Here is a 57671-nt window from a genome sequence, read left to right on the forward strand (position 1 = left end):
AATAAAAGACCAATCAATGGCTTTATCTATGATTCTTAGAAGATGATCCTGGGGAACCAAGTCATCAGTACATACAAATTCAATCTGCTTTCTAGCCTTCTCATTTTGTTCTGTAATCATTATTCTAACCCCTTGTTTTGATACATTTATTATACCAAAAAAGAGGTGAGAAAGCTTGGAAAATCAAGGATTTCTCAGCTTTTAGTTAGCCTAAAAATGAAAGAACTGGAGTCCGCTGACTCCAGTTCCTCCTTATTAAAAAGAAAAGGTCGCGACGAAAGCCGCGACACTTTGTCTACACTCTGAAGCCAGCTCTTCGGAGCTGGCTTTTACGTTATATGTTAGATGCTACGATGCGGAATTCGTAGGGTTTTAGGTATCGATTTTCACGTTCCTCTTCCTCGTAGTTGGCCAGGACTATGCGGTCACCGTAGAATTCCACGGAACGGTTAAATGGAGTGAGATTGCAATACACATAGAGTCTTTCGTCGATAGATTCGCGGGTGAATACGTAGACATCTGATGGTGATGCTACTCTTCTATAGGTTCCCTCAGCCAAAGCCTGAGAGCCCTTTCTAAATTCTATCATTCTCTTATAAAAGCTTAGGATATCATTCTTATCATTTCTCTCGGCAATTGCATTAATGAAAGCAACCCCTTTCAGCGAAAGATTGATGCCACATAACAGCTTGGCTGTCTTTTCACTGTATCTGCCATTGCTCTTTACAATGCTTTTGTAGTCATAGTTTTCCATGTAATTTGCAGGAACTTCCAGTGCTTCCTGCCATTTATCCAGAGTTCTAATGAACTTATATGGCTGGCAGAATTTATTGATGCCCCAAGCAACCTTATTTTCTTCAGATTTGTGTTCAAAGGAAAGAATAGCATCCATTTCCTTTCTGTTTTCATCACTAAGTAGCTTTGCATCCTCAGGAGTAACAAATACAGTATCGCCTACGATAAATGATTTATATTTGCTCCATACCTCCTGATTTAATCTGTTCAGGAGGTCATGACAGCCCTGGCTATTTAGATAATGCTCCTTTCCCGTATAAGATAAATGAAGCTTTCCGTCCTCTAAAGTGTCCTTGTGGATAATATTGATTGCATCACATCTGAATCCAGCAATACCCTTATCCAGCCAAAAGCGCATTACATCAGCGATTTCATTAAAAACATCAGGATTGCTCCAGTTTAAATCAGGCTGCTTTTCTCCATACAAATGAAGATAATAATCTCCATTTTTTGTTTTGGTCCAGGCTTTGCCACCATTTAAAGAGTTCCAGTTATTAGGCAGTTTATGCCCTCTGCCCTCTCTAAAGTAATAGTACTGCCTGTACTTTGGGTCACCCTCAAGAGCCTTTTTAAACCAAACATGCTCGTCAGAGGTATTATTAATAACCAAGTCCATGATGATTTTAATTCCGAGTCTTTTGGCACGGCTGATAAGCTTTTCCATGTCCTCCATGGTGCCGAAATCAGGATTGATACTTTTGTAGTCAGAAATGTCATATCCATTCGAAAAGTTGGGGCTTGCAAATACCGGGCCTAGCCAGATAGCATCAACACCAAACTCTTTGAAAGTATGAAGTTTAGAAATAATCCCAGGGATATCACCTATACCATCCCCATTGCTGTCGCAATAAGAACGTGGATAGATTTGATAAATTATCGCATTCTTCCACCATTTTTTTGTACTAGAATTTGCCATAACTACCCCCATAAAAATATCACTATCTAATTACGATGATAACGGATTGGACATCGTTTTTCAATATATTTTTCACATAATCATCACATAAGCTTACAATAGCAAGATAATATACACATCGTTTCTTGTAATATCAAAAAACGGCAGACGTTTCCGTCTGCCGCTATCTTTTCTTGCAAGTTTATTTTGCAAGTAACATCATGATTTTATTTGATCTAGCTACGAATTCTGTCATTGCTTCTGGTGCAAGTGGTGCATTTGCAAGCTTAGCAAGGTCATAAAGCTGTGCTGCAAATATAGGAGCATTCTCAGAATCCTTGTTATTAAGGATGTAGTTAACAAGGTCGTTGTTAGCATTAAGAACCAATGTCTCTGATGCAGAACCAAACATTCCCATGTCCATGCCGCCCATAGCGTACATCTTCATCATATCCTGCATACGACGGCTTTCTTCTGATACTGTAAGCATAGATGAAAGGTCTTTGTTCTTAAACTTCTCTACCTTAACCTCTAGTCCTTCGTTGTTAAGAGCTTTTCTAAATACCTCTGTAAGAGTTTCTGTCTCTGTCTTAAGCTCATCTTCTGATGTCTCTTCAACCATTGAATCAGTAACATCAGCATCGATACGACAGAACTTGTAGTTTTCATTACGCTGCTCAAGCTGTGTAATGAATGAAGTATCAATTGCATGGTCAAGAATTACTGCATTCATGCCCTGCTCTTTGAACATGTTTACGTACTGTCCCTGCTGGTTCATATCAGTTACATAGTAAACTGTCTTTCTGTTATCCTCTGGCTCCTTAGTCTCATCAGCAGACTTGTTCTCATCAACAACCTCTGCCTCAACCTTTTCGCCATTTTCATCTGTAGCCTTTTCATCAGATTCTTCCTTAACAAGAAGCTCTGGAAGTGTGATGTATTTATCGTTAATGTCCTTGAATAAGATGTAATCGTTCATCTTATCGCAGAACTTGTTATCCTTTAAGCAACCAAACTTGATGAATGGAGCGATGTCATCCCAGTATTTCTCATATGATTCCTTATCTGTCTTGCACATTCCAGTAAGCTTATCAGCTACCTTCTTTGTGATGTACTCAGAAATCTTTGTAACGAAGCCATCATTCTGAAGTGCAGAACGTGATACGTTAAGTGGAAGGTCTGGACAATCAATTACACCCTTAAGAAGCATTAAGAACTCAGGGATAACCTCTTTAATGTTATCAGCGATGAATACCTGGTTGTTGTAAAGCTTGATTGTACCTTCGATTGAATCATACTCTGTATTAATCTTAGGGAAGTATAAAATACCCTTAAGGTTGAATGGGTAATCCATGTTAAGGTGAATCCAGAAAAGTGGCTCCTTGTAATCATGGAATACGTCACGATAAAATGCCTTATATTCATCCTCTGTACATTCAGCTGGGTTCTTTGTCCAAAGTGGATGTGTCTCATTAAGAGCAACTGGACGCTTAACAATCTTAAGCTTATCCTTTGCAGGAGAAACCTCTACCTTCTCCTTGGTGCCGTCTTCCTTTTCCTTCTCTTCGAATTTAGCATCCTCATGAATCTCTTCGATAACCTTATCTGTATCACGCTTATCAGCAGCATCGATTGTCTCATATTCTTCTGGAGCATCCTTCTTTGAAAGGAAGATTTCTGTTGGCATAAATGAGCAGTACTTTTCGATAACTTCACGAGCTCTGTATTCGTTAGCGAACTCTAAGCAATCCTCATTTAAGAACAATGTAATCTTAGTACCAACCTGGTCCCAATCACCATCGCCCATTTCAAATTCTGTGCCGCCATCGCACTCCCAGTGAACAGCTGTAGCGCCATCCTTATATGAAAGTGTATCGATGTGAACCTCGTCAGCTACCATGAATGCTGAATAGAAACCAAGACCGAAGTGTCCGATAATCTGATCGCTGTCAGCCTTATCCTTGTACTTCTCAAGGAAATCTGTTGCACCAGAGAATGCAATCTGGTTAATGTATTCGTCTACTTCATCAGATGTCATACCAAGACCATTATCGATGAATGTAAGTGTCTTGTCCTCAGGACTTACGATAACCTGAATCTTTGCCTTATAATCAAGTGGAAGGGAATACTCTCCCATCATGTCTAACTTCTTAAGCTTTGTGATGGCATCACAGCCATTTGAAATAAGCTCTCTATAAAAAATGTCGTGATCAGAATATAACCACTTCTTAATCACTGGAAAAATATTTTCACTTGTAATTGATAAACTACCTTTTTTGTTACTCATTGTCCTCACTCCTTCTATATCTTAAGTGCTGTTACATTAACAAGCATAATATTTCAACGCTCAGCTGAAGAATGCTTCGCTTAAGAAATATTATAGCTTGTTAATTACAGCACTTGTCTTACTAAAAGATATGATAATACTGGAAAAACTCAAAGTCAATAAAAAATTAGCACTCATTGTGAATGAGTGCTAATAAAATTTTATTCATTATTTTTTCAGTAAATCTCTTCTTATATACATGAGAATTCCGGCAAGGACAGCCACAATAAATACCACTATCACTACTAAAGCAGGTGATGACATTGCATCATTTTCTGTACCATCAATTGCTTTTGGTGTTTCCTCTTCTGTGATAGTTTCCTCTGAAGACTCATCATTAGAAATATCTTCAGCTTCTACTTGTTCTTCTGTAGCTTCTGAAGGCTCTTCGTCCTTCTCATTTACGCTCTCTTCAACAGCTCTTTTAGAACCATTTTTTACAGCTTTAGCCTTCTTATTGCTATTAGTCACTGCTGGTGTCTTAACACTTTCGTTTAAAGCAAGTGGAGTTTTAGTATCAGCCACTGTAGTGCTATTTGAAGCTGTAACTGTGGCTGTGGTGCTGTAATCATGACTTTCAGTTTTTGAAGGAGCAGTCGCGTGAGTATATTCCGTATGAGCATTTACATCATAAGCTGGACCTGTCTTCCACTTAAGCAAGCCTGCCTCACCACCTGTGTAATAGATACTCATAATTCCACCAAGCTCTTCATCTGCCGCCTCAAGCTCAGATACTACATTCTTAACATTACTATTTAAAAGTGCAGCAAATTCCTTTGAAGCAATTTCTGAGGAAGTCTTACCAAAAGTAACATCCTTGCTTGAGCCTGTTCCATCAGCCCCAGTATATACAGAATCAATGGTTACACCATTTTCTACAAGCTTTGCATCACTATTAAAATAGCAATTTCTATCGTAGGCAATATTTGCAATTCTTCCATCCATAACACCAATATCTACTGTTGGGCGATTTGATGTAACATTTCCCATTGCAAAACAGTTGTACTGGAAGGCACCAGCCATACCTGTAAAGCCACCGATGTGAACCTTATTATTTGTATTAGCCGTACCATACACATTTCCAAGAGTATAACAGTTTAATACGTTTATACGATTTGTCACTGCGAACATTCCGCCTGCGTAAACATCACCATCCTCTGTAATGGCACTGATCGCTACATCTGTATAACAGTTTGTAACCTGTCCTCTAAGCATGCTGGCTGCAAGTCCTGCGCCTCGAGATGCAATATCATCAGCCTTAACAGAAAGCTTTCCTGTTACTGAACAGTTGTCGACGAACACACCATTTTGTCCCGTGCCTACAAGACCTGCAGTATAAGTATCAAAAGGCACTTCATTATTAATATAAATGTCGCGAAGCTTAACACCAGAAATTTCTGCCTTCAGGGTATCATCCCCATAGGTAAGATTTGACTCATAATCACCACCGATAAAGCCAAACATTGCGGCAGTGTACATGTGAGCTGGCTCAAGCTTGCTTCCAATAGTAAGTCCAGAGATTACATGATTACCTCCATCAAAATGACCTCTAAACGGATAAGCACTATATAAAACTGGGTCACCCTTTATTTTTGCCTTGATTGCAAAGCCGATTGGTTTCCAGTTCTCGCTTGAAAGTGTGATATCTCCTGTCTGCTTAAAATAAACATTCTCCCAGGTTTCATCTGCATTTATGGCTTCTGCTAAATATCTAAGCTGCTTTTCATTAGAAATAAGATATGGACTTTCCTTAGTTCCCTTTCCGCCATCGAAGATGCTTGTATCAGCCTTTCCATAAGCTGTATCATCACCATAAACTGCTTTATCCTTTGCTATAGCAAGGGCTTTTTCATAGCTTTCGTCTTCCTTGCTACCCTTAAGAATTTCCTCTGCTACGATTTCATTATCCTTAACGGTAATCTTAACTGTTGTCTTGCCTTCTCTATCTCGTCCGTACCAAACACCATCCATCATTATAATCTCGGCAACTGGTACCTTCTCTTCTTCTGGCTGAACGTAGGTAACAACTGCATATTCATCTAACAGCTTTACCTCACCATCAACATAACCCCACTTCTTAAGTGAGTCTGAGCCCAAACCATATTTAGAAAGATTGATTCCAAAGCTATCAAAATTAGCATTTAGTTTTTCTGGAAGTTGATGGTAGCTATCAGCATCGAAGCCAAAAAGATTTGCAACAACTCCACCCTCGTAGGCTTCGCCTTCTTCGTTTACACCGCCAACGGTTTTTGTACCGTAAGCCTGAACCTCAGCTTCCTTTCTGCCAGCGATTGTCATTGTTCTATTCTTATTGTAATAGCTCTGATATGCCTTACCAATTCCAGTAACCCATCCAGTAACTGCACCAGTGTAGATACTGTAATGTTCTGAAACTGTATCACCATCGCAATAGCAATTAACCACATCACCTGCATCAACACCAACAATGGAACCTACTGCAGACATACCTTCAATTTCATTTTCTATATCTCTGGCCATGCTACCAAAATAGCTGCCCCTTGAATAACAGTTTGCCACAAGGCCTCTGTTTGTCATACCTGTGATACCACCGCAAGATGCAATAGATTCCCCATACTCTACTGTTGATTTAAGAGCTACCTCGGAATAGCAGTTAATGATTGCCCCTTTATACTGTCTGGCTGCAATACCTCCTACGTAAGCATTCTTTTCATGTGTGGTAGATTCAATAACACCTGTTACACTACAGCTGTCTATCACAGCACCCTTGAAGGAGCTTCCATCGCTAAGTCCCTGCATGTATCCTGCTATACCACCTACAAAGGAAGCATCCTCTCTGTATACATAAATAGCTACATTTGTAAGATGAAGATTCTTAACACATGCATCCACTCCAAGATTACCAAAAAGGCCAATAGCGTTTGAGAAATCCTCAAGATTTTTGCTAAGCTTTCGAGGATTTTCCTTAGTACCTTCTGTAAGACCATTAATTACATGTCCCTTGCCATCGAAGGTACCGTTAAAAGCGAACTGGCTACCACCAATTGGCTCAAAATTAGCTACATCTGAAACATCGATATCAGCTGTCAGCTCTACATATTTATTATCATATAAAAGCTCTGCATTAAGTGATTTTGCAAATGCCAAAAGCTGATTAGCATTAGCAATCTTATACGGATTTTCTTTAGAACCATCACCGCCATCAAAGATAGATGAATCAACAGCTGTTTCGTGCCACTCATCACCCTTTGGTAGGATATCAGTTCCTGTACCTACCCATTTATTAAAAGTAATGGTCTCATAAGACTTATGTAAATCAGAAAGATTTGCACAAAGAAGTGATGCATCAAAATCCTTTTCAGCAGCTTCTTTGGCATTACCCATAGCCTTCATATCAGATGTTGAATAATATTTTGATGCCTTTCCAAACTCATCTGCTTTTCCGCAGATACTGCCACTGCTTCCATCAGAAGAAACAGTAACTGCTGAGACAACGTTTACAGTGTGTCCCATGGCATTTCCGACTATTCCACCTATATTTGCCACTGTATCATTTGAAGCTGTAATACTTCCCTTAGCAGATGAATTAAGCACCTTGGCGTTCATCTTTGTAAGACCAGCTACGCCGCCTATATCAGCAGCCTGTCCTTCTTTAAGGTTGCTTAGGATTTTCACATCAGATGAGCAGTTGGCAAGCTCTGCTTTAAGCATCATGTTTCCCACAACGCCACCAGCAGTAACAGGTGTCTCACCATCAGTTGTAATCATTCCTGAAACATGGCAGTTATTTACGCTTGCAGCCTTTTTTACATCACCAGCCAACAAGCCAATATTTAAACTATAATCACCAGACGCTTTCAAATTCGCATTTACGATATTTACATTTTTGACTACTGCATTTGCTTTAATAGCTGTAAACAATCCTTCGTTTGCTACTGAAGAAGCATCAACCTTCATATTAGAAATGCTATAGCCATTACCGTCAAAGGTACCTGCAAATATACTAAAGCCATCTTCAGTACCAATGGTGTTAAAATTCTCCTCACCACTAAGATCAATATCAGCTGTTAATACAACATATTCTCCTGAATAAGAAGTACCATTATCTACATTTTCGGCAAATTTCTTTAGTTGAGATACATTGCCAATCTTATATGGATTGCTCCATGTTCCATCACCTTTAATCTCTTCTGATTCCTGTGGTTCCGGTTCACTAGGATTTTCTGGTTTCTCTGGCTCCTCAGGATTCTCTGGATTTTCCGGTTCATCTACAACCGGATTATCTTCTGAGTTTTCCTTAACTTCAGCTTTAGAAAAAGCGTCCTTAGTAGCTGCTTTGATTCCATTGCTACTTAAGGTAGCACCGCTTACACCATCTATCTCATCAATTTCAGCTAAAGATGGTTTCTTTTCATTGATAGTATCAAGTAAAGCTTTGGCCTTGTCCCATGCCCATGAAGATTCCTTTTGAGCTTCTTCCTTTACCTGTTCCACTCTTCCATCTTTAATGGTGACTGAAAGTGTAACCTCACCATTTCTTCCTTGCCCGCTTCCGGAATAAGTGCCGTCTTTATAGGACACTTGCTCTTCGGCATTTGCAAGAATACTCACTGGCATAGACGCAAGGGTAAGTGCCAGCGCCATAGCGCCAGCACATACTCTAACGCTAAACAATCTTCGTTTCATACATATACTCTCCTCTCGTTATATCTAACTGCGGTTATACATGTATAACCATCAGTAGTATAGTATACCTTATGTTAGTTATGTCTACAAGTAAAAAAATAGCACTCAATAAAATGAGTGCTATTTTGGTAATTCTTTATGAAATTCTCGGCTATATAGTACTAATATTAACCCTTTACAGCTCCTTCTATCATACCTTCCATAATCTGCTTCTGAGCAATGAAGAATAAGATAAGAATAGGTACAATTGCAAGTAAAGCAGCTGCTAAAATCAAGTTCCACTGCTTAACGTAAGAACCTACAAATGCCTGTACTGCAACTGGTAATGTCTTTACTACACCATTCTGTCCAAGCATCATTGATGGAAGAAGGTAATCGTTCCAAATCCACATACCATTTAAGATAGTTACTGTTGTAATAACTGGCTTAAGAAGTGGCAAAATTACAATGAAGAATGTCTGCTCTGGTGAACATCCATCGATTGAAGCTGCCTCTTCAAGCTCCATTGGAATACCCTTAATGAAACCATTAAGAATGAATACTGTCATAGCGCCACCAAATCCAAGGTAAGCAAAAATGATACCAGGAATTGACTGAAGCATAGAGATACCAATGAACTTTCCTACATCTCTGAATGTAGAGATAAGTGGAAGCATAACTACCTGGAAAGGAATAATCATTGATGCAATAAATGTAAAGTAAATAACTACTGACCACTTTGTCTTGTTACGGCAGATTACCCAAGCAGCCATAGCTCCAAGTAAAGCTAAAAGCACTAAAGATAATACTGTGATGATTACTGAACAGCCAAATGCTGACCAGAACATAAAGTGTGTATTGTTAATTACATCTGATAAGTTAGTAATTAAGTTTGAAATAGATACACCATTTAATCCGATTGGGTTTGCTGTGATGTCGTTTGTAGTTTTGCATGAGTTAATCACAACAAGGAAAAATGGAAATAAAACGTAAACTGCAATAAGTATTGCTACTACTGTCTTTAAAACAACCCTGGAGGTCTTCTCTTTAATTTTCATTATAATTCTACCTCCTTCTTGTTAGACATACGTACCTGTACAATAGATACAAATGCAAGGATGATGAAGAATAATACCGCCTTAGCTTCACCAAATGCATATTCGTTGTTAATAACTGCAGTGTCATAAATGTTAAGAGCAAGCATCTGAGTACCCTTTGTAAGGTAGGTTCCAAGGAAGCTTGAAACAGAGCCTGTACCATTTGTTAAAGCAAGGTTAACATCGAACTGCTTGAATGCACTTGTAAGTGTTAAGAATGTACAGATTGTGATTGTTGGTGCAATCATAGGAATCTTAATCTGGAAAAGTGTCTGGATAGGTGTTGCTCCATCGATAGATGATGCTTCGATAACATCTCCTGGCACTGTATTAAGACCTGTAATATAAATAAGCATTATATAACCTGCGTACTGCCAAATGTAAACAATGATGATTCCGATAAACGCTGTTCTTGTTTCAGATAGCATTGAATATCTGGAATCAAATAAAGCTGTGGTAAATTTGGTAACAACATTTGAGAAAATGAACTGCCAAATATAACCTAATACGATACCACCAATAAGGTTTGGTAAGAAATATGCTGCTCTAAAGAAGCCCAAGCCCTTAAGCTTAGATGTGCAAAGAAGAGCCAACATAAAAGCTACTAAATTAACTAAAATAATGTTAAATACTACGAACAAAAATGTGACTAAAATTGACCAGATAAACTGTGGCTGCTTGAACATTCTAATGTAATTTTCAAGACCTACAACGTTTCTGATTCTAATACCATCCCAATCAGTAAATGAATATCCTATACCAAGAATAAGTGGGATGATTACTGTTACCGCAAAAGCAAACAGCAGCGGGAACAAAAACATAAAATTTATAATACCTCTGTGATGCTTTAATGTTGGGAAGAAATATAATCCAACAAAAAATACAACACACCCAATAATAAGTAACATTCCTCGAATTCCGAGAGCATCTGTTTTTGATATTGCTAAATATAGGCCCACCAGCATAAGCACGATTCCTGCAATCATGCAGCCGAATGATGAGACTTTTCTAGTTGCCGAGAACTCGCCCATAATTATCCCCTTTCGTACGTCCCTTTAAAAGAATAGGGGCAGTGCAAAAACGCTCTGCCCCCAAATAATATCTCAATTAGTTTGCGTAATAATCCTTGATTACGCTTTCAATTGTAGATACGAAACTATCAGCGTCAAGTTTGCCCTGTGCATAATCAGCAAACACCTGGCAAGTAACATTCTGAAGACCATCCTTCTTAAGCATTGTGTGCCATCCGCTGAACTTACCAGCATCGATGTAAGACTTCATGCTCTTATAGAATGGGTTAACTGCCTCATACTGGCAATCATCAAATGGTGAAACAAGACCTGCATCATTTACTAAGATGTTCTGAGCAGAGTCTCCTGCGCACCACTCAAAGAATTCCTTAGCACCATCAACATTACCATCATTGTATGCTACCCAGTAGCTTGGTGGTCCAGCGATGATTGTGTCAATGCCATCTTCGAATGCATATGGAGCAAATCCACATTCAAAATCAACATCATCAGGAGATGTTACACACCAGTTACCCTGTGTGATGAATGCATAATCGCCAGCTGTAAATCCAGCAACCTGTGCATCATATGTACCATCTACTAAAAGTTCAGGATCAGAGTACTGATTCATCATTCCGATGAACTCAGCGAAGTCCTTCATTCTGTCCTTATCAATCTGTCCGCCATCATTTAAAAGGTCGATGTATGTTGTATCATCAGCCTTAAGACCTGCATCTAAGTACTGACCAAATACGTGTGTACCTGAGCTCCAACCTAAGTTAGCTGGCTCTGCACACCAACCAAGAACTGCCTTGATTCCAAGCTCATCCTTCTTGCTATCGAGTGTTTCGAAAGCTTCCTTATAAGCTGCTGGGCTTGTAAGTGTTGAAGGATCAATACCTGCTGCCTCAAGAACATCTGCATTGTAGCCAAGTGCTGTTGCCTCAACTGTGTAAGGGAAACCGATTGTTCCCATGCTATCGTTTTCAAGCTCGAACTCAGTCTTGTCTGTCCAAGCAGAACCAGAAAGGTCTGCAAGCATTCCATCCCAAGTATCTGCCTGGTTTGCTTCGATTACGAAGATATCTGGCATGTTGTCTGCCTGATACATTTTCTTTAATTCGTCTGCTGCGTTTGTATCACCACCGATTGTCTCAACTACAAGTGTGTTTCCTGTCTCCTCGTTGTAAAGCTTTGCTAAATCCTGAAGCTGAGAGTCAATCTCTGGCTTACCATTAAGAAGTCTAACTGATGAACCATCTGCTGTAGCAGCGCCATCTGCTGTGTTTGTATTAGCTTGATCTGTGTTAGGCTGTCCACAAGCTACAAGGCTTGCTGCCATAGCACCAACTAATAGAGTAGAAAGTAACTTCTTCTTCATTTAATATTCCCTCCTAATACGTTAAAACGTTTTCTTTGTGTGTAGAATATCGAGAGGTTTTGTTGTGCATATTGCACAATCCACAATCTCTATTCCACTTAACTTTTGCGCATAAGTTTGTTATAAGTAAAACATACCACATGAGTTATGATAGGTCAAGTACTTTTTTAATTTTTTGAACCTTTATACAGTGTAATTCTTCTAGGCTTTGTTACAGTATCCCTAATAACAAGCTTTGTAGGCAGTGTAATCTGGGCTTCTGTCTCCTCTCCAGCTACCTTTTTAAGCAGTGTTTCAGCCGCAATAATACCCTTCTGTTTAACATCCTGATGCACAGTTGTAAGGGCTGGGCGATATAAGCTTCCAAGCATATTATCATCGAATCCAGCTATGGATATTCCTTCTGGTACTCTGATTCCTCTATCTGTTAATGCAGACATTAAGGTAACAGCGTAAAGATCTGATACGCACATAATTGCAGTATAATTCATTGCCTTTTCGCATATTTCATCCAAACTCTCTTCGATTTCAGCGCTTGCAGGTCTGATCTTTAAGAAATCCTCCTGCTCAAACTGGATGCCGGCTTCTCTTAAAGCCTTGATATAGCCCTGGAATCTGGCCAAATCTACACCATTTGTGTTATCTGAAAGGAACGCGATTTTCCTGTGACCGCAAGAAATCATATATTTAACCATTTCATAGGTGCCGCCTAAATCATCAAGACCTACATTAGTAAAATGCTTTAAGCCCTCCATACTGTATGTATCTATACATACTATAGGCTTCTTATACTTCTCACTGACACGTACTCCATCATCATCCAACATACCAAACAGGATAAGACCATCAACATTCCATGTAGAAACATGTCTCATAATCTTTTCTGTATCCCTTGATATATAAATCATCATGAAATATCCAGCGTTTCTGATTGTTTCTTCTATACCACCGATAAGCTCTGATACGAATGGGTCCATAATAAGATTCTCGTATTTATCTACTCTGGCCTTAAGAGCAAGTCCTATTATCTTAGATTCATTCTGAGCAAGATTTCTGGCGTTGATGTTTGGAACATAATCTACTTCTTTTAAAAATTCCTGCACCTTTTTTCTAGTTTCCTCGGATACCTCGCCTTCTTTCCCATGAATTACGTTAGATACCGTAGTTGTAGACATATTAAGCCTTTGCGCTATCTCTTTAATAGTTATCATTAAAAAACCTCTTTACAAAATTTGAATTGTATTGTATTGTGATGTCAATATATCACTTATGCGCATAAGTTGTCAATAATGTGCATATTTACAAAGTTATACTTATATTTTTATATCATTTTCACAGAAGAGGTAAGGTTATGAACAAGAATTATGAAACAGTATCTATTGATTTAGCAAGAATTGAGAAGCTTACAGAGCAGATTGATTCAATCTGCTCTCTTGATATTCCATCTGATATCCCTAACGGAGATATGCCAGGTGACAAGATTGAAATTGGTGAGTCTCACATTGAAAAGGCTCGTACAATTTTCCCTGAGCTTGTAAAAGAAATTCAAAAGGCTGCAAGCGCGAACCCATATCATCGTGCAACTGTATGCGTATGCGGCGGTTCAGGTGTTGGAAAGAGCGAAATTGCTTCTATCCTTTCTTATATGCTTACACAGGCTGGTGTTAAAAGCTACACAATGAGTGGTGACAACTACCCTCACCGTATTCCTATGTACAACGATGCTGAGCGTCTTCACACTTTCAGAGAAGGCGGTATGCGCGCACTTGCAGATGCTGGTATCTGTGATGCAAAGGTATTCGAGACAATCTCTAAGCTTCAGAAGGATGAAGATGATGCAAATGAAGCACACGTAAACGAGTACGATTGGTTTGCACATTACCTTAAGGGTGGTAAGACAGCTTTAACAAACTATCTTGGAACAAATTCTGAAATTGACTTTGGCGAGGTTGATACTATTCTTGATGCATTCTTAAATGGTGCTGATAAGCTTTGGCTTAAGAGAATGGGTCGTGACGAAGCTACACTTTGGTATGATGAGGTAGATATGTCTGAGACATCTGTACTTATCCTTGAGTGGACACACGGTAACAGCGACAACCTTAACAACGTTAACATTCCTGTTCTTCTTAACAGCACACCAGCTGAAACATTAGAGCATAGAAGATCACGTAATCGTGATGGCAAATTAGATGCACCATTTACTATGATGGTACTTGAGATTGAACAGAACAAGTTAAAAGATCAGGCTCACAAGGCTAAAATCATCATCACAAAAGCTGGTGAGTTAATCGACTTTGATACATTTAAACAATTAATGGATTAATTATAAAGGAGTTTTTCAAATGAGTAACACACGTACCGATAACGGACCAATGCTTAATGCTTATCCAGATAGCATGGGCGCAAATCTTTCTGATATTATTTCTGTACTTAGCAAGCCAGAATTTAAGGATACATTCCAGTCCTTCTACATTTTGCCAAGTATCTATAATACAGATTTGGATAGAGGATTTTCTGTAATAGACTACGGCCTTAATAAAGAGCTTGTAGCACCTGATGATTTATCTCACCTTGAGGATTTAGGAATTGATTTAAAGCTTGATTTCATCTTAAACCACGCTTCTGTTCTTTCTCCTCAGTTCCAGGATTTAATTAAGAACGGTGAAAAATCTAAATACGCTGATTTCTTCATCAACTGGAATAAGTTCTGGGATGGCTACGGCGAAATGACAGAGGGAGGCTACATTCAACCTGATGAAAAATACATTAAGGACATGTTCTTTAGAAAACCTGGTCTTCCAATTCTTATGGTTCGTATGCCTGATGGCAAGGATGTTCCATATTGGAATACATTCTATCAGGAGGTACGTTACCTTAAGCCTGACGTAATGGATTTAATGGAGGTTGCTGATGTGCAGTACTCTACTGCTGTTAAGCTTTCACACATTATTTCTGATGCGTTAGATGAAAAGATTGCTCCAAAGGATATTGATTTTAAAGAGCTTTCAAAATACAAGGATGTTATTGTAGATTATCTTGAATCTAACAGACGTTATTTAGGTCAGATGGATTTAAATATCAAATCTGATTTAGTTTGGGAGCACTACGATAATACACTTAAAACTCTTTCTAACTATGGTGCAAAAATTGTTCGTCTTGATGCATTTGCATATGCTCCAAAGGAACCAGGAAAGAAGAATTTCTTAAACGAGCCAGATACATGGGATGTACTTGAAAAGGTAAAGCAGCTTGCTGACAAATATAACCTTTCTCTTCTTCCAGAAATTCATGCTAGCTATGGAGAAGGCAACTATGAAACAATAGCTTCAAAGGGTTATATGACATACGATTTCTTCCTTCCAGGATTGCTTATCTACACATTAGAGCGTCAGTCAGCTGACTTACTTGTTAAGTGGGCTAAGGAGCTTGTAGATAAAAACATCAGAGTTGTAAACATGTTAGGTTGCCATGATGGTATACCACTTCTTGATTTAAAGGGAATGCTTCCTGAAAAAGATATTCAGGATTTGATTGATACAATCGTAGGTCGTGGTGGTTACGTAAAGGATCTTCACGGTGCTAAGAATATGTACTATCAGGTTAACGCAACATACTACAGCGCACTTGGTGAGGATGATAAGAAGATGCTTCTTGCAAGAGCTATTCAAATGTTCATGCCAGGTAAGCCTCAGGTTTGGTATTTAGATTTATTCGTTGGTAAGAATGATCACGAAGCAGTTAAGCGCGCCGGTGAGGGTGGTCACAAGGAAATTAACAGAACTAACCTTTCAATGGCTGACATCGAAGAGTCACTTAAGAAAGATGTTGTAAAGAAGCAGTTAGAATTACTTCGTCTTAGAAATACTCATCCAGCATTCGGATTTGATTCAAACTTTACTGCAAATTCTGATGGAACTAATCTCACACTTGGTTGGGAAAAGGATGGTCATTCAATCAAGCTTATTGCTAACCTAAAAGATTATTCATTTGAAATTAAAGAGAACTAAAAAAATAAGCTGTATCGTATATACGATACAGCTTTTTACGTTCCAACACAAAATAAAAAATTAAAGATCTACAGAACCTACACGGTCTTTGTTTGCTACATAATAAATTTTGTTTTCCTCTGGTTTGATGTAGATGTTAATCTCTTCAAGAACTTCCTTCTTGTAATCCTTCTTGAACTGAGCCTGTGCTTTCTTTAAGCAATCTGCCTCAGAAAATTCTCTACCCTGATACTGAATAACAGCTGTAGTTACAACTGCCTTCTTAGCCTTTGCTGCTGCCTTCTTAACTGTCTTAGTAGCTGTCTTTTTAGCAGCTGTTGCTTTCTTAGATGCTGTCTTCTTTGCAGCTGTTGCCTTCTTAGATGCAACTGTTGCTTCCTTCTTAACTTCCTCTACAGCTTTCTTTGTAGCTACTGTAGCGTTTGCTGCAGCTGTCTTTACTGTACTAGCAGCTGTTGCAGCTGACTTCTTTACATCATCAACTGTGACTTTTGCGTTTGTTACCATTTTTTCACCCTCCTATATGAGCAAACATTATTTTTTTTATTTACAAATTATTATAGCCATTTGCATTTGCAATTACTAGAGTAATCTAATAATTTTCTACCAAATAAACAATTAATTTTTAAATATAGTTTCTTTTTAGTACAAATTGCAAATAATATTTATACTAACTAATAAATTTGCAGTCAAAAAATAATATTCAATCTATTTCAATTTATCATTTAATGTTTCGAAAAATGATGCATTAGTAAGCTCATCAGAGTCCTCTGGAAATTCAATTCCATCCCATAATTTTGTGTTCATATCAGAGAAATATCTTTCCTCTAAATCAGATACAATATCACTTAAAACTTGCTTTCTTCTGTTATCAATAATTACCTCTTTATTGGCTTCAGAAAGCTCTTCGTTATACTTGTCTAAACACTGGAAAAAGTAGTATCCACCATCGGCTTCAATAGCACCTGAAATCTCATCTGTATCCAAGTTAAATACAACATCATCAATTTCTTTTGAATACTCTTCTCTTGCAAATGTTGCCTGGTAATAATCTAATTCTGTATAAGATGATGCAAGTCTTTCAAACGTATATCCGTAGTCAATCATGCTCTGAATTTCTTTGGCTTTTTCTTCGCTTGAAACGAAAAGTACAAATGCTTCCATAACTCTTGCTTCATCTTCTGATACTTCATCATCAACAGAATTCATAAGGTTTTCATATACTTTAGATGCAAGCGCATATCGCATATACATATTAACGATATCTTTCTTGTGTGCTCCAGTAAATGAACGCTCTTTAGAATTCATTGATTTGTAGTAAGTAGCTGCTGCTTCTTCGCAGGCTTTTTTCTCCTGGTCTGTAAGCTCTATTTCGTTTTCATTTGCATAAAGATTTAATACGTAAACTCTTGTTAAATGCTCTAGTGTTAAATCCTTAATAGACCCTGTCATAGTTGAAATATCAAAATCGCTTGACCATAGGTTTACACCATTTACAGAACCATAAATGTTTTTTTCATTTAATAGATATACCAATGCTTCTTTTTTGGAGCACTTCATATCTCCTATTTTAAATACTGTACTTCTTCCGCTGGAGCCTCCGAAATAAACGCTCTTTCCATTAATTTCACAACCTGAAAAGGTAACACAAATGCATATCGTAAATACGATGGCGCATAACCTTTTTAATAACTTCATTTTATCCTCTTCTTTCTTTTACCTTTGAGTAAATAAGGCAAATAATTATGGTACCTATAAATTCTACTATGAATAATTCCCATGTTAACAATGGCGTAAACGGAATCATATGAAGACCCATATATGCATTTACGAATCTAACCAAAACATAGTGAATTAAAAATGCCTGTGGGCTAAGATCTCCAAGCTTTACCATAACAGGATTAGCTACTGCTTTGGTAAGTAAGCCTTCACGCTTTGTAAACACAATAATCCAAGCCAGTGCCATAATTATGTAACCTGTAGACCAGTTTTTGATTGCAAGGATAAATGGGGCATCTGTAGGCTGTCCAAGCCACAACGAAAACCACATTGAAAATGCAAGTAATGCGATTTCGATTATGGTATATACGATAGTGTTGTTAAAAAATGATTTATCCTTAGAAACCATATATATTCTTCCAAGTACACAGCCAGCAAAAAAATCACCCATTCTATATACAGGGAAGCAATACATAAACCATCTGTATCTAACTGATTCGCCACCGAATCTTACGGCAACAGGATATGCCAGCGCAACCTGTAATATCAAAAGAATAATTGCCACCATTACAAGCATAAAAATCTTTTTACCCTTCATCCATCTAAGAATAAATGGAAACATAATGTACAAAAACAATGCCACTGATAAATACCAGGCCACACCATTTAATGCAACGTTAACTGTGCTGTCAGGATACCATGATTGTAATAAAAATATATTTAAAACAATATTTTTTATCATCAGCCTGATGCTATCCATAAGAATGCCACGATTAATATAAATCCATATATCTATCATCACTACTGCAACCATTGTGATGATGTGAAGCACATACAGCTTTTTGATTTTTGAAATAGAAAATTTGAAAGCAGATATTATATCATTTGGCACTTCTCTATCCCAATAAATATATGTCATCAAAAATCCAGACATAGCAAAAAAAATAGATACTCCAAGTCTGGACCATCCCCATGCTATCTTAGCATGCACCATAAATATTCCGATGAATGCCAAAGCTCTCAGGGCCTGCAATGAATTAATTCTATTATTTGATTCCATGCTATCCCTCTACTATAAGGAATCTGCCGTCCTTTAGAGGGAATACTTCTTCACTGGAAAGAATCTCTTCTTCAGTCATTCCTCCGATATCCATGCCATCCTCTAAGTATGCGATTACCTCTTTTTTATTTTTACAAACAGTGGCACAAACATCCTCTAAAAACTCTTCAGCCTCCTCGTAAGATTCAGCAACCTTTTCTGGGAAAAGCTGAAGCTGCTTTTCTAAAAATGTTTCTACTGTAAGCTTGTCGTACATAATGGTATACTCCTTTCTAAAGCAAATGAATAGATAATAACTTCCTTTACCTTAACTCCATAAGAAGCCTCTATTGCATTTTTATATAGCTCTAATTGCCTTTCATATCTTAGCACTAAATCATTGTCAGCGTCTACTCTATCAGTCTTATAATCTAAAAGAACAATTCCATCATCCTCTTCCCAATATACATCGATAATACCCTGAACAAGAATCATTTCATCGGTGGCATCCTCATCATTGAAAAGAGTCTTAGCATCACTGCCAAAGACGAATGGTTTTTCTTTGTAAAGCTTACCATCCTTAGCAGCTAAAGCCATACGCTTTGCACTTTCATCGTTCAAAAACTTCTTAAGCTTAAAAGCATTTATTCTTGTAAATTCATCCTCAGATAATGCCTTAATCTGCTTCATATAAGCTAACTGTTCATCAAAGGATTCTAATAAATCCTCCTTGGAAAAATCAAAGCACTCTAAGAATCTATGCATGGCAGTACCGTATAAAGCACCTGCAGGAATCTTGCTTTCAAGTGAATCAGCACTAGCTTCTGCCTCTCTCATAAACATAGGAATATAGCTTTCCTTTTCATCATAGACAAATGCAGGTGCAGCATCTGCATTAAACGAAAATGCATCCTCCATAGCCTGATGCTTAATTTCTGAAACTGAATATTTGCTCTTGTATTTACTTTCACTGATTCCGTGATAGGTAAATGATAACGTATTTACGATTTCATTATCAGAATCTCCTGCAACAGAATCGATAAGATTACTGATAGCTGCCTTCACCTGCTCCTTTTTAACAGAACGCTCTACCTCGTCTACAAACAATTCCTCGCAATCTATAATTCTGCGCTTATAGTTATAGCCAGATGCATTTAAAGCCCTGATAATAAGCTCTATGCTTGTAGATGCATGAAGCTTTGTATATGTGCTTAGCATTCCTGATTCGCCAGATAAATCTGCTATCTTGTCTATTACTGATTTATCCTTGGTTGGCTTAATAGCAGCTGTAACAATAAGCTTATCCACAGCACGTGTAAGAGCAACATAAAGGATACGAAGATACTCTCCTCTTGCATCTGCATCACTTCTATATTTTGCAACTGAATATGCAGCTGTTTTATAAGAGATTCTTGTATCGGGATTACGATAGTTTAATGCAAGCCCCAGCTTATCGTCATAGGCAAACATGCCTCCATCAGATTTAAATGGTTTGCCACAGCCAGCCAAAAATACTACTGGAAATTCCAATCCCTTACTCTTATGGATAGTCATAATTCTAACAGCTTCATCATTTTCTGATACTGTTTTGGCTAGTCCCAAATCTTCGTCATAGGTCTTAAGTCCATCAATGTAGCTTACAAATCTAGACAGTCCTTTGAAGCTGGTACTCTCAAAGCTAACAGCCTCATCAATAAGCTTGTTCAAATTGGCTGCTGCCATTCTTCCATTTGGCAGTGATTTTGTATAAATTAAATACTTTGTTTCCTCCAATATATGCTCTATGATTTCATGAATTGGCGTATCTATTGCTTCATCTCTGAATCTGTTTAGCAGTTCCAAAAAGTGTGCTATATCTTCATCCTTATCAACCTCGTATTTATCAAGCAGGCACTGATAAAGAGGAATGTTTGGATTAGTTGATCTAATCTTAGCCAGTCTTTCAGATGAAAATGAAAACATGGCTGAATGAAGCACTGCCGCAAGTGGTATATCATTAAATGGATTATCAATAACACTTAGCATAGATAGCACTGTATCTATTTCTTCTCTATCAAAAAATCCTGTTTCTTCAGCAACATATGCTGGAATTCCACTGTCCTTTAATGCGGCGATATATTTATCTGAATGGCCCTTTACGCCTCTAAGCAATATGACAATATCATTAAGACGCATTTTGCGAAGGCTTCGGCCATCATCGCCCTTACAGCTAACCTGGAAATCAGAAGCTAGCAGCTCCTTAATTCTTTTAGCAATAACAAGAGCTTCTAAAGTATCTCCATTATCAATATCTAACTCCTTCATGGAATCAGCGTTTTGAGTAGCGATTAAAACTTCTGCCTCATAGTCTGAAGGCTCACCCTTAAATGTTTTATCTCCAAGCTTAAGAGCCGCCTTTTCGTCGTACTTTACTCCACCAACATCCATCTGCATCAAAGGTGCAAAAACCTGATTGCAGAAATTCAATACCTCGTATCGACTTCTGAAGTTTTTATCTAGGTCGATTCTTATGGATGACTGACTGCTATTTTTATCTATTGGATAATTATAAAGCTTGTTTATAAACAGTGCAGGACTGGCCTGTCTAAAGGCGTAAATAGACTGTTTAACATCTCCTACAGTAAAATAGTTATTACCTGTGCTGATAGCTGTTAGAATCTGCTCCTGAAGCTCATTTGAATCCTGGTACTCATCTACCATTATCTCTTTAAAATGATTTGATAATTCTATTGCCACAGGACGCTTTTCATGTTCAGGGCTTTCTTCATTTCTAAGAATACGAAGAGCCATATGCTCAATATCATTAAAGTCATAAATATTACGCTTTGTTTTTTCATTCCACAAAGCCTTGGAGTATGCTTTTGCAAATTCGATTAAAGCTTTAGCCTGTTTTCCAATATACATAAGGTCATCAAGAATATCCTGGGAGCTTGAAACATAATAGGTAGCAGCTAAATCTTTTACTATGTCTTTATAAGAACCTCTTAATGCCTTAGCTCGCTTTATATCATCCTCGTTTAAGCAGGTACCCTTTGTGCCCCATCTGGTAGAAACATCCACTCCCGAAATGGCAGCATATTTTTCATCATAGGTATCCTTTGAATAGATAGCTTTTATCTGACCTAATTCATAGTTGAAAATTCCTTTTTCCTTAGCATCGCAATCCTCTGGATAAAGGCTTAGCATTCTTTCTATTTTTTCAATAACATCCTTTAATTCCAGGTCTGTCAGCTTCAAAATTTCTGTGATAAGCTCAGATGAATTAAGCTCCTCTAAGGATGAAATATCATATAGCTTTAAGGCGCTGTCATACCATTCATCTGGCCACGCAAAGCTTAACGCCTTAGCGTGTAATTCAAATACCATATCTCTTAAGGTATCTGTTCTTCTTCCGCTGATATAGGCATCTGCAAGATTTTTAAAATCCTCATCCCCCTCTTCAAGCTTTTCCGAAAGCAAATCGGAAAAGATATTATCATTAAGCATTTTCAGCTCGCCAGATGCACCAATTCTAAATGATGGATCCATATCTATTTCATAGAAATAGTTTTTAACCACCCAGCTACAGAAACTATCAATGGTTCTAATATGAGCATTATGAATAAGTGTTGCCTGAGCCCTAAGTCTTCCATCGGCACCATTATTCATAATGGCAGTATCAATAGCTTTTCTGATTCTGTCCTTCATTTCCCCAGCTGCAGCTGTGGTAAAGGTAACAACCAGAATCCTGTCCACATCTATTCCGTTTTTTTCATCTAAAATCTCAGATATGATTCGTTCAACCAGTACGAAGGTCTTACCACTACCTGCGGCAGCACTTACAAGCATGTTTTTGTTTCTTGTATCTCGTACCAGTTTTTGTTCGTCTGTTAATGGCAATTTATTCTTCCTCTAATTTTTCTTTCATCAGTTCTACAACTTCAGAATTATTCTTTGCCTTTTCAAAGCTTCTAACAGTATATCCTGCCTCGTTCTCATTGAAATGACAAACGCTTTTATAATTGCAGTATCTACACGCATCTATGTGTGAACCAAGGCGGGCTGGCGATGGCTCAAAATCGCCTGCAATAATGTGCTTTGCAGTCTCAGCTGCCTGTAACATGGCATAATCGATTACAGTCTGCATCGCACCCTTTTCCACGGCATTAGTATCTCTGTCTGATGGCTCACCATCTGCTTTAATACCATAAGGCACAATAGATGACTTTTTAGTTTGACCAGGCTCCAAACCAACACTTGAATCATTGGCTGCCAAATCTTCAGGGTCATTTGATAAAAGACCTTCCATACGGCTAAGCTTAAGTCGTTCTTCTTCGGTAGCATTTTCTGCAGCCGTAACCTCCAAAAACTTGTTAGCCATTTCATAATAAAGCATGGCTGATGGATGAACTGTTGCATTAGGATATTTATCCTTAAGCTTATCTAGCACAACTCCCATGTAGATTGGAAGCTGCATAGAAAGACCGTGATAGCATTCACTTAAATCAAGCTTATGTCCACTTGATTTATAATCGATAATTCTAACTGCCTTATCATCAGAGTCAGTCAAATCAATTCTATCAACCTTACCCTTTAAGTTAGCTAGAAGTTCTCCGCTGTCCTTATCCTTTATTTCAGTCTTTATAATCTCTTCGAAAAGCTCCGGTTCAAACTGTCCTCTGGATACCTGAGTTGTTATTATCTCAACTGTTCGTCTAAGAGTATCCTTCAGGCTTTCTACTATGTATTTTTGAGTAGGATCTTCTAAGGTTGCAACCTTTCCCATCTGCTCGAAGGTGGTGGAAATGGCAACCTCTATATATTTTTCTCGTTCCTCTTCTGTCACAGATTTAAATGTCTTGCCGTCATTTTTCAGGCTGCTAGAATATCTCTCAATAGCCTCATGACAGAAATTTCCCATATCAATGCTTGAAAGAGCAAATTCCTCTCTCTCATTAAGCTTTAATATGTAGGTTAGGAAGTATTTGTAGCTACATTCGTTGTATAGCTCAAACTTGGAAACAGAGCCTGATATGGTTTCGTCCATATTTATAGCTTCGTTTACTGCAAGCATTACATCATTTGAAAAGCTCTCCTTTTCATGCTCGTAAAATGCCCCATTAAGAAGTAGCTTTAGATTATCCTCATCAGTCAGCTTTGCCCATTCTATTAGATTTGTTAAATCTGTCTCTTCATTATCACTCAAGCTTTCAACGCCAAAGGTTACCGCCTTATTTAAAAGAGCTATCAAATAATCCATTGCGCTCTTTATAGATAGAATTCTGTCCTTAGAATCAAACTCCTCTATCTCCTCAAGCTCCAGCGAAGCAAACATCTTCTTCAACAAATCTACCAGATATGAAGGATTAACACCTTTGCCATCTGCATCAACACGTGGCATTGTTATATATAATCTTTCATTTGGCTTTGTCAGCATTAGATACAGATAGAACCTTTGACGGAAGGCCTTTTGTCTATCAGATGGTGCCAGCTCAAATCCAAGTGACAGAAGCTGCTCACGCTCTAACTGTGACAGAATACCTCCGTTTTCCACCTTCTTTGGAATAGTATCATCTGATGCTCCAATACAAAACAGCACCTTAATATTAGATAATCTGGTTCTTTCAATATCACCCAATATTACGCTATCAGCTGTAGGCGGAATGACACCGATTGAAGCTGCAGAAAGTCCTGCCTCATAGAGATCCTTAAACTCCTCCATGTCCATGGCTTCATCCCCAAGAATACCAACAAGCTTATCCAAAATATCCATTATAACTGGATAAATCTGGCTATATTCCTTGGCCTTTACAGGATTTTCGTTATCCTCATAAAGCTTTCCTCTAGCGTTTATTTTTCCTTCAAAATCAAAGCTTGTGACAAAGCTAAAAAGCGCAACTGCTATAGCTCGTACAGTACTTTTCTTTTCAAGCTTATTATCAAACTCCACAAATGGGTCAATGAATTTTTCACGAATCTCATTTACCCTGATTAAATCCTCATCCTCTTTGAAGCTATTAGAACGGATTGCAAATGGATGAAAGTATTTTTTCTTTCCACGGATTCCTGTTGAAATCAGGTAGTTCTCCAAATAGTCTATTTCGTCAGATGTAAGATCTGTTAATCCTGTACGAAGGAAACGGAATACATCCTCTCTTCTGAAATCCCTTTCAAAAATGTCAAAAAGGGCAGCTATAGCTTCTGACATTGGATGGAACAAAATCTCTGTTTTGGCATCAATGAAATAAGGGATATTGTACTCATCCCAAATTCCCGAAACCAAATATCTATATGAATCCAAATTAGGCGCAACAACAGCTATATCCTTATAATGCATCCCCTGTCGCACCAGCTTATTTATCTGAATTGCAACGTATCGCAATTCATCTCGCATGCTTCGAAGACTAACCAGCTTTATTGAATCAGAGGCTGATTCTTTTCCCTCATACTTGGCCACATTATTTCTGAAAATGTTCTTCTCTAAATGTGTAAGCACAGGATTGATAGAAAGCCAGCCATCCTTTGCCTGGATAAAATCTATTGGATTAATTATTGTATTTACGTTAAGTGCTAATTTGTTAAGCTTAAGAGCAAATTCTGATGACATTTCAAACAAAGCATCTTCACCTTGCTTTGTAAGAATGGCTTCTTCACTATCTGCAGTGATAGTAACTGCCACCTCATCACAGATTTTAAGCATATGCTCCACCAGCTGATATTGGATAGGTGTAAAGCCTGTAAATCCATCAAGCACAACTGTGGAACCATTTACAATTTCAGAATCATCTAAGATTTCATTTAGAGTGGATAAAATAGATTCTGTTGTAACATATTTACCATCTATAAAATCCAAAAAAGCCTCGTACAAAACTAACAAATCCGAGGCTTTTCTTCTGAAGCTTTCTGACATGGCAGGTGTATTTATCATTTCTTTTAGACCATCAACTGTAATGTTATACTGGGTCATTTCGGAAATAAGAGATTTCACCTGAGTTATATAACTAATCTTTGTAATGTTCTGCCTAAGTGTCTTAAGCTCATTTAAATGATTGTCTATGATTCGTCTAATAACAAGGGATTTTCCTGTATCATCCAATACAGCATTTATGCCAGCGCCCAGCTCTTCGAATACACGATAAGCTAATCGATTGAAGGACAATACATCTATGTTCATGATGCATTTGTTAGGATGCATGGACACCAAAAGCTTTTGGGTGGACATGGTGTACTGTTCTGGCACGATAACAAGAAAATTCTTGTCTTTGTGTTTCATAGATTCTTTTATTATTCTTGAATAAAGGGTAGTGGATTTTCCACTACCCGAGCTACCTACTACTATTGATAATGACATTATTACTCCTAAATTGATTTACGACTGAGGGAACATGCCGCGAAGCATTGTAGCCATAGAACCTGTACGTGATCTTTCGTATGGCTTTCCCCTCAGGTATAATTCTGAAACATTAAGCTTCTTTAATTCTTTAACTGGAACCTCGTATGGGTTAGCATCAAGCACTACAATATCGCAGCTCTTTCCCATTTCAAGAGTTCCTCTTTCCTTCTCATCAAATAATGATACAGCTCCATTATATGTTGCCATTCTAAGAGCATCATATACAGAAACAGATTCTTCAGGGTTTGGATTATTGCAGGCATCATGAATCCATTTAATAGGGTCTGGATCTGATGCAGGCGCATCCGAATTAAAGCAGAGCCTAATTCCCATATCTTTCATTGTCTTAAGTGGATTGATGAAATTGTACTGGGTTTCTGAAAGCATACCCCTAATAAAATCATCCACACCCTTAACGTTTGAAAGAAGTGATGGTCTTACAGAAATCATAATATTGTATTTGCTGCAAATCTTAAGGCATCTCTTTGTTGGAAGAGAACCATGAAGAATTATATGTCTGTGGTCATATCTTGGATAATCCTCTAACGCCATTGCTATTGCATTAACAGCCTGTTCAAAGGCTGCATCACCAACAGCATGAAGTGCTATCTGATATCCTGCTCTATTTGCGTTGACGCAGAATTTCTGAACTTCAACATCATCATAATAAGATACGCCACGATGCTTAGCATCAGCATATTCATCAATAAGATATGCATCCTGATTTGCAAATGTACCATCAAGGTTGGCAAATACAACTCTTGTCATATCCTTCTTGGCAATCTTGTCTACGTTAGAGCACTGATATGCTACCTTTATCTGCATTCCATTATCAAGACCTTTAGCAACAGAACGTTCCATATCAAAGTCATAGTCTCTAACGAAACCAAGACCACTGGCTGAACAAATAAGTCCAATACCTCTGCTGGCAAGGAAATCTGCAGTTTCCACCATGGAATCAATAACCTTTTTGGTTGAAAGACCATGTGATACAAATTCTGTCGCAGTAACAAATGCCTCCTGCTTCAATTCACCAGTTTCTGGATTAAAGCCTCTAAGATTCTCAATCCTAGTTTTTACAGCATCGATAAACATTGAGTTACAAACAGCAGAATGAGCATCATGCTTTAAAATGATAGCTGGCTTGTTTGGACAAGCCTTATCCATCTGTTCTCTAAGCAACAAATAACCTTCTGAAACAGAAAATTCAGTGGCGCCAAATCCAACTACTATATTTTCTTTGGTGGTACTTGCATATTCTTCTAGTGCCTCAAGTATCTTTGCATTTGAATCTGTATCACTAATAGGAAACATTCTATGCAAAACAGAGAAGCCTGAATAATGGGCGTGGGTATCTACAAATGCAGGTAAAGCGACACCCGCTCCCAATTCAATAGGCGGAATCATTTCATATTGAGTTGGCAAGGTATTGCCAATATATGCAATTCTACCTTCTCTTTCAACTAAATAATTTGCGATAGTATTATTTTCATCACATGTTATTATTGTTCCATGAAAAACCTGCATTTCATCCCCTCCGATTATTTATTCTTTTTCTGTGGTCTGCAAATATGACGAGGAATTCCATCAACCATGATTGGTGCAACATCGCCCTGAATCAATGGCTTAGCATAAGTAATGAATGCCTCTGTTACATATGTTCCATCATGTGTAATCCAATTTCTTGGAACAAGCTTCTCGTCATTAGCAATCTTATGAACATCCTTAACCTCTGTACCACACTGATATGGATCATCAGAATGACGGATAAGTGTAACCATCTTTCCTGTATCACCTTCATCAGCAGCAAGAACTGCAGCACCACCAACCTGGTATGCCTCCAAAATATCGATACGTGAAGCTAAATGTGAGCCGGCACGCTGTAATGTAGAAAGCTCAATAGCTCTAGTCTTGCAGCCAAGCTCTCTTCCAATGTAGTTGCAAAGATAAGATGCTGTTCCTGTAAGCTGTTTGTGATTGAAGGCATCTACGAATTCTACGTTGCTTCCTAATTCGCATACATATTTGCCGTCCTTTGTATGAATACCTTCAGAAACACAAATAACAACAGAATGCTGCTGCTTTAATAGCTTTTCTACTCTCTCTTTAAATTTTTCAACGTCAAATGGAACCTCTGGCAAGTAGATTAAATCTGGGCCCTCACAATCCTCACCCTTGGCAAGAATGGAAGCACCTGTAAGCCAACCTGCATTACGTCCCATAATTTCAACTATTGTAACAAGTCCTTTATCGTACTCTAAACAATGTCCATCACGAATAATTTCCTTAACAGATGTACCGATATATTTAGCAGCGCTACCATAACCTGGTGTATGGTCTGTAAGTGCTAAATCATTGTCGATAGTCTTAGGACATCCTATAAATCTGATATTTGAACCTGTGATAATTGCATAATCGGAAAGCTTTTTGATGGTGTCCATGGAATCATTTCCACCGATGTAAATTAAAGCTTCGATTTCGAGTTTGTTAAGAATCCCGAAGATTTTCTCGTATGTTTCCATGTCCTCGTGGATTTCTGGAAGTTTAAATCTGCATGAACCTAGATATGCAGCTGGTGTACGTTTCAAAAGCTCAACATCCAAATCGTTCTTGATGTAATCGGAAAGGTCTATATAATCCTCTTCCATAAGGCCTTTAATGCCATGAAGCATACCGTATATCTTTCCTGCCCCACGGTCTTTTGCTGTTCTGATAACTCCCGCTAAAGAAGAGTTAATTGCTGCGGTTGGGCCGCCAGATTGTCCCACAATTACATTTCCAGTCATTTCATAATACCTCCCAATCATTAAAGTTAGTTAGTCTTCTTCAGGTAAATCCCTAAAAAAGCCTGCGATAATATCACATACGCACCAAATACCTCCTCCAATAGTGGATGCGATAAATATCTTAAATATATTGATAATGAGAATACCAGCTGTAAGTGTGCCACCAGTAAAGCCTGTAACCAGCCAATAGACTGGGCGTGCAAACAGCCAATAACCACCAATATACAACCCCAAAACTGTGCCAAGAACGCTAAATAACACAGCTAAAGCCTTCTTTGCATTCTTTTTCATAAAAAAACTCCAAATTGTAAAAGATTATTATACTTAAAATGGTAGCATAAGAAGACCGAAAACGCTACAAAAAATACCGTAACAAATTATAGATATTATAGCTGCGATGGCAAATCCGGCCACAACATCCTTAATAAAGTGAACTCCTCCTATTACCCTGATAACAGCAAGGATAAGTCCTAACAGGCATAAAATGCCACAAATAACTGGAAATACCTGGCCTATAGTAAAGGCCACAATGAAAATAGAGAAAACATGTCTGCTTGGGAAGCTTTTCCCCTTAGTGTCCTTCTTCAATACAGGTGTAAAATCGTACACCTCGTATGGTCTAGGGGAGCTTAAAAGCTTTCTGTACAAGCTTACTATAATGAAAGAAACTCCTGTTACAAGCAGGCTTCGATACAATAATAACCCCTTGTCATTAGGAATTTGCATAAAAGAATACACGAGAAAACCTGCATATAACAAAACAGTTATATAAGTAATGGCCTTGTCCAGCAAATTAAGCACTGTAACAAGACCATTATTATTTTTAATTCGTTCTGAAATTAATCTGTAAGATATCATATAATTAAGCACCTATTAAAAGTGTATCCTGATGAGCCTTGACTGCGTCTTCGAATAGATGCTGTGCATACTGAACATCCTTACCCATGGCAAATGCCATTTCCTCATATAACTTGCGACCTGCAAGATTAAGGATTTTCTCATCCATAGCCATTACTTTCTTACCAGCAGCAATACGATTCCACTTTCTGATAAGAACTGTTTTTACAACGCTAGCCATAGATTCTGGTGTGAACTCAGCCATTACCTCTTTGAATTTGTCCTGAAGAGCTCTTTCATTAGCTCCTTCGATACACTTGATGTCGTCAATGTTGTCAAGAATTCTAGTAAATGTGTCAAGTCCAGCAACAGGACGAAGCCTTACTGTTGAACCAACTATTGGAGTAAATACCTTTGCACCTGCCTTAAATACTGGAGACATGCAATAGTACGTTTTGCGAGAACCTTTGCCCATAAGCTCCATGTCGTCAATATCCTCGATCTGACAAACTCCACTACCCTCATGAACCAAATAATCGCCTACTTGATAATCCATCTTTCACCATCCTTCTAAACCATAACAACAAGTACCTCCATAACTCTATCCCCTTCTTCGAAGTTAATCTAGTTATATTATATCACCTTTTTGGGTTAGAAGAACACAGAAAATTCACATTTGTTAATAATTCCCACCGATTGTGAAAATATAATTATCTTTTTTGTAAATAATGTCCTATATTCAGACAAATTACAATTTATAAAAAAGGGTTAGACTGTGAGCCGGGTTATGTCTTTTAAAGTAGTCATCTATCTAGGACCACTGTCGCCAATGGCCTCAAGCGTTCAACCTGATGCTGGCGGGCCGCGTACGCACCGCTTAGAACTTGCTTCGGATGGGGTTTACATGGCTACCGTTGTTACCAACGATACGGTGGTCTCTTACACCGCCTTTCCACCCTTACTCATATTGCTATGAGCGGTATATTTCTGTTGCACTATCCTTGGAGTTACCTCCACCAGCCGTTAGCTGGCATCCTTGCCCTGTGAAGCCCGGACTTTCCTCTCCCCTACCATTACAGTAAGGCAGCGACTACTCATCTAGCCCCTTATTATCATTACTTATTATATATTACAAAATACAACTTCCTCCTATAAACTCACGCACCAACGAATTGTTAGGAATAACATCTGGTGCCATAGGAATGAAGTAATCTAATAATTTGATTAATCGTTTCGCCTCAGCATACATTGGATGGTCTGGTTCTATAGCGTACAACTGAGGGTCGACATATAATTTTAACACAGCCATCTCATAAATTAAAGCTGTATTAAACAAATAATCTGCTTTTTCTTGGAATGGGAAGATATATTTCTCTTCTCCTCTTCTAACTGAATCCCACATTGCTATGGTTTCAGCAGCAGATGTAGCACGTGTTCTTGAATCACGTACAATTCTTCTAATTAATCTTCCATCTGTAGTAGACAACGGATTGTGCTCATCTATTGAAAGCTGAGTAAGCGCTGACAAGTAAATCTTATATTTACTCTCTGCTGGAAGAGATTCACTCATTTTGTCATTAAGACCATGAATACCTTCAATTACAAGAATGTCGTTTTTGCCAAGCTGCATGTAATGATCGTTGTACTCACGCTTACCTGTCTTAAAGTTGAAGTTAGGTAGCAGTACTCTCTCGCCATTCAAAAGCTTAACCATGCATTCGTTAAAATATGGAACATCAATTCCTTCGATTGATTCGAAGTCTTTCTCACCATATTCATCTATAGGCATCTGGTCCCGATTTAAATAAAAATCATCCAAAGGAACTGGATGTGGTACACAGCCTAATGCTCTAAGCTGCGCTGAAAGCTTGTGCGAAAATGTGGTCTTTCCTGATGAAGAAGGACCTGCCATCATAACAAACTTAACATCCTTTCTATCGGCAATAGTATGAGCTAACTCACCAATGTTTCGCTCCATTATTGCTTCCTGTGATAGAACAATATCTTTTATTCTGCCTTTAGTAATGGCTTCATTTAATTCACCTACAGTGGAAACTCCTAGAGTCTCTCCGAACTTAGATGCTGCCTGCTGAACAGAAAACAACTTCATAGGGCGTGAAAACTCTGCCACCACTCTGGTATCTCCTGTAAGCTTATTTCCATTAGGGAACATAAGCATTACACCATTTTCAAATTTTAATAAATCAAAATAGCCTAAGTAACCTGTAGAAGGAACCATGTAGCCATAAAAGTAATCTTTACATCCGTCCAAATCATAGATGTTAATGTTTGAACTGGTACGGTATTTCAGAAGCTGTTCCTTGTTAACCATGTTAAACTTGTGGAACATCTCTCTGGCTTCGGAAGTTTTAATGGAATACTTCTTAAGAGGAATATCTTCTTTTACAAGACGATGCATTACCTGCTTCAGTTCCTCTATCTTATCTGTCGTTATTTCATCCACACCATCAAAGGTGCAGAAATCGCCCTGTCCAAGCGAATGCTGTACCCTAAGATATGCATGCTTTGGATAAGGATAAACCTCCATTAAAGCTCTCTGTAATAAAAATACAACGCTTCGTCTATACGCTCTTCGTCCATCTTTATCTGCAGTAGTCAGGAATTCAATGCTTGCATCTTCAGAAACGGTTTTGTTAAGCTCTGCAAGATTGCCATTATATTTTGCAAGAACAATATCATCTCTGAAATCCTCCTTGTGGCGCTTTGCAATTTCAAGCAAACTAGTTCCGTCCCCATAAGTCTCTTCTTTACCGTTAATGATTACTTTAGCCATGGCTACTCCTCCATTTCAAGCTCGAGCCTTTCAATGCAGTCAAGAGCATCTTCCAGCTCTTTTATTCTTTTTTGTATAGGTGAATCACTGGCTATATCTTTTTTTGAAACTAATTTTTCTAGAATAGATAAGTATTCATTTTTGTTTTTGTTAAGAAGCGTTTTGAATAAGGTTGGCCTCTTCTTGATAATTATCGGTCCGTATTCAAGCTCTGCATCAGATAAACTGTAATCCAAATCAGGCTCGTAGCAGACCTTAATTATCGGATAGATTTTTCCTTCTTCCATGCATAATGCTTCATCCAAAAACGAAAAATGATTACCCACTAAAAAGGCTCTAAGCCTATCGTATTCTGACTGTGGCTCTAAAATGATTGTCTTAGCGCTTTTGGCCACATCAATTCCCGCATCAAGTATTCTAGTAATAAGTGCGCCACCCATACCACAAATACATATAGTATCTGCTTCAGAAACTGAAAGCTTTTTAAGACCATCAGATAGTCTGAAATCCACACTATCTGAGAGCCCATGCAGGCCAACGTTTTCCTTTGCACTGTTAAGTGGTCCCTTATTGACATCCATTGCGATTGCACGGGTTGCAACATTGCCCTCCAAAAGAGCAATTGTAAGGTATCCATGGTCGCACCCCACATCGCAAATGGTGTCGCATTTTGGTACCATACCATATATAATTTGTAATCTTTCCGATAATTTTATCATTTAATTATGTCGATTCTGTTTTTTATTTTTATTGATCTAAGTAATCCTTAAGCTTGCGGCTGCGGCTTGGATGACGAAGCTTTCTTAAAGCCTTTGCTTCAATCTGACGAATACGCTCACGTGTAACGTTAAATTCCTTACCAACTTCCTCAAGTGTGCGGGCCTTACCATCTTCAAGACCAAATCTAAGGATAAGAACGCGCTGTTCACGCTCTGTAAGTGTATCAAGAACCTCGTGAAGTTGTTCCTTAAGAAGTGTAAATGTTGCAGCCTCTGCTGGTACTGGTACGTTTTCATCTGGGAGGAAATCACCAAGGTGGCTATCTTCCTCTTCACCGATAGGTGTCTCAAGAGATACTGGCTCCTGAGAAATCTTGAGGATTTCGTGTACTCTATCTACTGTGATACCCATTGCCTCAGCAATCTCTTCTGGAGTTGGTTCACGGCCATACTCCTGTAGTAACTGTCTAGAAACTCTGATGAGTTTGTTGATTGTTTCTACCATATGTACAGGAATACGGATTGTACGAGCCTGGTCAGCGATGGCACGTGTAATTGCCTGACGAATCCACCATGTAGCATATGTAGAGAACTTATATCCCTTGTGATAATCGAACTTTTCTACAGCCTTCATAAGACCAAGGTTACCTTCCTGAATAAGATCAAGGAAAAGCATACCACGTCCAACGTAACGCTTAGCAATAGAAACAACAAGACGAAGGTTTGCCTCAGCAAGCTTATTCTTAGCTTCCTGGTCGCCGTCTTCCATTCTCTGTGCAAGCTCAACCTCTTCCTCAGCAGAAAGAAGTGGTACCTTACCGATTTCCTTAAGGTACATACGAACTGGATCCTCGATGCTGACAGAATCTGGAACTGACATATCGATGTCATCCATATCCTCATCATCACTTGCAAGTAAAAGTGCATCTGAAGGGCCTGATGAGAAGTTTACATCGATTCCCTTTTTATCTAAATATGTAAGGATGCGCTCCATCTGCTTAGCATCGATTTTGTAATCCTTTAAGAACTCTGAGATTTCGTAATCTTCAATGATGCTCTTCTGAGACTTAGCAATCTTAACAAGCTCTGCAACCTTTGAGTCAAGCTCGTCGCTACCAAATGAATCCTCATCGTCATCATCTACATCATCGTCATCTTCATCAACAGTAGTCTTTGCGCCAACTGATGCTAAGAATTCATCAACATCGTCATCATCTTCCTTCTCATCGATGTTATCAAAATCATGCTCGTTAAACTCAAGATCCTCTACTGAGATTTCTTCCATATCGCCGAAGTCAACATCTTTGTCATCAGCCTCTGCATCGTTATCTTCTTCCTCTGCTGCGTCAGCCTCTGCTAAAAATGCATCAGCAGCAGCCTTTAAATCTCCGTTTTCGATTAATTCGTCAACTTTCTTTTTTGCCATTTTTATTCCTTTCTAGATTGAAATGTCTAAGCGCTCAAGACGCTGTAGTTGCTTTTTACCTTCCACTAAAGCCTTAAGATTTGTGCCGTTTTTCTGAGCAAGCTCAAGTGAATTCTTTTTTATTCTAAGTAAGGTTTCCTTAAGGGCCTTACTAAGATCCGTATTATCTGTCAGCTCTCCAACAGTGGTGTTGAAAAGAGCCGCAACTGTTTTTCGTTCATCGTCCTCCATAAACATGTCAACGATGCGAGCTGTATCAACAGGTTTGTTTTCGCTAAGGCTTGCAAATACTTCATCTGCAACCTTTTTGTATACCCCTTCTTCAAAATCATCCGGGGCAACATAATCCTTTATCTTAGGATAAATATCCTGCTGTTCTACAAGCCAGGTAAGTAACAGACGCTGTGACATTTTCATGCCGTCATCCTTTGGCTTTTTGTTTGAAGCCCTACTTTCTCTTGAAGCAGATGATGATTTGGCTGTAATACCTGATTGTCCAAGCTCTAATATATATTTTCCAAGGGCAGCCTTTGGAATGTTAAACCTTGCCGCCACTGATTCGGTGTAGTTTTCCCTCTCAAGTTGAGTAGGAAATTCAGTGACTATCATTCTGGCTACTTCCTTTTGAAAATCTGATTTCTTCTCTGGGTCAGTAAGGTCGTAATTCTTTTCCTTCATTCTGACCTGATACATAAAGCTGTTTTCCGCATTCAAAATACGTTTTTCGTATTCTTCTGGGCCAAGAGCCTTTATGAATTCGTCTGGGTCCTTGTAAGGGGACATATTGATAATCCTGCAGGAAATTCCAGCATTCTTAAGAATAGGTATTGCTCTAAGAGCTGCCTTTTGTCCTGCTCCGTCGGAATCATAGCTAAGGTAAACATCCTTAACGTATCGTTTTAGCATACCTGCATGGCCTTCTGTCAGGGCTGTACCCAGTGATGCTACAGCATTGTCAAAGCCTGCCTGGTGAAGGGATATAACATCCATATAGCCTTCGCATAGTATAAACTGTTCGCGTCTGGTCTTTCTAGCGAAATACAAACCAAAAAGTGTTTTTGATTTGTTGAAGATTTCCGTTTCTGGCGAGTTTAGATATTTAGGCTCGCCCTCACCCATTACACGACCACCAAAGGCTACTACCTTACCGTTGGCATCAAATATAGGAAACATTGCTCTGTTCCAAAATTTGTCATGGCCTCCACGTTTTTCATCTATGGTTACAAGACCGCAATCCTTAAGGATGTTATCCTCATACCCCTTGCTTCTAAGATATTTGTACAAGGAATCGGAGTATTTGCTGGTGCAACCAAGTCCAAATTTGTGAAGGGTTTCAGCAGTAAGCTGTCGCTTTGTGAAATAGCCAAGGGCCTGCTGTCCTTCAGGTGAGCGAAGCATTTTGTAATAATAGGCTGCAGCTTCTTTGTTAATTTCAAAAAGTCTGGTCCTTTTATCTGCTCTTTGCTTTTCCTGATAAGTCATTTCCCTTTGCGGCAATGTGACGCCGCATTTAGGGGCAAGCTCTTCAACAGCTTCTTTAAAGGTCATGTTTTCGTATGCCATAAGGAAGCTGAAAACATTACCTCCTGCACCGCAACCAAAGCAATAATACATTTGCTTCTGAGGGCTTACTGAAAATGAGCCTGTCTTTTCATTATGAAAGGGACATAAGCCAAAATACTGGCTGCCCTTTTTTTGTAAGTTTACATATCTTGAAATTACATCGACGATATCTGTTCTAGAACGAACTTCTTCGATGATTTCATCAGAATAATAAGGCATTTATTCTCCCGAAAAAATTATTTATTTTTTAAAATCCATCAACCACCCATGCCTTTGGCATAAAGTATTCGTTGAATTTTGTAATGCAGTATTGGTCTGTCATTCCAGAAATGTAGTCACATATAATGCGTTCCTGGCTGGTGCCTTCATCTTCCATTGCTCTATATCTATTAGGAAGTTCTTCAAAGTGATAGGTGTAATATTCATACAGCTCGCGAATCATTCGCTTAGCCTTAACCTCTTCCACTTTAGCAATAGAATCCTTATAGACATTTGCAAACATGAAGCTGCGCAAATCAGACATAGCTTCTTCAATCTCTGGTGACATTTTAATCACTGGGCTATCCTTGCTTTCAATGATAACGTTGTGAATAAGAGTATCAAGTCGAACTGCTGATGTCATACCAAGAGTCTTTCTGATTTCCATTGGAATATCATCCTCAGTAAGGATTTGTGCTCTGATAGCATCATCAATATCGCTATTAACATAGGCAATCTTATCGGATAATCTGACAATCTGTCCTTCCGGTGTAGCTGGATGTCCGCTAGTCTGGTGATTGCGGATTCCATCACGAACCTCCCATGTAAGATTAAGTCCCTGACCGCCCTTTTCTAACTTTTCAACAATGCGCACACTTTGCTCGGAATGCACAAACCCAGTAGAGCACATAGCGTTAAGCTGTGCCTCACCCGCATGGCCAAATGGTGTATGGCCCAAATCATGACCTAGTGCAATAGCTTCAACCAAATCTTCATTAAGACGAAGAGCCTTAGCTATTGTTCTGGCATTCTGTGAAACTTCAAGGGTATGAGATAATCTGGTTCTGTAGTGATCACCCTGAGGAGTAAGAAAAACCTGCGTCTTATTCTTAAGACGACGAAACGCCTTGCTGTGAAGGATTCTGTCCCTGTCCCTTTGAAATAAAGGTCTGATATCACACTGTGGCTCATCCTTCTCACGTCCGCGAGAATTAGTGCTCTGTGTGGCATAAGGGCTAAGAGTCTCCTTCTCCATCTGCTCTATCATTTCTCTAATTGTGCCCATTTTACCCTCCCTTTTATGCATTAATCGACACTCCTATAAAACATATTACATGAAAAAAAAGGATATCCTTTTTTTGAATAAAAAAAACCTAGGTTTTTTCAACCTAGGTTTAGTGCGGAAGGCGGGACTTGAACCCGCACGACTGCAATAGCCACAAGATCCTTAGTCTTGCTCGTCTGCCAGTTCCGACACTTCCGCGTACGATATAAATTGTTTTGTCTTTCGACACGAGTGATATGTTACCACCGCAACTGATTAATGTCAATAAGAATTATTAACATTAGTGCGGAAGGCGGGACTTGAACCCGCACGACTGCAATAGCCACAAGATCCTTAGTCTTGCTCGTCTGCCAGTTCCGACACTTCCGCATGTCTTTCGCTTGATGTTACTCTCTCGCGACGACTAGTAAATAATAACCCCCAAAGCTCATTTCGTCAACACTTTTTTGCAAATTAAAGTGTCGAATTTTTAAGCTCTATATCTGAATATTCTGACACACTTCAATTACTGTCCTTTATTCCACTCCATGCTCTAATAAATACTGGTGCAATGGCTCATAGCAGGCGCCCTTTAAATGCACTCCATCTCCAGTAGTTTCAGCTTTAAGATTACCATTTTCATCATCAACAGCTTCACCCACATCCAGATAGAATACTTTTCTATTATCAGCCAATCCTTTTATAGCATCATTTCTAATATTGATATTTGTATTGTTGTAAAGCTCATCTGTGTTATTTTTTTCTTCTGATACATGCATTATGCTACAAATAAAAATAGTGGCATCAGGCTGAAGATATTTTAGTCCCTGGATAACCTCAGAATATACTTCCCTAAATCTTTCTTCATCGCCTGTTCCAAGTTCATTGATTCCTACCATCAGATAAATCTTTTTAAAATGCTTTCCTGCCAAAGCAGTTGCAATAGACATTTTATTTTTGTTTTCGTCTTCTATCCATTCCTTACTTCTAATATCAAAAATAGTAAGAGATTTCTTTGCGAAAAATGTAGCTCTAGAATCAATCGCTTCGCAATACTGAGAAAGTCCAACTATTCTTGAATCTCCGATAAAAAGTGCATCATCAAAATAAGAATCATCAACCGTTGTAAACTCTTTTTCTTTTTCTGCTGTATCAACAACTGCCTCTGGAAGGTTGTCCTTGCCCTGTTCCTCAGAAGCGCTTTGTAATTCTACCTTTGACCACGGATATACTCCATCGGCCATAGCCTTAAATGCTACCGCCTCCATCGGAGTTTTGACTATATTTCCATAATAATCACTGTAAACCTTATCCTTTAAATAAAAGGATGTAGCCGAAATACCTACTGATGAAATTATTATTAAACTAAGTAATAAAAAACCCTTTATTTTCATAACATCACCTAAAATCTAAGATACATAAATGGATTTCCAGCTGAATTAGACAGACTGAAAATACTAATCCAAAACATTGCAAAAATGATAAGAACTGTAATTACATTATCCTTATACTTTTTGAAAAGACTTGTAAATACCGGTATCGAAAATACGATACCAAGCATCAAGAAAAGCCAGTAATCCTTTAAATAATAAAATACGTCGTTTTTATTAACTGCAACTGAAATATCTATTACAGGAAACATTCTAAGTAAATATAAACGCAGATTTCCAAAAGAATGGATAGCAAAAACAACCCATGTGATAGGTATAATCACAAGTACGTTTATACGGCCAATTACCGCAAAAAGCTTTGGAAAATGGCTAAAAAATAGCTTTTCAAAAATAATAATGATGCAAATAGACATGCTCCATATAAAAAAATTAGGTGTATATCCATGCCAAATTCCTGTAAGAAGCCAAACTACAATAAGATTAATTACAGTGCGTATTTGGCCCTTTCTGCTACCGCCAAGTGGGAAATAAACATAATCTCTGAACCATTCACCAAGAGTGCTGTGCCATCTTCTGTAAAACTCTGATATAGATGCAGAAAAATAAGGCTGGTTAAAGTTTCTGATAAAAGGAAATCCAAGCATCACACCAATTCCTGCAGCCATAAGAGAATAGCCCCAGAAATCAAAATACAAATTCAAGGAATAAGCATAAGCGCCAAGCCATGCAAGTGGTGTAGAGATACTTTCATAGCCGATTACCTTTAAATCGCTCCAAAACACTGCTAAATGATCTGCTATGATAAGCTTCATAAATAAACCAATAACAAAGAATTTCAGCCCCTCTTCTATCTGATTTAAGATTTTTGCATCAGATTTTTGCCAGAAGATATTCTCTTCAACATAGCTTTCTCTCGCTATAGGACCAGAAATAATCTGTGGAAACATCACAAAATAGTTAGCCATATTAATAAAGCTGACACTTTGGATTTTGCCTTTGTACAAATCCACCTGATAGGAAATCATTTTGAAAATGTAATAGCTTAGACCTAGTGGAATAATTACAGATAGGCCAAAGCCTATTTTTGCAAACTTAAAGAAGCACAAAACTGCTGTGTTTATAATAACAACTGTGCCAAGAACAAACTTGCTGTGACTTTTGTGAATAACATGGGCAAAAATCCAGTTCACGCAGGTCATAACTGCAAGCACTAAAATCAGCCTTGGCTCATTAAGATAATAGAAGCCAAGACTGCCTAATAGAAGTACCCACTTTCTAAAAGAAGCAGGAACAATATAGTATATAAGTAAAAAGATTGGTAACAATCTAAAAATAAAATTCAAATCTGAAAAGGTCATTTTACTCTCCCTCTAATTCCTCAATTACAGTATACAATAACCTTTCCACTTTTTCTTTATGAATTTAACTATTTTAATGATTCTTCATATCTATCGATAACTTTGTATAGCTTTTTGTTTGGGTCATCAGTCATTTTTATATCTGTGTCCAACTGCAAAAGCTGATTATTGCTAACAGTTCTTGCTTCCCATTTCGGTAATCCTTCGCCGTTTGGATCTCCAGTTTTAGCAAAATTTACAAAATACTGCTGCATGATATCTGAAAGCTTGTAGTCATCCTCATTATAAAGACCAGGATGTCTCCAAAGATTTCCATAAGCATATGGTATCTCTCCTGCATGATAATTAGACAGGCTGTTGTTTGTCTTTGTGAAATAATATTCGTAAGCAGGCTTGCCCTGTTTAACCATATAGTTGTTCCATAGATAATGAGAATAACTAAACCATATTGCAGAATAAGCCTGATTCAAAGCTCCCTTTGCATCTCCCATAGCATCTACAATAAAATGCTGGTCACGCTGAGGTGAATCAGCCGGCACTACCTTTGCCATATCTGAAGCATAATCCCCAATATCCTCTGCAAGAAGCTCTTCGTAATTTTCAGCTGTTGCCTTTATGCCAAGATTAAATGCATCTGCCTCCTTGGCATTAAATCCATTTAAAAGAGCCTTCTCATGATTCTCACCCTTTTCATAGGTAAGATATGGCTGTTCTACTATAGCATAGCCATCTACTGTCATAGCTGACTGATTGCTAGCGGTTTTCACAAGCTCTTCTGCGGGAATATCTCTAAGCTCCATTGAAGATTTGGCATTGAATTCCTCTCGCACCATATTGCCCTGTTCTATAGCCTCAGAATAGTCTCTAAAGGTATGAAATGGCTTGTAGGCAAGTATTCCACTGGATTCTGCAATAGCGTAGTTAAATAATCCTTCTGTAAGTGGAGAAACGCAAATGGCATTAACACTGGATGAACCAGCAGATTCTCCTGCAATAGTAATTCTGTCAGGGTCTCCGCCAAATGCTGCTATATTATCCTTTACCCAGTTTAAGGCTGCAATCTGATCTAACAGGCCGTAGTTTCCTGTAGTATTATTTGGTGATTCTGATTTCAAATCATCTGCAGTGTAATATCCAAACACACCAAGACGATATGCGAAGTTTACAACAATAACACCTCTTTTTGCCAAATCCTCTCCACGATATTCTGTGTAAGAAGACTGACCTGTGGTAAGGCTACCTCCGTGAATGTAAAAAATAACAGGAAGTGGCTCATCCCCCACATCCTCTGGGGCAAAAACATTAAGATATAGACAGTCTTCACTCATTGGCTCTATATATTCATCACCAAGCTTTACCTGATAATCATGCCAACCAAGGATATGGGACAAGCTGTCATATAATGTATTGCTTCTAGGCTGCATTGCCATTGGGCCAAAAGCATCGCAGGTTCTAACTGAATTCCAGCTATCTGGCGCCTGTGGCTCCTTAAAACGAAGCTCACCAACTGGTGGCTTAGCATAAGGGATTCCTGCATACACCTTTACGGAATGGTCTGCATTATATACTCCTGTCAAATCTCCTTGAGCGACATGAACTACCTCTGTCACATCAGGATTCTTGTTATCAACTGCTGGAACATTCTTATATGGAGGACTAGTTAGCAGATAATTAGCACATAATATGCCTATAAATGCAACCCAGGTAATAAGATTTACTTTGGTGCTAAGCATTCCTTTATCTGCCAGAAAACCCCTATAGGAAATCATAGCAATCGAAGCAAACACTCCGATTATCCATCCAAGAATAATGTTTTTGGATAGTTCAAGTATCACCAAATATAATAAAGTTATAAGAATAATTACTACGTAAAACAACATAAGCACCTCTAGTATAATTTACCGCGATTTAATTTTATGCAATCCATTATAAGACCTGTTTCTAATTCTTGCAAGCCTAAACATAACAAACGGGCGACACCAATTCGAAATCAACCGATTCCTAACTGGTGCCGCCCCCTAATATCGATCCCAATGGACTATACCTCTCAATCTATCTTATTTATAACTGTTACAATGTCGCGTGTTAAAATTTACTTCTCTGGTGGACTATACCTCCATTCACTAGATTTTAAACAATTACTAAACTTAATTTTTTGGTGGACCGTACCTCCCTTTCTGTAAAAATACTTTTCTTTCATTTGATAAGTTTATTATAGCGCCTGATTATGTAATTGCAAGTCAATTTAGAGATTTAATTTATTTTTGTCAGATATTTCAATGTTCGTGTCAATGTTTTGTGAGAATTTCCATATAAAATATATTGACATATAAAAAACCCAGTAAGTATAACCTACTGGGCAATCTATGCAGAAGATGGGACTTGAACCCACACGATATTGCTACCACAGGCACCTGAAGCCTGCGCGTCTGCCAATTCCGCCACTTCTGCGAACATTTAGTATTCTATAGAATTTCAGCATTCAAGTCAAGGCTTTAGCGACCTAAAAATCAGCAAATTTCCTGAGAATCTAAAATAATTGTAAATGGTCCATCGTTCAAAAGTGAGACCTTCATATCAGCTCCAAATTCTCCTGTTTCCACATGGAATTGCTCACGGCATTTTTCAATGATATATTCGTACATTTCATTTGCCATATCAGGCTTTCCTGCCTCTGTAAATGATGGTCTATAGCCCTTTTTGCAATTTGCGTACAAGGTAAACTGAGAAATCAAAAGCAGCTCTCCGCCTACATCTGTAAGTGAAAGATTGATTTTGTCGTTCTCGTCATCAAATATGCGAAGCCCCAAAAGCTTCTTAACCATCTTATCAGCAATTTCTTTAGTATCGCTATCTGATACACCAATAAGTACTAAAAAGCCCTTGCCGATTTTTCCAATTGTTTTTCCATCTACTGCAACTGAAGCCTCAGTTACTCTTTGTACTACAAATTTCATTGTTTACCTCGCTATTATTTTATTTCAATCGCTAAAACCGAATGTGGATTAATAGCTTTACTATAATCCGCTGTTATCTTATATTCCTCTTTTGTCCAGATGTCTAAACCATTAAAGCTATCTGAAGATACTGCTGCAAAAACATCTGATTTATAATCTGCAAAATCAAAAAACTTATCAGATAGATTAAACACCGCAACTGCCTTCTTTCCAATAGCAGCATTTTCTGTTACCCATATAGCATGGTCATCATCTCTTGCTACCTGATGCGCCTTAAATCCGTCCTCCATATAAGTAAGCAATGTCTTATTGGTAAGAAGGGATAAATCCTCATCTGATAACTTAGTAAGCTTGGCACCTATCATAAGTGGTGAGCGGAACATGCACCAAAGTGTCATCATTGTCTTTGCTTCATCCATAGTGAAATTAGAATGACGCTCACTGTTAAAGCCTGCACCAACCATTCCTATTGGAAGCATATCGCAATCTGGAAAGCAGCCTGCCTTCACATGATCCTGCCACATTTCGCAGCGCCAGAACATGTTCTTAAGAAGCTCCCACTTATCCCAAAAATCATCAGTGATACGCCACATATTAGCATTGTCCTGATAATGGAATGCCTTATCGATGTGAGCTGGTCCTGGTGAAAGACTAAGAACGATTTCACGGCCTGATTTCATAATAGCCTTATGAAGCATTCTGGTTTCATGCCATCCACTGAAGTTCTCATCCCTGTACATCCATGAATCACAGATGTCATCGCATTTAATAAAATCTACACCCCAGTCAGCATACATGCTAATCAAAGAATCATAGTAAGCCTGGCCTTCCTTGCAGTCTCTTACGCCATACATATCAGGATTCCAACCACATATGCTGGATGGATCTGCAATATCAGCTGCTGTCACATCTGTTCCATATACTGGAAGATGGCGTTCTGCTGCAACTCTTGGAATACCGCGCATGATATGAATACCAAACTTAAGACCTAAGTTATGACAATAATCAGAAAGTGCTTTAAAGCCTGCCCCATTTTTAGATGATGGAAAACGTGTAGGGCTTGGTATAAATCTGCCATACTCATCTATTTCATCATCACCGAATGGAATGTACTGATACTTGTCACGCATGGTGGCAGCATCGTTTGAATACCATTCAATATCAACTACTACATATTCATAGCCATAATCCTTAAGATGCTTAGCTAGAAAATCTGCATTAGCCTTTACCTCCTCCTCTGTAACCGCAGTGTCATAATAGTCGTAGCTATTCCACCCCATTGGTGGAGTAAGCGCAAAATCATTTTTAGTCACTACATTATCCCCCATGATATTTATTTTTCTTTGATGATGATTGTCATCATATATTTGCAAGCCTCTGGAATCATCATCGCGCCTTTGTAGATTTGCTCTGTTTCTTTACCGCAATCTACTACCGCATATACGATAATTCTATCAGCCTCTTCTAAAGGAATCAACTTTTCTTTGATGGCTGAAATGTTTTTTCCACTCTTCATTATGATTTTAGTTCCAGACAGCTTTAGCTCTTCATCTATGTTCCCCTGGCCTGAGATGATATGGATATTTTCCTCTCCTTCGCTTAAAAGAATACCTGCCGCTGCTGCAGAACCGCAAAAGGATGTTATGCCGTTTATTATCTCTACCTCAATACCATCCTTTTTAGCAAGCTTCATAATATAGCCAAAGGTAGAATAAACTGTAGGATCACCAATGGTAAGAAATGCCAGGTTATATCCTTCTATCAATAGCTGTTTGTATTTTTGGTAGAATTCTCCATGGATTTGCTCTAAGCGCACAGTGTCGCTTGTCATTTCAAAGTCCAGACTAATGGTTTTCTTATATCGTATTTCCGGTACAGCAGGAAGTGCGATTTGATAAGCCACGCACTTATCCTTCTCAGCCTTTGGCAAGCAAATGACATCTGCTTCCTTAATAGCCTTAACAGCTTTAAGGGTAAGCATGTCTGGGTCACCCGGCCCCACTCCTATTCCAAATAATACTCCAGCCATATTCACTCTCCTATAAACAATCTTTATTCATTGTAGCATATCTAAATAAAAAAATAGAGCTGGCATCTAAAATAGATGCCAACCCCATAAATAAGAGATTAGAAAATATTATCTAAATGATACGATTACAACTCTTTCACCAACTAATGGGTCATTGCCCTTAATGTGTACTAATCCAAGACCTGTAAATCTCTCTCTAACTACAACTGAAGCTTCGAAATCCTTACCTGATTCAAGTGTTACTACTGAACCCTTCTTAACACCGAAGTACTTAGCTTCAGAATTTGTCTTAACTGTGTAGTATGCCTTAACCTTAACTGCACCAGTTCTCTTGTTGTAGCTTACGTTTCTGTTTACTCTAGCTTCAAGAACATGGATGCTTACTTCCTCAAGGATATCAAGCTCTACGCTTGTAGCACCAACGAAGTTCTTACCCTTTGCTGTAACTACTGCATAGTATGTTCCATCTGCATTAGAAGCGTGTGCTGGAAGCTTGTTAAGAAGCTTACCATTCTCGCCAAGTCTGTACTGTAATGTGTAGTTAGACTTAGAAAGTTTCTTACCATTGAAGTAAACAGTTACGCCTGGACGAGTTGCGAAAATGCTTTCAACAAATGTGTCAACTGGCTCAACCTCAATAGCATCCTCATCAGCGAAATCTACTGGAGCAATTGTGAAGTTTGCCCTTACAGCTTCGTTCTCAGAATATTCGCCAATGAACTTAACCTCAACTGTTGGAAGTGCAGCGTCGAAGTCTTCACCCATACCTGTGCCAACCTTTGCTGCTGCATTCTTATTATTCTTGTAAGAAACTGTATAATCTACATCCTTAACAAGTACCTTATCGCCAGCTGTAACAACAACCTCTGGTGTAACCTTAGCGCCTGTGTATACTACATCGGCGACCTCTGCAACTGCTGGAGTAACGATAACTGGCTCTTCAGGAGTATCTGGTGTTTCCTCGCCGTCTACAAGTGAAACCTCACCAAATACCTTTGGTGCTGACCAACCATTACCTGTTTCATCATACCAGCTACGTGTACCAATACGTGCACCGTTAGAACCATCGTTGATCTGTAAATCAAGACCAATAGCTGTTCCTACTTCTGGTGTGATATCTGTCCAAGCAAATGCTGCCTCAACTACATAACCGTCATCTGTAACCTTTACAGCATGCTTAACATTATCCTCAAGGCACTTATCGCCATTGAAGCTTGTCTCATTTAAGTAGTTAATTCTGTACTGCTTATCATCTTCCTCATATCCATCAGACTTGTGATTGTTCTCATCGATGAATACTTCTACAGAATCCTTCTCATGAACTGCTGAAGCTGATGCATCTAAGTCATCATCCTTTACGTTCATAAGAACATAGAGATTTTCCTCATCCCAAAGAAGCTTAGCTGTAGCTGTAGCCTTTGGATTTGAGCCTGCAACTGAAAGATCTACATTCTTAGCAATCTCCCATGCTTCATCAACATCACCATCAACTGTAACTGTTCCCTTTGTTACATTCATGTATGGCTTGCAGATAGCCTTAGCATAGTACTTGCTGCCTTCTGCCTGTGTAAGACGAAGGTTGTTAAATGCATGGTCTCCATCAGCATCTGTTACAACAACATCCATAGCAAGACGTGATGTTGCAACTAATTCTGAATCTGCAGCAACCTCAAGAACGCACTCTCCATTTTCATCAAGATTAGCTTCAGCTGTAACAACTGATGCTCCATCCTTCATATCAGAAGCAAAATCAACATAAAGCTTTGCAGCTTTAGCGCCATTAGCCTTAACCTTTACTAAAAGCTTGTCACCTGTCCATACTGGAACAAATGTATAATCTGTTCCCTCAATTGCAGCGCTCTTACCATGAGCAAATTCGTCTGAGCCTGTAGCTGCCTGAACAACTGTTAAGCTCTTGATAGCTGGCTCAAGCTTTGAAGGGTCAACAAATGCCCAATAAGCTGGCTTAGCCATGTAGTCACCATCAAAGAGAAGTGGAACCTGCTTTCTGTTTCCGTTAGCACCGCCACCTGCGCTGTTAGATGTCTGTAACCAAGAGTTAGGATCAATTACACCCCAAACTGTAAATCCATTTACATCGATATCTGGATCAGCATCAATTTCCTTGTATGCGTCGAAGATTTCCTTATAACGATATGCTTCTCTTGTGTACTCAGCTTGCTCTGTTGCTGATGTTCCATCGTACTCATCAGAGCACTTGAAATCAAGCTCAGTAACCTGAATCTTGCCTACGATTTTACCGTATCTCTTACCACAGTTGATAATCTGCTGCTTGCTAGGTCCGAGCATGTTGTGGTGTCCCTGCATACCAAAACCAGAAATTCTAGTAGGAAGAACATCATCACTTTCATGTCTCTTTACGCTCTCAAGTAACTGTGCGATTGCATCTGGCTTGTTGCCTGAGCACTCGTTGTAATCGTTGTAGTAAAGCTCTACATCATCCTTACCCATCTTATGAGCATAGTAGTTTGCATATCTAAATGCGTTAAGAATGTACTCTGGAGCATCCTCCTTGCTTCCGATACCATAGATTCTAGCCCAGTTTGATCTCTCACTTGCGCTAGCGCTTCTGTATGTACCAGAACCATCTGAACATGCTTCATTTACAACATCCCAACCATAGAACATATCCTTGTATTCAGAAGAAAATACATGCTCGAATACGCTCTTGATGTACCACTCATGACGAAGTGTCATTTCCTCTGGAGATACCCAGTCTCCATTTGGATCATAGTTCTCTTTGAAGAACCACTCTGGTGTCTGTGAGTGCCATGTTAAAACATGACCTCTAATCTTGATTTCCTTATCAGGATGCTCGTCGTTCCAATCCTTGATAACGCGAAGCATTCTCTCAGGACGTGAGAAGTCAAGCTTTGGAACAGCCATATCCTTGTGTGTAACACCCTTAGCATCTGTCCATGTTTCTGTAATAATCTGTCCATCTGCTGGCTTTGAGTTGTTGTAATTCATTAATGAATCTGGTTTGAACTCGTTACCAAATGTTACAGCGTTAAAGTGCTTTTCAACAAGGTCCATCAAAGCTTCATCTGTAATTTCTGAAGCCATGATAGCTGCACCAGTGTAGCTGTCCTTACCAAGCCCCTTGTCACAAGAGATATAATCTCTTAAATCTGGGATATCTCTCTGTATCTCAGGCTTTGTGTTATCATCCTTTATCTCACTTGGTGTTGGGTAATCAGCTGCGTCACCCTTAAGAGTTAATGTAATACTCTGGATAGTAAATGTTGTGCCACCACCTGAGCTATTCATTAAGCCGATTCCGTCGAACTCAGCCTTATCTGTATTCTCAATTACATCTGTTCCATAAGCAGCCTTTACTTCCTCACCCTTGTTTCTAAACTTAAGTGAAAAGCCTGATTTGCTACCCTTTAACAGATTAGCTTTTACTGATACTACATCAGTACCCTTAATTCCCTTAGGTAAACCAAAAACTTTCTCAGCATAGTTTCCGCTATACTCAATTTTTACGCCACCCTTTGATTTTGTAACAGTTGAACCCCATGAACCGCCTTCGTAACTATCATCAAAATCGAACATGCTGTATGTGATTTCGCATGTCTTGTTAGACTCCTCGTCTTCCTTAGAATCTTCCTTCTTTTCTTCTTCAGCTTCAGCGTCTTCCTTGTCTGAATCCTCAGAGTCTTCTTTTTCCTCTTTAGATTCTTCCTTGTCTTCCCCTTTAGACTCTTCTGCTTCTTCTTTAGATTCCTCTTTTACTTCTTCAGTTTCTTCTTCCTCTTGAAGCTCTTCTACAACTTCTTCTGTGGAATCTGATGGTGATTCTTTTGCATTGACTAATGCTGGATTTGGAGTCGCCATCAGCATAGTAGATGCTACTGCTACTGATAGCGCCTTGTAGATTTTCTTTTTTACCATAACCCTCAATATTCTCCTTTTATAATTTGTAAAAACACCGCGGTGATTAAATTTTAACAAAGGAAAATATGGATATTGCCGGATAATCTATAGATTAAACCCCGACAAATTAAATATTGATGATTAATTGACACCTATAAGGTGATATATAAACTGCTGAGCAGTACGTCCTGAAAGGCCTCCCTGCTCCATTTCCCAGATTTTGGCCTGTGCAATTATTTCCTCTTCAGGCATAGTTATACCTGCTCTCTTTGCAAGTCCGAGAACTATTTCTAAATATTCCTTTTGCATAGGCTTTGTGTAGCTGATTGTAACACCAAAGCGATGCACAAGTGACAGCTTTTCTTCAACTGTATCTGAATGATGTCTGTCGTCATTGTTGGTCTGGTCATTTCTATCATTCCAGGTTTCCTTAATAAGATGACGACGGTTTGATGTGGCATAAATCAAAATGTTATCAGGCTTTGTTTCAACGCCACCTTCAATAACAGCCTTTAAGAATTTGTATTCAATCTCATGCTCTTCAAATGACAAATCATCCATATATATGATGTATTTATAGTTTCTGTTTTTGATGCTTGCGATTATCTTTGATAGATATCTAAACTGATGCTTGTAGATTTCTATCATACGAAGACCGCTATCATAATACTGGTTAACAATAGCCTTAATGCTTGTGGATTTTCCTGTGCCACTATCACCAAACAAAAGAACGTTGTTAGCCTTTTTGCCAGCGACAAAGCTTTCTGTGTTTGCGATAAGCTGTTGCTTTTGATATTCGTAGCCGATTAAATCGTCAAGCACTACCTCATCCATATTGTTGATTGGAACAAACTGAATATCGTTTAAACCTTTTTCTTCTATACGGAAGGCCTTGTTAAGACCAAACATTCCAACGCCATATGCCTTATAGAAATTCGTAATTACGTTAAAGAATTCTTTCTCATCTGCTGCAGCCTCAAGCTCCTTTGAAAGCCTTCTAACCTTTTCAGATACATTGCGATTGTACATCTGCTGATTCTTTTTGACAGAATTATAGTTAGAAAAAACGCTGAAGGATTCGATTCCAAGCTCCTGCTCCAAGGTTGAAAAATCGTAATCAAACAGTTCCTTTAAGATTCTAAAATCATTCTCTACCAAATGATTTACAGAACCTGGCTTTACATCAGTCTTTTCTGTAACAAGTGAAAAAGGATTTTCATTCATAATGATGTAGAAGGTTAAATAATTATGCCAAAGATTGTCATCAAAACCATAATCCGTAGCAAGCATAAGAAGGCGCTTTGATATAGCGTTGATTTCCCTTGTAGCCTCACGCTTGTTGTAGTCACCAGATTCAATTGAATCAATGGCTCTACCAAGCTGGTACAAAATGCTTTCCTCTGTTAAATCTCCGTACATTAATAGTCTTGAAATCTTGTCGTACATAATCATTCCCCTTCTGCCATCATTGCAATCATCTAATTGATATTAATTAAAGCTTCTTTTTAAGTTCATCTACAAGACCCTTTATTGTGCCATCTGCAAATGGGCTTTCAAGTCCAACTTCCTTTAATTCATTCTCATAGAAATCCTTAACTGAAAGCTTGCAAAGCTGTAAATAATGATTCCAAGCATCCTTGAAATCATTATCCATCCATACCTTAAATTCCATAGCAACTACGCTGGCAAGAACATAATCGATGTAGTAGAAAGGATCCCAGAAAATGTGCCCCTGCTTCTGCCACCAGCCACCTGTTACGAAGAACTCATTATCCTCATAATCAAGCCATGGACGATACTGCTTTTCAAGGTCTGCCCATACAGCCTTTCTTTCTGCTGGTGTAAGCTCTGGCTTGTCGTAAATAATATGCTGGAACTCATCTACCATACATCCGTAAGGAACGAATGTGATTGCATCCATAAAATGCATCTTGCGATACTCATCAGCTCTATCACCAAAGAACTTGTCCATCCACTGATATGTGAAATATTCCATAGACATAGAGTGAATCTCTGCTGTCTCCATTGTAAGGTCGTTGTGCTCCTTAATCTCGTCATCACGGGTAACATAGCCCTGGAATGCATGACCACACTCATGTGTAATAACATCTACGTCACCGCTTGTGCCGTTAAAGTTGGCAAAGATAATAGGTGCTTTGTACTTTGGAAGGAAATCCATATATCCTCCCTGCTTCTTAGTCTTGCGTCCAAGTACGTCAAAAAGCTCGTTTTCTGTCATGAAATCAAAGAACTCTGCTGTCTCTGGTGAAAGCTCCCTGTACATTTCCTGACCGCTCTTTAGGATTTCCTCTGGAGTACCTGTTGGAGCAGGGTTACCGTTTACATAGTATACCTCGTTATCATAATACTTAAGGGCATCCACACCAATCTGCTTACGTCTCATTTCCTGAATCTCGCATACAAATGGAACGAAGGATTCCTTAACCTGCTTTCTGAAGTTTTCAACCTCAGCTCTGCGGTAAGCATTACGGTTCATTCTGTTATAACCAAGCTCAACGAAGTTATCGTAGCCCAATTCCTTGGCCTGCTTTGTACGATTCTTTACAAGCTTGTCAAAAATCTCATCGATTTCATCTGTTACAGATGTGAAATAATCTGAATATGCCTTCCATGCACGCTTTCTTGTTTCTCTATCATCTGATGTAAGGAACTTTCTAAGAAGTGAAAGGTTGTACTCCTCGCCATCAAATGGAATCTTTGCTGATGCAATAATCTTATCGTAGCGACTAACGAGCGCGTTTTCCTCCTGCATAAGTGGAAGAATCTTCTCGCTGATTGACTTGTTGGCAAGCTCCATGTTCTTGAAGGCGACCTTGCTGATTTTGCTTTCAAGGTAATCTCTGTATGGAGATTCAAATAATACCTTGCTGTAATCATTTTCAAGATTAGAAATCAAAGGCATGATTTCATCTAAGTAATCATTTTCCTTTGTGTAGAACTCATCTGATGTATCGCAATCATGACGGAAGGTTCCAAGAATTCTATTTGTATGAATATCCTTCATAAACTCATAATATTTTTTGTGGAGCTCAAACTGCTCCTCCCCACTCTTTGCATTCTTGCTATCAGCAATAAGCTTTTCAAAGAATGCCTTCACTTCATCCATATCAATACGCTTGTATGGCATTTCTGAACATTTCATAATCTTTATCTCCTTTAAATAATTATTCTTCTAATTCTTTTTTATCTAAAAATCTATCAAAATATAGCTTTATAAGAGCAGCCACAGGAACAGCCACAAGCATTCCAACAAATCCACCTAAGGCACCGCCACCAATAAGGGCTGCCACTACAAGAAGTGGGTGAATCTTTATGTTGCTACTAAGTAAGCGTGGATTGATTATATTGCCATCAATTACCATTATCACAAAAAGTGATACTAAGCCTGAAATCAACTCACGGTATGAACCTGTTGGCAGGCAAACGATAATCACTGCACAATATCCTACGATTGGGCCAACGTAAGGAATCAGATTTCCTATTCCTACAAGCAACGCAATAAGCAGTGCCTCTGGGACACCTACTATGGTAAATACGATACCTGTAAGGATGCAAACGATTGATGCATCTATAAACTGACCTCTAAGATAGCCAGAGAATATTTTATCAGCATCGTGCCAAAACTGCTCAGCACGCTCTTCGTTTTTCTTGCCCGTAATGATGGCAAAGGCACGCTTCCAGTAATCCTTTATTCTTCTTCCATCCAACATAAAATAGATAGAAAAGATTATTCCAAAGAATAAACCTGTAACTATATCCTTTATGGAAATAGCTATATTTATAAGTACATCACTAAACTGATTAATTGAAAGACCCTTAGATGTAAGCATACTTTCGATAGACTTAAACAATTCCTGAGTATCCTGTTCAATTAAGTCACCCAAGCCAAGAACTGTTTCTATATTTATTGCAGAAACATTCTTATATATAGTAAGTACAATAATAACGATAATTGCTGCAAGGCAGGCGACTATCAATAAAAAGCTAAGAAGGATTGCCAAATATCTGGCCCACTTGTGTTCTTTCCTTTTATTGAAAAGACCTTCGAATTTGTCAACTATAGGGGTTAGTAAATAACTGATTATTCCACCAATAACTACAGGCTTAAGCACTGCAGTAAAAATAGTCCACAGTCTACCCCAAAAGCCACCTGAGAAATATAATAACCCTAGGATAACAATAGTTAATATCACTGTTGCAGAAGCATACCCACAGATTTTGACATATTTCTTATCTAGTGATTCCCATAGTTTCTTCATAAAGGCCCTCCTCCAGTTTGCAAAAAAATTATTATAACTATTTTATTTTCATATGCTTTTTCATCATCATAACAAATGCTACAAACAAGATTGCACTTGAAATAAGAATGCTTCTAATTCCAAGCTTAAGTGATAGGATTCCACCTACACCTGCGCCAATGGCAAAAACAAATATGATTCCGTAGTAATGAAGAGCCTTCTTCAATGCCCCCTTCTCATGACTGCGCAAGAATACTGAAAAACTATCTGTTCCACTTCTGAGATTTCCAATGCACATGGTGCTGGCATAAGGATATCCGTTAACCTTTCTAAAGGACTGAACCTGCATGGCACATGCCATAGAAACAAGTGCATTTGCCAGCATATTATAAGAAGTAGGAATAAAAGCTACCCCAGCAAGAATTATGATTTCTAGCAATACTACCATCTGTCGCCAATGCATCTTTTTGGAATGCTTGAAACGGTGGCTCAGCTGTTCCGCTACCAAAATACCAACTGCAAAAGCAAAAATTGGCATTAGATAATGCAAGCCCTGCACCCATTCACCAGACATAATGTGCTGGCTCATAAGTACGATATTGCCTGTTTGGGCGTTTGCGAATACCTTATCCCTAAGATTGTAGGTGTAGGCATCCTGAAAGCCGCCTGACAAAGATATGATTGCTGATAATACAAATGATTCTGAGGTTTGTTTTGTTCTCATGATTAGCTACTTCCTCTTCAACGATTTTAAATATGATTTATGCTCATCAGTCACCCTATAGCTTTCAATAGCTTTTTGGATGGTTTTGTTATGAGTCCAGGTATCTAAAACATTGTTTTCAATATAGACAATTGTGCTTTCGTATTGCTTTGCCAAAGCTGTTGCAAAATACCAGGAAATAGCCATATTGATATAGTATTCATCAGATTTAACTTCTGATATAAGCTTTAGATAGTTTTCATCAAAATCATCATCAAGAAACTGGGACATAAATGTGACTATTGCAAATCTAACTGTATAGGTATCATCCGACTTAAGCCAATTTAAAAGATATGGCTTTAAAAGCTCATGATTCTTCTTAAAGCACTTCGGTGACATCTGATCACAGGTTGCCCAATTGTCTACATAAGGCAAAAACCTTTCAAGCAGTGTTATGCATTCTTCAAAATCCTTTGTCTCGGAAATAATAAATGCATGAAGCTGATTTTCATCAAAATACTGATGTGGCAAATCATTAAAAAAATCTGCTACATCCCCGCGCGTACAATACTGCTTTGCCAGTTTTCTTAAAATCGGAGTTCTAACACCAATCGCTGAATTTTCAGCAATAGTAGGTGTTAGCTTACTCTGAAAATCTCTGTATTTTATGTCCTGGTTTTCAAATAAATCTTTCTTGATTTCTTCTACTATCATGTTAGACACCATTAACTACATACTGATAACTCCAAACACGTTAAGTATAGCACTAACCAGGATAATGACAACAAATAGAGGGCAAAGGAACTTAATCATAAATGAGAAAACTCCCTTTCTCTTAAATGGATGGTCTTCCTGCTCAACCTCAGCTATAAGATTTTCAACTGTCATAAACTTTGTTATAAGAATACATGTAGCAATGGCTGCTATAGGCATCATTACAGAGTTTGTAAGGAAATCAAAGAAATCCAAAAACTGCATTCCGATGATTCTAACATTTGAAAGTGGTCCGTTGCCAAGTGATGAAAGGCTTCCAAGGACTACCATAACCACTGCCATTACGTTTGTTCCAAACTTTCTGCTCCAGCCAAACTCATCTGAAAATGTGGAAACAGCACTTTCTGTAAGTGCGATAGCGCTAGTTACAGCTGCAAATAATACAAGTGCAAAAAACAGAATTCCGATGATTCTACCAAAGCCCATGCTTGCAAAAATCTTTGGCATTGTAATAAACATAAGGGATGGACCAGCGTTAAGTGCGCTCTGGTCTCCACCTGAAAAAGCAAATACAGCTGGGATAATCATAAGGCTGGCCATGATGGCGATTGCTGTATCAAAAATCTCTACCTGTTCTGTTGATTCTTCGATGCTGACTTCCTTTTTAACGTAAGAACCAAATGTAATAAGAATACCCATTGCAATAGAAAGGGAATAAAACATCTGTCCCATTGCTGTAACGATTGTCATGATTGAGAAATTCTTAAAATTAGGAATGAACAAATACTTCACTCCACTAAGTGCCCCTGGTCTTGTAACTGAATATACGCAGATAACAAGTGCAAGCACAACAAGGATTGGCATTACAAACTTTGAAACACGCTCTATTCCATTTTCAACACCCATGTAAATTACAAGTAAAACAAGTATCGCAAATACGATAAACCAAAGCTCTGGTTCATAGGTATCAGTAATGAAATTAACAAAGAAGTTATCTTTTGCTACAACACTGGCATCACTTCTAAAATATTCAAATAAATACTTACAAACCCATCCACCGATAACCGAATAGTATGGAACAATCAAAATAGGGATAATGGCATTTATCCAGCCACCGATTTTCATAAGAAGTGAGTTATTACTAAGTTGATTAAAGGCTCCTACTGGGCTCTTTTGTGTATTCCTACCTATGGCTGTTTCTGCCACAATCATTGTATAACCAAATGTTAGCGCCAATATGATATATACAATAAGGAAGATTCCTCCTCCATATTTAGCACACAGATATGGGAATCTCCAAATATTTCCTAGGCCTACTGAGGCTCCCGCTGCTGATAAAACGAAGCCAATCTTTCCAGAAAAGCTTCCACGTTTAGCTTTCTTCAATTCTATACTCCTCCATAACACTTTAATACTTTAAGCTGCTAAATTGATGCATTCATGTAGTATATCAAAAAAAAATGTATCTAGGAAGACTCTAGACACATTTTTTTTACATTATTATGCATTTTATTCGATTCATTCGCTCATCCAGCTCGTGATATACAGGAGTAAGGGGCCACGGCAAAAGCTCTATATATTCCTTGTCACCTTCTTCAAGCTTTTGCAGGGTTTGTAGGAATTTCTCATCCTTCTTATATAGAAACTTTCCAAATTCGCATTTAACGTATTGCTTGTAGGAATTATCAACCGTCGTAACGACTCTTCTAAAGCTGATTCTACCAAAGCTGTCCTGCTCCTTTACGAAGGATGCTATATCTTGCGTTTGCTTTGGTTCCTCCAGACAGATTTTCCCTGTGTTTACAAAATGCTCCCACATATATCCTGCAATCTTTTCCCTGGGGATAGGATAATCCAAATTATCAGCTATCTGGGATATGGAATAGCCAAGGTCTGCAAGATGACGCACTGCCCCACCTGCCGCAGCATCATTTATGAAATTCGATAATGCCTTATTAAACTCTTTCATTTTTATTTCTATTTTTTATAATACAAAGTTTTTCCTTACAATTTGAACACTGCAAATGTTTATTACTTCCAAACCAAAAATTTTCAGGATGTTTTGCATAACCCACTTCCCATTTGATAAGTACGATAAGTGCTGTAAAAAACAAGCTCCAGGAAAAGAAATTTTTGATAAAAAGCATTGGGGTAAACATCATAAAATACCCCCAGTCGTAGATTCTGCAATTAATACAGCATTTATTATGCATCATAAGGGTTTGAAATGGACAGAAAAACAGTATGCAAATATAATCGCTTAAGTAAAAGAACACAGTCAGCATCAGCATATCCGCTACAGTTATTATTTTAAACAGATATAACAGGGCAAATACAGCATTAAAGCTAAGCCAAACCAACATCACAAACCATGCTTTTACATTCATCTGTTGAATGAATTCTAATAACTCCAGACGAGAATATCCTTCCACCTCTTCAAAGCCTTTTATATTTCCTTTGCGATATGCCATTGATAAATATTTATGTGGGATGATATGCTGTAGCATCATAATCATAAATATTGCCCATAATACATGAAGAGGTCTGATTCCATATTCAGATATTCCAAATGTAAATTCATGTGTCATGAACTCTACAAGTACATCTTTATGTAAAATGTAAACTGAAAATATAAACAGAAAAACTATCAGCCTAAATCCAAAATTTATAAGGGCCCTTTTCATCATTCTTGTCATTACAAATC

Annotated in this window: 40 protein-coding genes, 3 tRNA genes and 1 other RNA gene; 2 read left to right on the top strand and 42 right to left on the bottom strand. The window is 38.4% G+C overall.

Annotated elements, in window-relative coordinates; translation table 11 throughout:
- Window positions 1-334 precede the first annotated feature (334 nt).
- The 7 genes from G611_RS14180 to G611_RS14190 form a co-directional block, all read right to left on the bottom strand.
- Complete coding sequence (locus G611_RS14180; RefSeq protein ID WP_051195136.1) at window positions 335-1711, bottom strand: alpha-amylase family glycosyl hydrolase; 1377 nt, start codon at window positions 1709-1711, stop codon at window positions 335-337.
- Window positions 1712-1892: 181 nt separating this feature from the next.
- Window positions 1893-3977 (bottom strand): molecular chaperone HtpG, encoded by a 2085-nt coding sequence (htpG, locus tag G611_RS0106680; RefSeq protein WP_028242961.1) that lies wholly within the window; start codon window positions 3975-3977, stop codon window positions 1893-1895.
- Window positions 3978-4184: 207 nt separating this feature from the next.
- Window positions 4185-8681 (bottom strand): FMN-binding protein, encoded by a 4497-nt coding sequence (locus G611_RS14185; RefSeq protein WP_036948520.1) that lies wholly within the window; start codon window positions 8679-8681, stop codon window positions 4185-4187.
- A gap of 167 nt (window positions 8682-8848) precedes the next feature.
- A complete protein-coding gene (locus G611_RS0106690) occupies window positions 8849-9718 on the bottom strand; it encodes a carbohydrate ABC transporter permease (protein ID WP_028242962.1) in 870 nt (289 codons plus the stop codon).
- Window positions 9718-10788: a carbohydrate ABC transporter permease gene (locus G611_RS0106695; protein WP_028242963.1), complete on the bottom strand. Its 1071-nt coding sequence runs from the start codon at window positions 10786-10788 to the stop codon at window positions 9718-9720. Before G611_RS0106695 ends, G611_RS0106690 begins: the two co-directional genes overlap by 1 nt.
- A gap of 76 nt (window positions 10789-10864) precedes the next feature.
- Window positions 10865-12148 (bottom strand): ABC transporter substrate-binding protein, encoded by a 1284-nt coding sequence (locus tag G611_RS0106700; protein ID WP_028242964.1) that lies wholly within the window; start codon window positions 12146-12148, stop codon window positions 10865-10867.
- Between the two features lie 167 nt (window positions 12149-12315).
- Window positions 12316-13359: a LacI family DNA-binding transcriptional regulator gene (locus G611_RS14190; protein ID WP_036948524.1), complete on the bottom strand. Its 1044-nt coding sequence runs from the start codon at window positions 13357-13359 to the stop codon at window positions 12316-12318.
- A gap of 140 nt (window positions 13360-13499) precedes the next feature.
- Between G611_RS14190 and G611_RS0106710 the strand changes: the two genes are divergently transcribed.
- Both G611_RS0106710 and G611_RS0106715 read left to right on the top strand, forming a co-directional pair.
- Complete coding sequence (locus G611_RS0106710) at window positions 13500-14474, top strand: adenylyl-sulfate kinase (protein ID WP_051195137.1); 975 nt, start codon at window positions 13500-13502, stop codon at window positions 14472-14474.
- Window positions 14475-14493: 19 nt separating this feature from the next.
- Window positions 14494-16158, top strand: a complete 1665-nt coding sequence (locus tag G611_RS0106715; RefSeq protein ID WP_028242966.1) for a glycosidase — start codon at window positions 14494-14496, stop codon at window positions 16156-16158.
- A 60-nt stretch (window positions 16159-16218) separates the two neighbouring features.
- Here G611_RS0106715 and G611_RS14195 read toward each other — a convergent pair whose 3' ends face one another.
- The 35 genes from G611_RS14195 to G611_RS0106885 all read right to left on the bottom strand — a co-directional run bounded on the left by G611_RS14195 (window position 16219) and on the right by G611_RS0106885 (window position 57555).
- On the bottom strand, window positions 16219-16665 hold the full coding sequence (locus tag G611_RS14195) for a DUF6465 family protein (RefSeq protein WP_051195138.1): 447 nt from the start codon (window positions 16663-16665) through the stop codon (window positions 16219-16221).
- A 201-nt stretch (window positions 16666-16866) separates the two neighbouring features.
- Window positions 16867-17856, bottom strand: coding sequence for a peptidylprolyl isomerase (locus tag G611_RS0106725; protein WP_051195139.1), 990 nt, complete (start codon window positions 17854-17856; stop codon window positions 16867-16869).
- Window position 17857: 1 nt separating this feature from the next.
- A complete protein-coding gene (locus tag G611_RS0106730) occupies window positions 17858-18937 on the bottom strand; it encodes an acyltransferase family protein (RefSeq protein ID WP_028242968.1) in 1080 nt (359 codons plus the stop codon).
- 1 nt (window position 18938) lies between these two features.
- Window positions 18939-19193 (bottom strand): hypothetical protein, encoded by a 255-nt coding sequence (locus tag G611_RS0106735; RefSeq protein ID WP_028242969.1) that lies wholly within the window; start codon window positions 19191-19193, stop codon window positions 18939-18941.
- Window positions 19172-22795, bottom strand: a complete 3624-nt coding sequence (gene addA, locus G611_RS0106740) for a helicase-exonuclease AddAB subunit AddA (protein ID WP_028242970.1) — start codon at window positions 22793-22795, stop codon at window positions 19172-19174. Before addA ends, G611_RS0106735 begins: the two co-directional genes overlap by 22 nt.
- 1 nt (window position 22796) lies before the next feature.
- Complete coding sequence (locus G611_RS0106745) at window positions 22797-26246, bottom strand: PD-(D/E)XK nuclease family protein (RefSeq protein WP_028242971.1); 3450 nt, start codon at window positions 26244-26246, stop codon at window positions 22797-22799.
- Window positions 26247-26264: 18 nt separating this feature from the next.
- Entirely contained in the window at window positions 26265-27815 is a 1551-nt protein-coding gene (locus G611_RS0106750; RefSeq protein ID WP_028242972.1) for an amidohydrolase, read from the bottom strand.
- A gap of 14 nt (window positions 27816-27829) precedes the next feature.
- Window positions 27830-29074: a 6-phosphofructokinase gene (locus G611_RS0106755; protein ID WP_028242973.1), complete on the bottom strand. Its 1245-nt coding sequence runs from the start codon at window positions 29072-29074 to the stop codon at window positions 27830-27832.
- Window positions 29075-29104: 30 nt separating this feature from the next.
- The gene (locus tag G611_RS0106760) at window positions 29105-29365 is read right to left on the bottom strand and encodes a hypothetical protein (protein ID WP_028242974.1); all 261 of its coding nucleotides are present in this window, start codon (window positions 29363-29365) and stop codon (window positions 29105-29107) included.
- A 33-nt stretch (window positions 29366-29398) separates the two neighbouring features.
- A complete protein-coding gene (locus tag G611_RS14200; RefSeq protein WP_051195140.1) occupies window positions 29399-29932 on the bottom strand; it encodes a phosphatase PAP2 family protein in 534 nt (177 codons plus the stop codon).
- 4 nt (window positions 29933-29936) lie between these two features.
- Entirely contained in the window at window positions 29937-30467 is a 531-nt protein-coding gene (locus G611_RS0106770; protein ID WP_028242975.1) for a CarD family transcriptional regulator, read from the bottom strand.
- Window positions 30468-30671: 204 nt separating this feature from the next.
- An RNA gene (rnpB, locus tag G611_RS15335) (RNase P RNA component class A) lies at window positions 30672-31017 on the bottom strand.
- A 23-nt stretch (window positions 31018-31040) separates the two neighbouring features.
- Window positions 31041-32705, bottom strand: a complete 1665-nt coding sequence (locus G611_RS0106775; protein ID WP_028242976.1) for a nucleoside kinase — start codon at window positions 32703-32705, stop codon at window positions 31041-31043.
- A 2-nt stretch (window positions 32706-32707) separates the two neighbouring features.
- The gene (locus tag G611_RS0106780; protein ID WP_036948529.1) at window positions 32708-33424 is read right to left on the bottom strand and encodes a tRNA (adenine(22)-N(1))-methyltransferase; all 717 of its coding nucleotides are present in this window, start codon (window positions 33422-33424) and stop codon (window positions 32708-32710) included.
- Window positions 33425-33452: 28 nt separating this feature from the next.
- A complete protein-coding gene (gene rpoD, locus G611_RS14205; RefSeq protein WP_081657003.1) occupies window positions 33453-34655 on the bottom strand; it encodes an RNA polymerase sigma factor RpoD in 1203 nt (400 codons plus the stop codon).
- A gap of 207 nt (window positions 34656-34862) precedes the next feature.
- The gene (gene dnaG, locus G611_RS0106790) at window positions 34863-36632 is read right to left on the bottom strand and encodes a DNA primase (RefSeq protein WP_028242978.1); all 1770 of its coding nucleotides are present in this window, start codon (window positions 36630-36632) and stop codon (window positions 34863-34865) included.
- A 28-nt stretch (window positions 36633-36660) separates the two neighbouring features.
- On the bottom strand, window positions 36661-37677 hold the full coding sequence (locus G611_RS0106795) for a deoxyguanosinetriphosphate triphosphohydrolase (protein WP_028242979.1): 1017 nt from the start codon (window positions 37675-37677) through the stop codon (window positions 36661-36663).
- Window positions 37678-37790: 113 nt separating this feature from the next.
- A tRNA-Leu gene (locus tag G611_RS0106800) sits at window positions 37791-37875 on the bottom strand.
- A gap of 86 nt (window positions 37876-37961) precedes the next feature.
- Window positions 37962-38046 (bottom strand) — tRNA-Leu (locus G611_RS0106805).
- A gap of 146 nt (window positions 38047-38192) precedes the next feature.
- A complete protein-coding gene (locus tag G611_RS14210; RefSeq protein WP_051195142.1) occupies window positions 38193-39050 on the bottom strand; it encodes a GDSL-type esterase/lipase family protein in 858 nt (285 codons plus the stop codon).
- Window positions 39051-39058: 8 nt separating this feature from the next.
- Window positions 39059-40405, bottom strand: coding sequence for an MBOAT family O-acyltransferase (locus G611_RS0106815; RefSeq protein WP_028242980.1), 1347 nt, complete (start codon window positions 40403-40405; stop codon window positions 39059-39061).
- A 68-nt stretch (window positions 40406-40473) separates the two neighbouring features.
- Entirely contained in the window at window positions 40474-42174 is a 1701-nt protein-coding gene (locus tag G611_RS0106820; protein WP_242824264.1) for a carboxylesterase/lipase family protein, read from the bottom strand.
- 598 nt (window positions 42175-42772) lie between these two features.
- Window positions 42773-42856: transfer RNA gene (locus G611_RS0106825), tRNA-Leu, on the bottom strand.
- 59 nt (window positions 42857-42915) lie between these two features.
- Window positions 42916-43362, bottom strand: a complete 447-nt coding sequence (gene dtd / locus G611_RS0106830) for a D-aminoacyl-tRNA deacylase (RefSeq protein WP_028242982.1) — start codon at window positions 43360-43362, stop codon at window positions 42916-42918.
- A 14-nt stretch (window positions 43363-43376) separates the two neighbouring features.
- On the bottom strand, window positions 43377-44675 hold the full coding sequence (locus tag G611_RS14215; RefSeq protein ID WP_051195143.1) for a glycoside hydrolase family 27 protein: 1299 nt from the start codon (window positions 44673-44675) through the stop codon (window positions 43377-43379).
- 20 nt (window positions 44676-44695) lie between these two features.
- Window positions 44696-45391 (bottom strand): precorrin-2 C(20)-methyltransferase, encoded by a 696-nt coding sequence (gene cobI / locus G611_RS0106840; RefSeq protein WP_028242983.1) that lies wholly within the window; start codon window positions 45389-45391, stop codon window positions 44696-44698.
- A gap of 108 nt (window positions 45392-45499) precedes the next feature.
- Window positions 45500-49309 (bottom strand): endo-1,4-beta-xylanase, encoded by a 3810-nt coding sequence (locus tag G611_RS15310; protein WP_051195144.1) that lies wholly within the window; start codon window positions 49307-49309, stop codon window positions 45500-45502.
- A 123-nt stretch (window positions 49310-49432) separates the two neighbouring features.
- Entirely contained in the window at window positions 49433-50737 is a 1305-nt protein-coding gene (locus G611_RS0106850; RefSeq protein WP_028242984.1) for an ATP-binding protein, read from the bottom strand.
- A gap of 46 nt (window positions 50738-50783) precedes the next feature.
- Window positions 50784-52454: a M3 family oligoendopeptidase gene (locus G611_RS0106855; protein ID WP_028242985.1), complete on the bottom strand. Its 1671-nt coding sequence runs from the start codon at window positions 52452-52454 to the stop codon at window positions 50784-50786.
- Window positions 52455-52476: 22 nt separating this feature from the next.
- Complete coding sequence (locus tag G611_RS14225) at window positions 52477-53571, bottom strand: AI-2E family transporter (protein ID WP_036948533.1); 1095 nt, start codon at window positions 53569-53571, stop codon at window positions 52477-52479.
- 37 nt (window positions 53572-53608) lie between these two features.
- Window positions 53609-54274, bottom strand: coding sequence for a YoaK family protein (locus tag G611_RS0106865; protein ID WP_028242986.1), 666 nt, complete (start codon window positions 54272-54274; stop codon window positions 53609-53611).
- Window positions 54275-54280: 6 nt separating this feature from the next.
- Window positions 54281-54967, bottom strand: coding sequence for a DNA alkylation repair protein (locus tag G611_RS0106870; RefSeq protein ID WP_028242987.1), 687 nt, complete (start codon window positions 54965-54967; stop codon window positions 54281-54283).
- Between the two features lie 15 nt (window positions 54968-54982).
- Entirely contained in the window at window positions 54983-56359 is a 1377-nt protein-coding gene (locus tag G611_RS0106875; protein WP_028242988.1) for a sodium-dependent transporter, read from the bottom strand.
- A gap of 100 nt (window positions 56360-56459) precedes the next feature.
- Window positions 56460-56936 carry a hypothetical protein gene (locus G611_RS14230; protein WP_036948537.1) on the bottom strand — a complete coding sequence of 159 codons (477 nt, stop codon included), beginning with the start codon at window positions 56934-56936 and terminating at the stop codon, window positions 56460-56462.
- Window positions 56923-57555: a hypothetical protein gene (locus tag G611_RS0106885; RefSeq protein WP_155942263.1), complete on the bottom strand. Its 633-nt coding sequence runs from the start codon at window positions 57553-57555 to the stop codon at window positions 56923-56925. The genes G611_RS14230 and G611_RS0106885 overlap by 14 nt, the downstream gene beginning before the upstream one ends.
- Between the last annotated feature and the right edge of the window lie 116 nt (window positions 57556-57671).

This window comes from Pseudobutyrivibrio ruminis AD2017, from assembly GCF_000424305.1.
Classification (GTDB): domain Bacteria; phylum Bacillota; class Clostridia; order Lachnospirales; family Lachnospiraceae; genus Pseudobutyrivibrio; species Pseudobutyrivibrio ruminis_B.

What these genes read in the sequence shown, in the direction of transcription:
- G611_RS14180 (WP_051195136.1), bottom strand. Translation starts at nt 1,711, where the DNA reads ATGGCAAATTCTAGTACAAAAAAATGGTGGAAGAATGCGATAATTTAT.
- htpG (WP_028242961.1), bottom strand. Translation starts at nt 3,977, where the DNA reads ATGAGTAACAAAAAAGGTAGTTTATCAATTACAAGTGAAAATATTTTT.
- G611_RS14185 (WP_036948520.1), bottom strand. Translation starts at nt 8,681, where the DNA reads ATGAAACGAAGATTGTTTAGCGTTAGAGTATGTGCTGGCGCTATGGCG.
- G611_RS0106690 (WP_028242962.1), bottom strand. Translation starts at nt 9,718, where the DNA reads ATGAAAATTAAAGAGAAGACCTCCAGGGTTGTTTTAAAGACAGTAGTA.
- G611_RS0106695 (WP_028242963.1), bottom strand. Translation starts at nt 10,788, where the DNA reads ATGGGCGAGTTCTCGGCAACTAGAAAAGTCTCATCATTCGGCTGCATG.
- G611_RS0106700 (WP_028242964.1), bottom strand. Translation starts at nt 12,148, where the DNA reads ATGAAGAAGAAGTTACTTTCTACTCTATTAGTTGGTGCTATGGCAGCA.
- G611_RS14190 (WP_036948524.1), bottom strand. Translation starts at nt 13,359, where the DNA reads ATGATAACTATTAAAGAGATAGCGCAAAGGCTTAATATGTCTACAACT.
- G611_RS0106710 (WP_051195137.1), top strand. Translation starts at nt 13,500, where the DNA reads ATGAACAAGAATTATGAAACAGTATCTATTGATTTAGCAAGAATTGAG.
- G611_RS0106715 (WP_028242966.1), top strand. Translation starts at nt 14,494, where the DNA reads ATGAGTAACACACGTACCGATAACGGACCAATGCTTAATGCTTATCCA.
- G611_RS14195 (WP_051195138.1), bottom strand. Translation starts at nt 16,665, where the DNA reads ATGGTAACAAACGCAAAAGTCACAGTTGATGATGTAAAGAAGTCAGCT.
- G611_RS0106725 (WP_051195139.1), bottom strand. Translation starts at nt 17,856, where the DNA reads ATGAAGTTATTAAAAAGGTTATGCGCCATCGTATTTACGATATGCATT.
- G611_RS0106730 (WP_028242968.1), bottom strand. Translation starts at nt 18,937, where the DNA reads ATGGAATCAAATAATAGAATTAATTCATTGCAGGCCCTGAGAGCTTTG.
- G611_RS0106735 (WP_028242969.1), bottom strand. Translation starts at nt 19,193, where the DNA reads ATGTACGACAAGCTTACAGTAGAAACATTTTTAGAAAAGCAGCTTCAG.
- G611_RS0106745 (WP_028242971.1), bottom strand. Translation starts at nt 26,246, where the DNA reads ATGTCATTATCAATAGTAGTAGGTAGCTCGGGTAGTGGAAAATCCACT.
- G611_RS0106750 (WP_028242972.1), bottom strand. Translation starts at nt 27,815, where the DNA reads ATGCAGGTTTTTCATGGAACAATAATAACATGTGATGAAAATAATACT.
- G611_RS0106755 (WP_028242973.1), bottom strand. Translation starts at nt 29,074, where the DNA reads ATGACTGGAAATGTAATTGTGGGACAATCTGGCGGCCCAACCGCAGCA.
- G611_RS0106760 (WP_028242974.1), bottom strand. Translation starts at nt 29,365, where the DNA reads ATGAAAAAGAATGCAAAGAAGGCTTTAGCTGTGTTATTTAGCGTTCTT.
- G611_RS14200 (WP_051195140.1), bottom strand. Translation starts at nt 29,932, where the DNA reads ATGATATCTTACAGATTAATTTCAGAACGAATTAAAAATAATAATGGT.
- G611_RS0106770 (WP_028242975.1), bottom strand. Translation starts at nt 30,467, where the DNA reads ATGGATTATCAAGTAGGCGATTATTTGGTTCATGAGGGTAGTGGAGTT.
- G611_RS0106775 (WP_028242976.1), bottom strand. Translation starts at nt 32,705, where the DNA reads ATGGCTAAAGTAATCATTAACGGTAAAGAAGAGACTTATGGGGACGGA.
- G611_RS0106780 (WP_036948529.1), bottom strand. Translation starts at nt 33,424, where the DNA reads ATGATAAAATTATCGGAAAGATTACAAATTATATATGGTATGGTACCA.
- dnaG (WP_028242978.1), bottom strand. Translation starts at nt 36,632, where the DNA reads ATGCCTTATTATTCTGATGAAATCATCGAAGAAGTTCGTTCTAGAACA.
- G611_RS0106795 (WP_028242979.1), bottom strand. Translation starts at nt 37,677, where the DNA reads ATGGGCACAATTAGAGAAATGATAGAGCAGATGGAGAAGGAGACTCTT.
- G611_RS14210 (WP_051195142.1), bottom strand. Translation starts at nt 39,050, where the DNA reads ATGAAAATAAAGGGTTTTTTATTACTTAGTTTAATAATAATTTCATCA.
- G611_RS0106815 (WP_028242980.1), bottom strand. Translation starts at nt 40,405, where the DNA reads ATGACCTTTTCAGATTTGAATTTTATTTTTAGATTGTTACCAATCTTT.
- G611_RS0106820 (WP_242824264.1), bottom strand. Translation starts at nt 42,174, where the DNA reads ATGATTTCCTATAGGGGTTTTCTGGCAGATAAAGGAATGCTTAGCACC.
- dtd (WP_028242982.1), bottom strand. Translation starts at nt 43,362, where the DNA reads ATGAAATTTGTAGTACAAAGAGTAACTGAGGCTTCAGTTGCAGTAGAT.
- cobI (WP_028242983.1), bottom strand. Translation starts at nt 45,391, where the DNA reads ATGGCTGGAGTATTATTTGGAATAGGAGTGGGGCCGGGTGACCCAGAC.
- G611_RS15310 (WP_051195144.1), bottom strand. Translation starts at nt 49,309, where the DNA reads ATGGTAAAAAAGAAAATCTACAAGGCGCTATCAGTAGCAGTAGCATCT.
- G611_RS0106850 (WP_028242984.1), bottom strand. Translation starts at nt 50,737, where the DNA reads ATGTACGACAAGATTTCAAGACTATTAATGTACGGAGATTTAACAGAG.
- G611_RS0106855 (WP_028242985.1), bottom strand. Translation starts at nt 52,454, where the DNA reads ATGAAATGTTCAGAAATGCCATACAAGCGTATTGATATGGATGAAGTG.
- G611_RS14225 (WP_036948533.1), bottom strand. Translation starts at nt 53,571, where the DNA reads ATGAAGAAACTATGGGAATCACTAGATAAGAAATATGTCAAAATCTGT.
- G611_RS0106865 (WP_028242986.1), bottom strand. Translation starts at nt 54,274, where the DNA reads ATGAGAACAAAACAAACCTCAGAATCATTTGTATTATCAGCAATCATA.
- G611_RS0106870 (WP_028242987.1), bottom strand. Translation starts at nt 54,967, where the DNA reads ATGATAGTAGAAGAAATCAAGAAAGATTTATTTGAAAACCAGGACATA.
- G611_RS14230 (WP_036948537.1), bottom strand. Translation starts at nt 56,936, where the DNA reads ATGAAAGAGTTTAATAAGGCATTATCGAATTTCATAAATGATGCTGCG.
- G611_RS0106885 (WP_155942263.1), bottom strand. Translation starts at nt 57,555, where the DNA reads ATGACACATGAATTTACATTTGGAATATCTGAATATGGAATCAGACCT.